Consider the following 55,936-nt stretch of genomic DNA (forward strand, 5'->3'; position numbering starts at 1 on the left):
CGGTGATGCTCGTGGGGTTCGCCGCCGCCTGGATCGTCACCGCGTTCATCCCGGTGGCGCTCGTGGCGTTCCTCCTCGCGCAGGCCGGCACGCTGGTCGTCGGGGCTGCCCTCAGCCTGCAGCCGGTTCTTCGCCGCGGCCGGAGTCTTGCGCGTGAGCTGTGGTCGAGCGCGGAGGTCCGCTGAGGATCCCCGCCGCACGTCGCTGGGCGGTGTGCGTTCGACGCGGTGCGGATACGATCGTGCGCGCATCCCGACCCAGCGAGGGCAAGGGGCGTTCGAGGGGGAGAACAGCGTGGTGCGTCAGCAGGGAAACGTGGGTCCCGGATCGTCTGCCAGGCGCACGCTTGCGGTCGGGCTGGCGATCGCCGTGTCGGCCGCAGCTCTGGTCGGCATCCGTGCAACGGCAGGATCAGCGGACACCGCAGCCTCGGCGGTGACGGTGACGAAGGTCACGGCGACGACCACCGCCACCTCGACCGGCACCGCTGTGCGCACCACGCTGAAGGTGAAGAACACCGCCGCGGTGCGGAAACCAGCTTCCTCCGCGTGGCTGTACCTGTCCGCCGGCACCAAGAAGTACACGCTCGGCCGGGTCGCGGTGAAGGCACTCGCCGCTGGTTCGAGCACCTCGGTCACCGCAGTGCGCGGCACGCCTTCCCGTGCTGCAGCCGGCAAGTACTCGGTCTTCGCCTGCACGGGCGCCTACTCCGTCGACAAGTGCCGCACGTCGACGGGGACCGTCACCACCAAGCCGACCAAGCGCGCGCGTCCGGAGACGGGCGTGATGCTCGACGTCGCTCGCGCCTACTACCCCGTGGCGTTGGTCAAGCGGTACATCGACCTGCTCGCCGACGACGGCGGCCGCTTCCTGCACCTGCACCTCACCGACGACCAGAACGTCGGGATCGAGAGCACGGTCCTCGGCCAGACCCTTGCGAATGCCGATCTCGACCACGGCGTCTACACGAGCCGGGTCACCCATCGCCCGTTCCTGAGCGCCGCGCAGGCGCGCACGATCGCCGACTACGCGGCGAAGCGGGGCATCGCGGTCGTGCCGGAGATCGACACTCCCGGCCACATGGCCGCCGCGTTCGCCCTGCTCGAGGAGCAGCACGGCACGAAGTGGGTCGACCGCATCCGTTCGGGTGAGAACGAACTCGACACGTCGGTGCCCGAGAGTCTCGCGCTGGCGAAGAAGCTCTCCGCCGAGGTGCAGCGGACCTTCCCCTCCAGCCGCACCGTGCACATCGGCGGCGACGAATGGGGCGACGACGTCACCGCCGCCCAACGCGTCGCCTGGATGAACGCGATGGCGGCCGCACTCGGCGACCGCGAGGTCTGGGCCTGGAACGACGGGATCGATCGGGTCACGGTCGGGCGACTCGACCCCCGCATCCGCGTCACCTACTGGAGCTTCGACGGCGACACCGAGGACGCAGCGGAGCGCCGCGAACGCCGAGCGCGGCGGGCCAGTGCGGCCGACCTGCAGAAAGCCGGCATCGACCTGCTCAACTACAACTCGTACTACCTCTACGAGGTGCCGACCGACCTCGACCCAGCCGACAGCGAGTACACCGTCGCCGACCTCCGCGAGAACTGGTCACTCCGGGCGTGGGACGGCGACTCCGGTTCACTGCTCGCTGCTCCGATGTCGGGCGCGGCCGTCGCGATATGGGGAGAAGACCTGGAGGCTCCGCCCTCTGACGCGCTCCTGCGGTGGAGCGCGCCGCACGTGACGGCGATGCTCGAGACCGCAGCCTCCTGACGGACGCGGGGCGGGCCTCCAAGCCGATCGCTGGAACCGCCGGAACCGCCGCCCGCCTACCCGAGCGGCTCGACGCCGTAGCCGGCGACCACCGCACGCAACTCGTCCAGGTAGGTCTGCGCCTGCACCGTGAGCGGCACCGAAGCGTGCGCGATCCAGCCGATCTCGATGCGCTCATCGACGTCGAGCGGGATGGCGACGATCTCGGGGTCGAGGTCGTCACTGATGAGCCCGGTCGAGATCGTGTAGCCACCCAGGCCGATCATGAGGTTGAAGATCGTCGCCCGGTCCGACACACGGATCTCCCGCTTGCTCGACATCGTCGACAGGATCTCCTCGGCCAGGTAGAAGGAGTTGTTCGCGCCCTGGTCGAAGGTCAGGCGGGGCAGGTCGGCGAGGTCCGCGAGCGACGCGCGTTCCCGTGCCGCGAGCGGGTTCCGCTTGGCGACGAAGATGTGCGGCTGCGCGACGAAGAGCGGCGTGAACACGACGCCGGCGTCCCGCAGCAGCTTGCCGAGCACCTGCGTGTTGAAGTCGTTGCGGTAGAGGATGCCCACCTCGCTGCGCAGGGTGCGGACGTCCTCGATGATGTCCCAGGTGCGCGTCTCGCGGAGCGAGAACTCGTATTCGTCCGCAGCCGCCGCCTCGACCATCCGGACGAAGGCCTCGACCGCGAACGAGTAGTGCTGGGCGGACACCCCGAGCAGACGACGCGACCGTTGGCCACCGACGTACCGCTGCTCGAGGAGCGAGACCTGCTCGACGACCTGTCGGGCGTAGCCGAGGAACTCGACGCCGTCGACGGTGAGCACGACCCCTCTGGCCGAGCGGGTGAAGAGCGGGCGGCCGATCCGCGTCTCGAGGTCCTTCATCGCCGCGGACATCGTCGGCTGCGACACGTAGAGCAGATCGGCCGCTGCGCTGATCGAACCCTCCGTCGCGACCTCGATGAAGTACCGGAGCTGCTGCAGGGTGATGTCGTTCGAGACACGGGCCATAGGCCGAGGCTATACCGGTGCATAGCGTCTCGGTATTACCTGATGGCTCACCGTTCCCGCCATGATCGAGGCACCCCTTCCCCAGCGCCCGCGGGCGCTCGACGAACAGATTGCCGACCATGGCGAACGACTTCACCTTCAGCATCACCCGGACCCGGTTCGACGAGGACTACTCCCCCGCGGACAGCTCCCGGCTGACCACGAACTTCGCGAACCTGGCGCGCGGCGAGCGTCGGCAGGAGAACCTGCGTGCAGCGCTGGCGATGATCGACGGGCGCGCGAACGACCTCGCGGGGGCTTCTGCTGACGGTGCCGGTGACCGCTACCGCCTGCAGCTCGACATCGTCTCGGTGGCGCTGGAGTTCTCCGACGGCGGGGCGGACGCGGAGTTCCCGCTGCTCGAGATGCTCGACGTCACGATCGTCGACCAGCACACCGGCGAGCGCCACCGCGGGATCCTCGGCAACAACTTCTCGTCGTACCTGCGCGACTACGACTTCTCCGTCCTGCTGCCCTCATCGCCGGGCTTGCCGTCTGACTTCGGGGCGCTGCACGGGGCGCTCTTCCAGCGCTTCCTGGAGTCCGACGCCTTCCACGCCGACTTCGACACGGAGCCGGTCGTCTGCATCAGCGTCTCGACGAGCCAGACCTACCGGCAGAACGGGTACGTCCACCCGGTGCTCGGCGCCGAGTACGAGCACGAGCACTCCTCGCTCACCGACGACTACTTCGGCCGGATGGGCATGCGGGTCCGGTACTTCCAGCCTGCCGGAGCGGCAGCCCCGCTCGCGTTCTACACGCGCGGCGACCTGACCGGCGGCTACACGGACCTCCAGCTGATCGGGACGATCGCCACCATGGAGACGTTCCAGAAGATCTACCGTCCGGAGATCTACGCCGCGAACACCCCGGCCGGCAGCACCTACCGCCCCACCCTCGACCACACCGACTTCACGCCCACCCCGGTGACCTACGACCGCGAGGAGCGGAGCCGCCTCGGGATCACGCAGGGGCGCTGGACCGAAGAGCACCTCGTGACACCGCACGGCGCGCTCCTCTCCCGTTTCGCTGCCGAACCCGTCCCCGCCCGCTGACCGTCTGGACCGCCACTCCCATGAGCTCTCTCCTCCCCACCTCGATCGTCGGCAGCCTGCCGAAGCCGTCCTGGCTCGCCGAGCCCGAGCGGCTCTGGTCCCCCTGGCAGCTCGACGGCGCCGCCCTGACCGAAGGCAAGCAGGACGCCCTCCGCTCCGCCGTCCACGAGCAGGAGCACCGCGGCATCGACATCGTCAGCGACGGCGAGCAGACCCGCCAGCACTTCGTCACGACGTTCATCGAGCACCTCGACGGCATCGACCAGGAGCGCAAGGAGACCGTCCGCATCCGCGACCGCTACGACGCTGCTGTCCCCACGGTGGTCGGCGCCGTGAGCCGTCCCGCCCCGGTGTTCGTCGACGACGCCAGGTTCCTCCGCGCGCAGACCGATCGCCCCATCAAGTGGGCGCTCCCCGGCCCGATGACGATGATCGACACCCTCTCCGACCAGCACTACAAGAGCCGCGAGAAGCTGGCGTGGGAGTTCGCCACGATCCTCAACCAGGAAGCTCGCGAGCTCGAAGCCGCCGGCGTCGACGTCATCCAGTTCGACGAGCCCGCCTTCACCGTCTTCCACGATGAGGTGCAGGACTGGGGTGTGGCCGCGCTCGAACGCGCGACCGAGGGCCTGCGCGCCGAGACCGCCGTGCACATCTGTTACGGGTACGGCATCGAGGCGAACAACAAGTGGAAGGAGACGCTCGGGGCGGAGTGGCGGCAGTACGAGCAGTCGTTCCCGCTCCTGCAGCAGTCGTCGATCGACATCGTCTCGCTGGAGTGCATCCACTCGCACGTGCCGCTCGAGCTCGTCGAGCTCATCCGCGGCAAGAAGGTCATGCTCGGGGCGATCGACGTCGCCACCGAGACCGTCGAGACCCCGGGAGAGGTCGCGGAGGTGCTGCGGCGGGCGCTCGAGTTCGTCGACGCGGACAAACTCATCCCGAGCTCAAACTGCGGGATGGCGCCGCTGGCGCGGGGTGCGGCGCTGGACAAGCTCAGCGCGCTGTCCGCTGGTGCGGACATCGTGCGGGCCGAGCTCGCTCGCGTCGCGGTGCCGGCTGCGCGCTAGCGTCCCGGCTCCGGACCGGCCTGAAGGCACGGCTCGGCTTCGGCAGGCGCGTCACGTCCGTCAGTCCTGGCTGTCCAGGCTCATCCGGTCGAAGTTCCCCACGAAGCACTGCGAGCTGCCGTCGATGGTGTACCCGCGGGGATCGGCGCGGAAGTCCGAAGACTGCACTGGGCCACCGCGACCTCGGACGCCGAGGATCGGGTCCTCGCCGCCGGTCTGGTAGCGCTCGGTTGTGACCCCGAGGTCCTTCCAGTGCTGTTCCACCGCCTCGACGTCGGCCTTCGGGTCAGCGCTCGCGGACCGGACCATGGCGTAGGAGTACTCGACGCCGCGGACCCCCGGGGCGAGGCCACACTTCCCGAGCCCAGGGCCCTCATTGACCTCCCAGCCCTCCCCCACCACGTCGGTCGAGTCCTCGATGAACGTGACGATGGACTCCTTCGCCTGCTCAGGAGTCTTTCTGATGCCGGCGCTGCAGCCCGTGAGGACGACCACCATGAGCAGTGCGACTGCGGTCGCTCGGAGGCCGGCGACAGCCCTCCACCGAGTGGGTGCAACGCGGGAGTTCCTCGCAGACCGGTCGGCGTCTGCGATGCGCACCCATGTCCGGAGATCAGCGCTGCCGGACAGGATCGCTCCAATTCGGGAACGGCTCCGAGACGCCCGGCTCGGATTTATCGGGGAAGTCGGCGGGGTCGCGCAGTGCGATCGCTTTGATGAGCTCCGGAGCATCGTGTGCCCAGAACGCCTTGCTGTACACCCCGAGCGAGTACTGCCCGTTCGGCCGCACGTTCCAGGTCACCCACCATCCGTCACCGGTGTCGGCCCGGACCTCGTGATCCGTACCGATCTTCGCGCTGCTCCAGCGCCACCCTTCTTCATCGAAGTAGCGCTGCATCGGATCGAGGTCCTCCACCGCGCCGGTCGCGCCCTTCGGTTCGATGATCCGTACCGCTCGGAACGCGTAGGAGTTCTCCTTGGTTGCACCCTCCGGCGCCTTTCCAAACGCGTCGTCGCCTGCGGGCAGAGGACGGACGTCTCCGCCGTTCCAGTACCACGTGCCGTCCGAGATCTGTCGTTGTGCGGCTGCGAGCACGGCCTGCCCGTGCTCGTACCGCTCGCCAGCCAGCTCGAACTCGTCCTGCAACGAGAGATCGGCTACCTGCGCCTGGGTCTTACCTGCTGCGTCTTGCGCGTCCTGTCCGGTCACGTCGCCTCCTCTGCCTGCGCCGCTTGAGGCGCATCCGGTCGTCGCGAGCACCACGGCCGCGAGCATGGTCACGATCGCGCCGCGCAGTCGGGGACGAATCTTGACTCTCATGGCCCCATCTTCCCGTCTGCGACGATCTGCGCCAGCGTGCGGAGCGTGGTCGAGTCGTTCGAGAGGTACCCGACGTCGTCCGAATCGGAGTCGTGCCACATGTCGTGGCCCGTCACCCCTCTCGTACCCTCGGCTGCCTCCGAGGAGAACTCCTGCACGCCGTCGAACCCGAGCGGATCTGCCCGGGTCGCCACGCCCAGCCACTGACCGCCCGGCCCGAGCGGATCGTCCTTCGCGGCCGTCGCGTACACGTTCGCGGCATGGACGTCGTCGATCTCGGTCCCGCGCGGGAAGCCGACGGACCCGTACGACACGAACGACTCAACCTGGTGTTCCGTCAACTGAAGCCCCTGCACCGCGGTGGTGGAGCCGTACGAGTGCGCTGCAACCGTGAAGGTGTCGGGGCCACCGTCCGACCTGCTGTCGAAGACACCGTCCACGAAGGAAGCCAGTTGACCTGCGCCGGATTCTGATCGGTCGGGCCAGCCCACCTCCGCCGGGTTCGGCGCGTGGTAGCCGACCCAGGAAACGACGGCGTAGGTCTGCGATCGGTCATCGCTGTGCGCCTGGCGCAACAATCCCTCGGCGGCCACGACGCGCTCGCCCATGCCAGCCACGTCCGAGTTCATCCCCGGCACGTTCACCGTCACGTTCTTCGCCGTGTCGAGGTCGCCAAGCGACACGGCGGCGACCAGCGCACCGTCGTGCACCCCGAATCCAACGAGTTGCGCGGTCTTGGACGCCGCAGGTCCGGGGAGTGTCTCAGCACTGAGGTCGGCCGCGTCAACGGCCTTTTGCAGCGCGTTGACCTGTTCCTCGAAGTCCGACCGGCCGATGCGCTGCTCGCCGAAGCCCATGAGCGTGTACACGCGCTCCGGATCCCGCACCGCCGCCGCAAGCACGGCTCGTGACGCGATGTCGCGCTGCGCAGCAGGGATGCCGTCGAGGTTTGCGAGCAGGTACTGCGTCGCCAACGGCAAGGACTCGATGTACTCGTCCGTCTGCGGGACCTTCGCCCAGGCCGCGGCGACCTCGGCAGGGGTCAGACCCGGCCGGAGCAGCTCGGACAGCGCTGGCGACGCGGTCACCGTCGCCACGGCGTCGAGCATCAGGTCCGGGAGAGCGCCGCCTCCAGCGCGGTCGAAGGCGTTCGCGATGCCTTCGATCCAGCTCGCCTCCAGGGCGTTCTCGGCCATCAGCCGGTCGAACCCCGCCACGACTGTCGAACCCTGGACCGGCACCCATGAACAAGCCGAACAGAAGCGGGTCCAGGCGTTCTTCACCCGGATCAGGTGCTGCCCAGCGCTGCCGTCGGCCGCTCTGCTGGCCCCGACGAACGTCAGGAGCGCATCAGGATCCGCGGAGGACGTGCTTCCCGAGCTCCCGCCAGCCGTGCGCGGGCGCGCCCTCGGCAGGAACGTTGCCGTGACCGGGGTCGGGTGCACAGCCGTGTCATCCGGACGTCGGTCGATCACGCCGTCGATGTAGGCCGACGCCACGGCGAGCGGATCCCCGGACGCGCGACGCTGCTCACGCTCCTCCTCACGCGCACTCCATTCGCGCGATTCCCGGAGTCGGCGCCGCTCGGATTCAGCCTCGCGTTTCGCCCGATCGATCGACGTCTTGAGGTCAGCGAAGACACCGGCGAGACGCTGCGTGTCCTCCGACCGGATCGTGCTGTCGGTCGTGAAGAGCGTCGCGTAGCTGCCGCGGAACTCCCGAACCGCTGACTCGACTCGCATCCGATCCGCCATAGCCTGCGATCGCAGGTCCCCGGAGGCCCCCTCCGCAGCAGCGATGAGGGCATCGGCTGCCCCGTCATCGAACACAATCGTCACGCACACCCCCGTGTGGATCGCAATCTGTCCTTCGACCCTACTGGACGGCCGATGACCCTGCGCAACCAGGCGGTCGACGGGCATCGCGATCATCGTCGGACCTCGCGGCAATCCGGAGGTGTGATGGGCCAGTTCAGCGACGGTCGTCTGAGGATCGGACCCGTCCGGGAGGGAGGGTACGACCGGCCGATTCAGTTCCAGCGAGAGCGCAGCCGTCGTCCGGTGCCCCCCTCGTGATGCTTCCCCTCTCGGGCAGCCATCTCTCGACGTTCAGTCGAGTCGGCTCGCGGCCGGGTCCCAGCCATCAGCGTCGGGATGCTCGCTCGCCACCGTGCATCCGGAATGTTGCCGTTCATGCTCCAGGGCGTTAGCGTCGTCACCATGCCCGGAGCAATGGTGGCCGCACTCGCCCTCGAGATCGGCGGAGCGGTCCTCGTGATGTGGTTGACGTGGCGAGCTGCGACCGGACAGCACGGCCGGAACGACCTCGCTGGCGTCCGGACGCGCGTCACGATGTCCAGCGACGACGCCTGGCGGACCGGGCACCGAGCGGCGCTGCCTCCGACGCTGATCTCGGGCGTGATCACCGTTCTCTGGTGCGCGGTGTGCATCATCGTGCCCGCGCTCCGTACCCCCGCCCCGGTGATCGTCGCGGCGATCATCCTCGCGGGCGGCGCAGTCCTCTCCATTCCTGCTGCCCACCTCGCGGTACGCCGAGCGGCGCTCGAGGATCAGACCGGTCACCAGGACGCGCAGACTGACTCACCGGCGTCAGGCCGAGGGCGTTGACTGCACCCATGATCACGAAGGACCAGATCCACGAAGTGGAGCACGCGACCGTCCGAGACCGCGACGGCGCATCGGTCGGCAAGGTCGCGCAGGTGTTCCCCTCCGACGAGGACGGCAGTGCTGCGTTCGTCAGTGTGGCTACGGGACTCCTCGGGGGACACACCGCGCTCGTCCCGGTCGAGGATGCCACCTTCGACGGCACGGACCTGCACGTCGGGTACACGAAGAGCGCGATCAAGGGTGCACCCTTCCCCGGAGCCGGGAACACCTTGTCCGTCACCGAGGCGAACGCCGTCCGCAAGCACTTCGGGCTGTCGCCCGCAGGCAAGGCGACCGGCGACATGGGCGACCCGCACGAGAATCTCGACCAGGCCGGTACCGGCCCGACGGGCGCAGACGACACCGAAGGCGCGGGAACGACGCCACCTGCGTGAGCGATTGCGGGGCCCGCGCCGTCGCGCCCGCTGGATGCGTGCCTCCAGACCCGGACTGGAGGCGCGGCGGCACCCCGCCCCGCCGGTCACGTCGCCGCGGCGTCACCCTGACGTGCGCCGACGTTCAGTCCCAGGGACCGTCCGCGGTCCCGAGGTGCTCCCTGCCGAGTGGCGTGATCGGCAGGGCCGCGAGGCTCGCGATCCCCACCTGCAGGAGCGCCGCTCGCGAGGTCCCGACGCGCCCGATCGCCCCCATCCCCTCGATCACCGCGCAGAAGTAGGTGCCGAGCGCCTCGGCGTCGGCATCGGCCTCGACCTCGCCTGCCGTCTGCGCGTCGACGATGCAGGCCGTGTAGCCCGCGCGGATGGTGTCGAAGGCTTCAGAGACGGTCGCGGCGACCTCCGCGTCACGGGCCGACAGCTCCACCGCCGCGCGGAGCAGCAGCGAGGGCGCCCCCTGTGCTGCACCGTGCTCGACCGCAACGGACACCAGCTGCGTCCGGATCCGCGCGATGGGGTGCTCGGAACTCCGCATGACGGACTGGACGACCTCGACTGCCTCCGCGGTGTCGCTGAGGAAGGCGCGCATGAAGAGTTCCTTCTTGCCGCCGAACGTGTTGTAGAGGCTCTGTCGCCCGAGGCCGGTCGCCGCGAGCAGGTCGTCGAGAGATGTGCCGTCGAAGCCGGACTCCGCGAAGGTGCGCCGGGCGCGCTCGACCACGTCGGCTTCGTCGAACTTGCGTGGCCGGGGCATCCGAACTCCTCGAGACTCGTTGTTGACTGATCAGTCAAGCACGACGTACTGTTCTGGACCAAGCAGTCAACAACAACTCCAGGAGGACATCATGGTCGGAGCACTGCAGGACAAGACCGCACTCGTCACGGGCGGAACCTCGGGCATCGGACTCGCGGTCGTGCGCCGCTTCGTCGCCGAGGGGGCACACGTCTTCGTCACCGGGCGGCGGCAGGAGGCGCTCGACGCCGTGCGCGACGAGCTCGGCGACGCAGTGACGCCGATCCGTGCGGACGCCGCCCAGTCGGACGACATCGCGACGGTCTTCGCCGCGGTCGCCGAGCGCGGTCACGGCCTGGACGCCGTGCACGCCAACGCCGGTGGCGGTGAGTTCAAGCCCCTCGACGCCGTCACCCCCGAGGACTTCGAGGCGACGTTCGGCACCAACGTCCGCGGGACCACCCTGACCGTCCAGGGAGCCTTGCCGTTCCTGCGCGAGGGGTCCGCCGTCGTCGTCACCGGATCGACGGCGGCATCCGGCACCGAGCCGTCGTTCGGCCTGTACGGGGCGTCGAAGGCCGCGATCGCTGCCCTCACCCGCACGTGGGCAGCCGAGCTCGCGCCGCGCGGTGTCCGGATCAACACGGTCGTCCCCGGGCCCACCGAGACCCCGGGTCTCGCCGGCCTCGCTCCGGGCAACCCGAACGCGATGCTCGAGCAGATGGCGAGCGGGATGCCGTTCGGCCGCCTCCTGCATCCAGAGGAGGTCGCCGCCACGGTGCTGTTCCTCGTGTCCGACCAGAGTTCGGGGATGACCGGGAGCGAGCTCCTCGTCGACGGGGGCAGCAGCATCGCCTGATCGCGTCAGCCGCCCGGCGGGTCTGCATGAAGCTACCTGCACGCCGCCGGCACCTCGTGGGGTCTCGGATTCTTCCCCCCTCCCAGCAGCGCAACCTCTCCTTGCGTCCGCCGCCCGTCCCGCCGATCGGCTGCCGGCGCTGTCTCGACAGCCGATCCCTTGCTGAGGGGGGTGCTCGTCAATCGGCGAGGACGAGACGGGCACCGGTGTTGGTGGTCAGCTGCGCATGGAGACACGGCGCTGCATCACCTGGCGAGTAGTGACGAACACCGCACCGGCAAGCACGATGTGCACCAGGACGAGGGCGATGGCGTCGGGCTCGACCCACGTGATCGTCCAGCCCGACTCCAACCAGCCCGTGCCGCCGAGCACTGTGCGGGTCACGCTGAGTTGTGTCCAGTGGAAGGCGACCGCGACCAGGAGTGCGCCCTCCATGGGTAGGCGCCGGGCGGCGACGAGGGCGAGTCCGAACAGTGCCAGTTGCAGTACGTAGACCACGGGCTCGTTCCCGGCGGGGAACACCGACAGCTCGTTGCCCGTGTCGCCCAGCGCGGTCGTTATGAGCCACCGCACGGGCCCGACCACGAGTCCGACGAATGGGAAGAGCGCTGTCGTGGCGAGGGTAGCGACGACGAGGCCCCACCCATCGCGAAGGTTCGTCCACATGTACCCGCGCAGCGCGAGTTCCTCCGGCAGCGCTTCGAAGAGGGCAAGGACGATTCCGTTCACGAGGACGAATCGTGCGAACGCGACGGGGTCGAGGTCATCGACTCGGATCCATCCAGCGAGCCATGCGGGCACCCAGACGACGAGGCCAGTCCCGACCCCGACTGCGATGCCCGTGGTCAGGGGACGCACGATGCGAGCGCTGAGTCCGAGGCTCCCCAGGCTGCGATGATCTACCCGACGGCGCAGCAGGACGATAGCGGGCACCACGAGTGCCGACATGAGGGCCGCCTGCACGAAGACCGCCGTGGACCGAGCAAGCCCGAACGCCTGGTCGAACGCCGACGCGATCCCGACCGAGAGGCCAAGGCTCGCCCCGATGAGCAGCCAGCCCGCCAGTCCCAGGAGCAGGGCACGGAGTCGCGGCTGAGGCATCTGTGCAGGCTCGCGAGCTGCAGTGCCGGACAAAGCGAAGTCCGAAGGCATGCAGCTCATCTCGTCGGCGTCCGGCGAGCGGCCTGTACCGCCGCCACCGGCCATACTTCACGGGCGTGCGCGTGCGCGTCAAATACCGAAGCATGCGAACACCCTCTGGCGCACCCTCCGAATGATGCGGGCGTCACCGGTGATCAGAGGAGGCGTCCGGAAAAGGATCGGTCAGTGAGACGCTCCAGACGTCGCTGGCGATTGCCGCGGTCGTCATCTTTTCGGTCTGCTGAGCCACCGCGAAGCTGTCAATTTTCAAGCGTTTCGGCACGTCCGCGAGGTCGGGGCCGTGGATCCGTTGGCCGCCGCTCCAGGCCAGACCGGCGTGATGATCGCCGTAGTCCTGGGTGGCCACCTCATGCCTACTTCGCGACCCCCTACTCGTCGACGATGACGCCGCTGGTCTTGCTGGAGTAATCGACCGTGACAGGCATGAAGCCGTCGTAGAAGACCACCCCGGACGGGCGGGCGGCCACCGATTTGTCAGCCGGGTCGGTCACCGGCGCCCGGAAACCGAGAGGGCTGCCGGCCACCACTCGCTTCGGAGGATGGTTGATCACGAGCGTAGGAAATGGTGCGAGGTTTTCGTGCCCGTCGGGACCAAAGTGCTTGAGCGCCGCGACGTGGAAGAGCGCCGCGTAGACGTTCGCCATCATCCAGGTCTCTGCGAGCACAGTCGGGACGTCGACGCGAATGGAGATGGCCTCGATGCCCCTTGGAGGCTTCCCGTGCGGCCTCGACAAGAACGTGAAGAGCGGTCGGTCGAAAAGGGGTAGGGACTTCCCCTCCCCAAACGCACTCAGAGGGACCTCGCCGTTCTCGTTCGGGGCTTCGCTCACGAGCTCGACACGAACATCGTTGCGGCTGCTCACGGCGAGGCCGTGCTTGAACTTGTTGTGGCCGACGTTGACCGAGAGCTCGTCGTCGGTCAGGAGGTACTCCGCGTGCTCGACCCACTCGAGAGCGGTGTACGCCCCCGATCGAGATCGGGCATTGCCATGTGCCTCCGGTGGAAGGACCAAGCGCACCCACAGCTCGTCGTCCGACTTGAACGACGCCAGGCTCTTCTTGATGACGTCGGCTGTGCTGGTCGGACTGTCAGAGACCGCCAACCAAGTGCACGGCGCATCGCCCTGTCGAGGCGTAGCCGTCGAGACGGCGTAGACGAAGCGCGAGAGCGCCTCCGCGCACTGATGGCGGAGTGCCAACGCGTCGACCGCGACCTGCATGTCGCGGTCCTCCGGCTTCCCGACCGAGAGTTCGTCGGTCCGGATGCCAAGGGCCTTGAAGAAGGCAGGCTGCTCGGCCCGAGACAGAGTGGGCGCGGCATCGGCGTCGCGGAGCAGCCCAGCAATCCGAGACGAATAGTGCGACCCGGGGTCGGACCGGAAGAACTCGTCATCGAGCGTCTTCGCCTGCGCTGGCGTGAGTGAGGGGCCTTCGGGATGGACCTCGAGATACATGGCCGCAGTCTGCCGCATCAGGGAGTTCAGCCGTGTCGCTGAAGCCCGGTTGTGGGGACGACCGGCCCAAATCTACTCGGCGGGCGACGATTTGATTAGGTGCCTGACTGCTTGTCAGCGCTGGCGGGACCGAACTCGTCTCCGAACCGCTTCCACCCCTCGCCAGGTTGCTCACCCGGCGGTACGACCGGCGGCCGGTCGCCTTCTCTGTATTTCCCGACCCACGCTTCAGCTTTGCGCTCGACGACCTGCCTTGAGACCACTACGTCCTCTGCGAAAGCATCGTGCAAGAACGGCATGAGCTTGCGGCCGTGTAACCACGCGACCATTTCGAGCGTTCGAATCGTGAGGACCATGAGTTGCGCGACCAGCGGCACAGCGCCGTGAAATCGCTCTTCGACGCCGAACACCTCGGCGCCGTCTCGCCGCTTCCTGTCCGCGTGAACCACGTCGCCATAGATCCACGCGAACGCCAGCCGGCGGTCATTCATCGACTCTTCCGGGTCCTCGCCGCGCTTGACGCGCACTTCGTACGTCAATCGGGAACTATTCTCCGACGCCACCCCGATCCACTCCTTTTCGAAGCGCCTTTAGCCCCTCAATCGCTTCCTGATCCGCCCCGTCCGCCTTCGCAAAGTACAACAGCGCGTTCATCGCCTTGCCGTAATGCGTGTCATCGCCTTGCAGTAGCAGCGGACGTATGCGCGCGGCCGCGCTCTCGACCTGCTCCTCGGGCGGGTACTCCGTCCGGAGCGTCACATACCGGGAGTCCGTTCGACCGATGATGGTGAACTGTGGGTGCTGCATCTGCCGGAGTGCTGGCAGATCCAGCGCGAGCGAGTGTGCCCGCACCCTGCGGGCGCGCAGCACGAATGCCGTCAGCACCTGCTCCTGCCGTTCTCGCACGCCCTCGCCGCTGCTCATCCCTGGCCAGCGCTTCGCGGGACATCTTGTGCCTCGATCGTCATGTGCCCATCGTCCCCTCGGCCACCGACGTCGCGCGCAGGCGGCCGTTTCACCATCTCCGGAGCCGATGGTTGATCGGTCACCGGTCACGACGGCGACGCCCGCCAACACCTCGCCCGGTAGGTCTCATACCCGCAAGGCGACTTAGCCGTTCAGATCAGGCTCGACCGCACCCGCGTCCTTCGCCCACTGGTACACACCGGCAGGGAGGCGATCCCACCAGCCATCGTGTTGCCAGGACTGCCGGTAGGCGCGCGCCCACACGTACAGGAGTGCGGTTGCGATCTCTTGGTCCGACTTCGCAGGGAGCAGGAGGCGGCGCGCGGCGCGATCCTTCGCGATCAGTGTGAACGCACCATTTGCATGCACCTGATCGATCTCGGAGCTGCTCGGGTAGAAATCCATGGCGTCTGGCCGGTCGGTGGCGGTTTGTGCGACAACGCACCAGAGGATATCGAACTCGCACAAGCTGTCATAGAGTCGGGCGCGGGTACGCGGATCGACAATTCCGACGTCGGGGCGCAGTTCCGGAGATTCCATCATGAGCTGCAACGCACGCGAGATCACCGGCGCGCCCTCGACGTCATTTTCCTTCGACCGCAGCACGCCTGCGCGAGCAGACATCGTCAGCGCGTGACGGATCCAGGAGGCGTACGAGTAGGTTTCGTTCACCTCGTAAGGGCGAAGCACGAGTGACCGCAATTGCTCCCACCGGGACTGCCGCACTGCCAGTGACCCAAGGACGTACAGCCGGGACAGCACCTCGAACATCGCAGAGGCCCGCCCGCGTTCCGAGGGAGTCTCGTTTGTGACAGCATCCGGAAGTGTCGGGATCGCGCTGTAGTAGCGGGCAAGAGCGTCGATGACCCGGTCGAACTGCTCAGATGTTCCGTAGAGCAGAGCTGTCTCCGCAAGCGTGAACAATCGGTCAAGCAGGCCGTTGGCCGACGCGAGGTTGCCGGACGCTGCTACCGCACGCAACGCGTCGTCTGCTCGAAGAAGGAAACGAGTCAGGCGCGGCAGGCTGCCCGACTCGATCAACGCGTCCGCAGCGATTGCGAACGTCTTCGGGTCCATCCCGAGGTCAATCGCGAGCGATGGCTCTGCGCCCAGGCCTGAGGCAGCGCTGCGCTGATCGTCGAGCATCTCGACGATGCGACGGACAAGCGCGTCGACATCGCGGCGGGCGTCATCTTTGACTCTCTCGGTGTATCGCTCGAGTAGCCGAGGCCAGAAGTGTTCGGCGAGCCTTGTCGTCGTTGTGCCGTCTCGAACGACGACTTGCCCCGGACGAAACACGACTTCCGGCTTCCGGCCGCCGCTACGGTCGTACTGGCCCTGCTTTGTGACGACCAAGGGAAGCAAACCCGGCGGCGGCCCGGCGAAGATTAGAGCCACTTCGCGCGTACCGACTTCGGTCTGCAGCTCGTGCACGGCTGCGACGATCGACAGTCGGCCGTCTACATACGCCGAGACCTTCTGCTGCAGTACAGCCGAATCGAACTGCTTCGGATCAATCGGCTGTTGGTCCATAGCCGGCTTGCCGCTGTTGTCGACTCCGACGACGATGTAGCCGCCGGCAGGCAGCGACATCATCGCGAGCAGATCCTTAACATGCTCGACTTGATGCTTGGGATCGGCGAGGTCGAGTGTCGCCTTGAAATCTAGAGCCTCCTGCTCAGCTTCGAACGTAAGGAGTTCAGAGAGCTTTTCGCGGTCTACGCGACCGTCAACGACAACCATGTGGCCGATCCTCACACGCACAGCGGTCCCACTGAACTGTCCGATAGCCGGTCGGTGAGCGGACGCCGGCAAGCCTGGCAGCGACGACGACCGCGAGTGGCTAGTGGACCGTCTCAATGACCGATCGGCAAGCGAGACAGCCGGCCCGTGAAGCTGGATGTGCTTCGATACCCCGATGAAGCTCCACGTTGAGGTGCATGGCCAGGGGGACCGCACGGCGGTGCTGCTGCACGGGATGATGGGTTCTCGCGAGAGCTGGTGGCGAGTGGTGCCGCTGCTGGTCGCGAGCGGCTATCGCGTCCTAGCGGTTGATCTTCCGGGCCACGGACTGTCACCACGCGACGACACCATGACGGTGGATCGGGCCGCTCGATCGATCGCGGAGTGCGTTGCCGACGAATGCGGATCGACGCCTGACCTCGTGATGGGCCATTCGTACGGTGCGCTGCTCCTCGCAGCGGCTGTGGACGCCGGGCTGCTCGCCCCGGCTCTCTCGGTCTACATCGATGCGCCCTTCACGTCGCGCGGCGGCTGGGACCGCACCGAGCTCACCGCCGAATACGAGCAGGACAAACGAGCGCGCACGTACGACGGGCTCCTAGCATCGCGGCCGTACTACAGCGACCAGGACTGCGTGGTCGAGGCTCGTGCAGCGGACTACTTCGATCCGGCCACGGCGGCCTCGCCCGCGACGGGCCCTGGGATGTGCTTCGAGCCGGAACCCGGATCGATCATCGTGCGAGCGAGGCCGAGCCTGTACGTCGATGACGTGACAGCGGCGCACCACGAGAGCCGCGGTGTGATCGTCCGGAACATCCCCGGAGCAGCACAGTCCGTCTGGTACAGCCACTTCGATCAGTTCGTTGCCGCGCTACCCGAGGTGTTCCGGTAGCCCATTGCCTATCGGCCGCTCGAAAGCCCTCGGGGGCGCCGAGCTTGGACGGGATCCCGTTCGAACCGTCAGTTTCTGGCCGGGTCTCGGCGGCGGAGGCGCGGCAGGACCAGATCCTGATCCCAGATTGCTTCGCAGGCGTCCGGCTTCAGGACGAGGACGACAGCCTCGCGAGTACGGAGGCCAGTAGCTCGTGTGGGTCCGCCGTGACCAAGTCGGCACCGCTGCGACTGGCGTCCCCTGCCGCGACCTGGGTCAGCGTTGTGTATACGATCACGGTCGCGCCGGGGTGCAACGTCCCGACATGGCGGATAAATTCGGACACCGGCGTGCCGTCCTGACGGCTCCAGTTAGTGATCACGACGTCGTATCGCAGGCTTTTGAGATACTCCATTGCGCCGCTCGCATGCGTCGTCTTTGTGATGGCCAGTCCCAGGCGTTCGAGGGCAATGCTCTCGTGGACGCTATTGTCCGGGTGGTCGTCCACCCACAGGATACGACCGAGACGGACAGAGGCGGGCAGCTTCACAGCGGCGGTGTCGAGTGTCTGCCCGCGCTCGGCCGCGGCAGCGCGCACATCCTCGCTGACCGCTTCGCGCGTCTCCGCCCCGACGGTCACTTGGACGTCGAGGAGCTTCGCGACCGAGATCTTGAGGTCACCCGCACGTCCGCGCGCCACCGCTCCCCACGTGATCGCCCCGACGACGACAATGATCAGCACTCCGAGGATCAGCGACACCACTTCACTGCTCATGCCTGACGGCCTCCCTGTCTCAGCTCGATCGCTTCGATCGCCACGTTGATCGAAAAACGTGCCCATCCTGACAGCTCTGAAGCCGCCTCGCGGAGCCTGCGGGCAAATCCTTCAACGCGGTCGACTCCTAGTGCAACCAGCGCGATGATATCGAGGTCGGGGATGTCGACGGGCGCGCTCGCATTCCTCCACAGATAGCGGTTGGAAGAGGCCAGGCTCGCCGCGTCTTCGAAACGGCGGGACATCCCGACGAGCACACGCAGCAGGACGGACGCGCGGTCGTGGTCCATGAGGGCGAGGCCGGCTCGGACGTACGTCTGCACCGGAGCGCCGAGCGCTCCCACCGGGGCGGTCCCCAATCCCATAGCAGGGAGGTCCGCGATCGCTGCGAGCTCGTCGCGGAATTCGTCCGCGAGCTCTGGTGTCGCGGCCGCGGCGACGAAGAGGTAGGCCTGCTGCTGTCGAGAGGCGAGGCCGCGCCGCTCGAACCGGTCGGACTCAACGGGCGAGCCCGCCACCGCGTTGCGCAGCTGGCGAATCACGTCCCCCTCACGTAGTAGCGGACCGTCGGCATTGACCGTCCGGCAGGCCGCTCCGAGGAAGTGGCCGTAGGGAAGGCCGAGCTGGGAGAACCAGCGGGCGGCTGTCGCCAGACGGTCGAATGCGTCGTCGGTGCCCAGAGCCAACGACCACTGAGCGGCCTCCCGATAGGCCGTCGCCGCCTCTAGGCGGTTCCCTTCGCTGGTGCCCGTCTGCGGCTCGCTGATCGTCGCCTCGCGGGCGTAGTCCTCTCCGGCCAACTGCGCGTATGCGGTAGCAAATGCCACCCGGGCGGAGGCGCGCTCGGGGTCGACCCCGAGATATCCGAGTTCTGCCGCGGTCATGTCAGATCATCTCACGCACGTTGGATAAGCTCTCGGGCGCGATGAACGACCGGTTCGGACGGATCCAGTCCCGCTGGAGGACGTTGCTCGACCGGTCCCAGCTCCACTTCTCGCACGACTGGATCTGGGTCGCGGGTACGTTGATCTTGGCCACGATCTCGCCTTCGGTCTGGAAGGCGGAGTACCGGCGATAGGAGTTGAGGTCACGCACCTCTTCGGCCACGCCCTCCACCTCGACGGCCGGTCGCGGTGCCAGCACCAGCCAGCACACGAACAGGTACGCGGATGGTTTGGCGCCGAACTCGGTCCCGAACCAAAGTGCCGTCTTGCGGGCGCGATGCGCGAAGTTGGTGGCCGCGGCCGATTGCCGCTCCATGGTGCCAGCGGAGAGCGAGATGAATGGCGTGATCTCCCGAAACGGCCGGCCCGTCGCAGGATCCGGGTCGTCGAAGTGGTTGACGTGTCGGTCGAGCGCGCTGAGTGTCAGCTGCCCGGAAACCTCGGAGGGGCGGATCATGCCGCTGTCCCGCCACCAATTGGAGACAAGGCCCTCGCCGCTGTCGATGAGCCCCACTGCAATGTCATCGTCGGGGAGGCTGAGACCCTTCACGCACCACTGGACAATCAATCCTGCCACCCCTCTGACGGACGTGTGACGCGGATGCGCGTCTCCGCTCTCCCCCAGGCTAGCGCGAGGGGCGGAGTAACGGGAGTTTTCCCTCCCATGAATCAGAAACCTTCGAGCACTAAGGCCTGGCGTAATCCCGCTCTTCGTGATTAGGGGTCGGCAGTATTTTCCCGCGGGCGACAGGTGTCGGCTATCGTCCTGACCATCACGGTGCTCGCGGTTGGTCGCGCTGCAACGGTCGGCGTTGTTTGGTTCGCTACATCATGCTCTGTGGTGAGGGGCAACGAGTTGCGCTGGGCGCAGTGGATGCTCGTCGTCGTTCAGGCCGGTCTGTGGCTGCTAGCCGCCGCACCGTGCGCGTGGCGATGGAGGCACGGCTGAAGTGCGCTCTGGGTTGCAGTGGGCGTGTTCGCCACTGTGTTCTTCGTCGTAGCGACGTTCTTGCTCGTCGCGTCCCTGCCCTGCCCTTCGTTTTGCTGAGGACGGCGCCTTTTCCGACGGTGCCGGAGTCTCCCTTTCCCTAGGTCCGACGCCATCTTTCACCGTGCGACAGCAGATCGGCTATCGGAAACCGCAGAGCCCTCGATTTCAGGTACTCAGGCCGGACAAACCGAGAGAGACGCACTTACCTCGGCCCACCCAGGCCAGCGTTAGTGAGGCGCTGACAGCGCGAAGCTAATGAGCGCGGACTGGATACCGCTTCACGATCGGCTGACGGACGCGAGCAGCAGCGAGCGTAGCCCCAAACTGGGGCTGAGCAGCGGTGGCAATTCTTCGGTAATCGGCAGCGCTTGCACCGGCTGCGTTGGGTGAGCGCGGTAGCGGCGGTGATGTTCCTCGTGGTTGGAGTGAGCGAGGTGATCCTGGCTGACGGCTCTGTCCTGCACGTCGTGGTTGGGACGCTCTTCTTGCTCATGTCGTTCACAAGGATTGGTAGGGCATCGGTCAATGAGAAAGTCGCTGGCCGTCTGTCACGCTCGAGAACGCACCGCGTCAGGCATTCTCGTTCCATGGAATTCTCGTGGTGGACGTGGGTAGGCCTCATGGTCATCTTGCTGGCGGGCTTCGTGCTGATGGGCCGAGGTGGTGTGATTGCGGTCCGACGAGATGGGATGGGCAGGGGGCGACCGGAGCGCGGGTCAAGCGCTCCTTGGTGGTGGGCGGGAGTCGGCCTGTGTGGCGTCACGGGCGTCCTTTTGATCCTGTGGGTCGTCGCCCTCGACAGCTGATCCTGAGAGCCCTCGACCCTTGCCGACGGCACGTATCGCCGCAATGACGGATCGATCACCGATCAGACGATGGTGACATTGTGGGCACGGAAGAAGTAGCCATCCTGCCCCGGCGGGTACGGCTCTACTTCGAACCGAACACGTTGTCCGGCTCTCAGCGAGTGGTAGCCGGTCGTGTTGACGTTGGAGAAGTGAACGAAGACCTCCGAATCGGCCTCGTTCGAACGGAGAGCACCCCAACCGTCATCGTCACTCCACCAGACACACACGCCATCGACCATCTGCACCAGCGCCCGCTACCGCGCTAGGTCGTCCGGTAGGCGATCGACCATCGGACGACCGCGGCAGATAGCGTTCCGACGTGGGATCACTCAAACCCTTGCCGCGAGCACTCGCCTGGTTCGTCGCCGTCGCTGCCGCGCTCATGCTTGCCCTGGGGCTCCTGAACCTGATCATCAACACTGGCCGGATCGGCTCCTGGCTGCCGCTGGTCGTGATGATGCCCTGGTCGCTGTATCTCGGTGTGTGGAGCCTCCGCAATCAGGACAAGCGCTAACCCACTAGCGCAAGCGCTCGTTCGGTAGCCGATCGGCTACCGGGACCCGTCCTGTTGCATCTGAACGACCAACGGGCGAACCAGGATGAGAGTGGGTCCGGGCCAGTCAAGTCCGTCGTGCTCTTCCAACGGCACAAAGCCGACGCTGCGGTAGAACGCCCGTGTTTGCGCGTACGGCTCGTTCTCAAAGGACGGCCCGACCGTGTGCACCGACAGCAGGGTGCAACCATCAACCGCTAACCGTGACGCGATGCGCTCGACGAGCAACCGCCCGACACCGGTCCCGCGAGCCTCTGGATGCACCGCGATGAGGTGCAGCTCGGCGGCCTCGCGGAAGTGACGTCGTGTCAGTGCAGCGCCGATAACCCCGTCAGGGGCAACAGCGAGCAGGCTCCCGTAGTCGTCGTTCTCCGCCGCCGCTACGTAGTTGTCGATGGCGTCGACGTCACCAAACCATTCGGGTAGCGCCTCGAGAATCCGGCGCACGTCCTTAGCGCTGCGGTGCTCCACGAGTTCGATTCCCATGTGTTGAAGGTTGGCATACGAGTCGGCGCGGTGCGTCCGGAGGTGCATCGGCTACCGGGACGCGATCACGACACAGAGCGCAGCGAGAAAGGCGACACAGAGCGAAGCTGCTCACATCCATCAACCCAGGACCGAGCGGGTTCGGTTTGAAGTCGCAAGTGTCCGGCTGACGATCGGCTATCGAGACGCACTTGGAGTCCGGAGCTGCACCTATGCTCGCTCGTTCCTCCTTCGCCATGCTGTCCCGCCGCGGCGCATCGATCCGATTCGCTGAACGTGCGAAGACCGTTCAGAGACCCGCTGCCCCGGGCCGAATAGATCGGCACACTCGCGCGGAGGCCCTAATCCGCGTCCCTTTCCGGAACGGCTGGCTCGCGCGCCTCAGCCGCCTCTGGATCGTGCAGCGCGTTCCAGTAGGGCATGAAGACGAGCTTGAGCGTGAGCCACCAGAGGTAGACGCTGACACCCGAAGAGAACACCGCATCGCCGACCAGTCCGTGTGCGACCTCGTTGCGAAGATTCGGGCCGATGGGTCCGCATAGCAGTGCGCGAAATTCGAACGCAACGTCCTCTCCAAAAATGTCGACGACCCGCTCGTTCTCCATGAGGGCGGAGAGGCCGATCTCGTTTTCGTTGCCGTCCGCGCTGATTGCGCTCGTGCGCTCGCCGGCGTTCGCGAGGTGCAATCGCACGAGTGCTTCGATTGCGGGCACGAGGAGGTGCACTGCGGCTCCGAAGTCCCCGCTGTATCCGTAATGCAACCCCCGCGCAAAGATCCCCTCGTGCGTGCTCGGCACGATAGCGCTGCCCTCAGCAAGGGCCTGGAAGTCGCCGATGTGAAGCCGGTGATCAGTGGAGAGCTGTCGCAGGGCCCTCGGCAGCACGATGCCGCCAAGAAGACTGACTCGCAGCTGATAGTGCTGGATCATCCCTTCCCAGGTGGCCGCCTTCTCGCCATAAATCGTGGCATCGTCGCCCACGGGGGAGCGGTACACGGTGCGCCCATCGGCGCTGAGGGTCCGCCGCGTCGCCAAAAAAGAGAGAGGGAATCGCCGCTCACGCTCTTCAGTCTCAGACCGAGCCGCCGACACACTAGCGAAAGCCTGTATGCCAGCAAAGCGCCGGAGCGACTCAACGGGATCGTCGCTACGAATTGTGGCAAGCAACTCAGCGACATGGTCGCCGAGGTCGCCGCCCTCGGTAGCCAACACTTTCATTTGACCGATGGTCGCAGCGCCGCTCTCCCGGATCCGACGGGCGAGTTCGATTGGCAGGTCGGCCACGCCAAGGCGCTCGCGAGCCGTGCGGGGCAGTGTGCGGAGAATCTTGAGCGCCATCTCCAAGTGGATGGACGCGCGGAACGCCTCAGAAGCATCGGCCTCAGCGATCAGTCGCTGAACGATTGCGTTCGTCGCATCCTCGGCGCCCGCTGGATCGCCCGCACGCCCGTACCATTCGGCCGCGACCTCCAGCGTGTCCTGAGCGGCGATTGACTCGACGCCTTCTGCATGTCCAGCAAGGTGTGCCGCAATCGCCGCCGCATGCTGGCGTCCAAGCCGATGATCGCCGAGCAGCCGCGCCGCGCGCACCGCAAGTCCGCCGTCGGAGGATGTGGTTGCGGCTTCGACGAGTTGGCGCTCGATCTCGTCGAGCTGCGCCGACGCGACGCCGCGGAAGCGGACGCCGACAGCAAGTCCGCGGTCCCACTGCTCGGCGGCGTGGGTCATTGCATCGCTCGTCACCCCGTGGTCGGCCAGCGCTTGGAGCTGCGCGGAATGCCGAGTCGGGCGCAGTGCAGGGTCCCCAGTGATCGCGACGACGTCGAGGACGCGACTCCGAAAGATCAGACTGGGGATTAGTGCGGCGATCTCGGCCAACACCGTGATGTCCGCCTCACTGAAGTCGGCGGGGATGGGACTCCGCCGATCGCCAAACGTAGCGAAAGGACCGTAGGGGTTGGTCCAGTCGTTCCCGTTCGGCATGAACCAGGCGACCGTCGCAAGTAGACCTGAGACGTAGCGGACATCATCACCCACACCGGCGTCATCCGCGATCACCTGAAGGGGACTGCCCATGAGGAGGGTGCCCGTGTCACTCTCGGCGAGCGCTGCTTGTAGGTCAGAGTCGCGGGCAGCGGCCTGCCAGCGAGAGTCGGGAGCCGTGGTCATGAGTTCAGGTTATGGCCGGTGGCCGAAGGCTGCTCATCTCCCCCGACGAAACCCGGGAAGGGACTGCGTTGACTCGTTCGACTAGGCCGCGAGTACGACCTGCGGGTTTGAAGATCGTCTCGTACTCGACTGGGGTCAACTTCCCCAGACCGCGCTGACGTCGTTTTTGGTGATAGCCACCCTCGTTCCAGAGAGCCGCTCCCTGCACTACGTTCGCCCTATGAACGATCCGACGGGCGTCCGCAACACTCGCGAGTCTGATGCGGACGCGCAGCGAGGCTTCGAGTTCCTGCAACTCAGCTTTGCACGATTGACCGCGTTGGAGCAGCTGGTCGAGACTCTCGAGGAACGCAATCGCTCATCGCTCGCTGGCGACCGGGCGGCGACGGCGTACAACCCCATCCCGGATCAAGTGATCGGGCTACTGGTTGCAGCCACGGACCATCTCAGGGCCGTGCAAGTAACGGTCGAGGACTCAGGCGGGAAGATCCTCGCGATGTCACTCTTCACGCTGGTGCGCAGTGCTATCGAGATGACCGGCACCGGCCTCTGGATCCTCCAGCCGAGGAGCCGCGATGATCGCGTGCTGCGCTCGTTCTAACTGACTTGGGACAACCGCCGACAAGTCCGCTCCGTCAAAACCGAGCTGGGCCTCGATCCCGCGAACGATGTCGGGTTCAACCGGATGCAGGCGCGATTGGAAGAACTCATTGACGAACGTCCGCGTATCCGAGGCACGCGGATCTCGAAGGTCACTTCGGTCACGAGTCGGCTGACTGCAATCGCGGGCCTCGTCCCTGATCTAGTGGAGCCCCCTCTGATCCTTTGGCAGATGGCCAGTGGCATCGCGCACGGCAACACTTCCATGATGCGGAACGCTCTCGAGGTGAGGCAGCTAGGACCCTCCGTTGCCGGCTCGGCGTCGTTCGAACTCACAACCTCGGTGGTCACGCTCGCGATGTTCTACGACGCAGCACTCACCCTCGTTGCGCGCCTGGTGCAGATGTATAAGGACAGGAACGTGTAGCCGAGCTTCAGCGAAACAGCTCCTGACGCGATCGTCCCCTGCGCCTACGCTCGGCTCGCCCGAGCATGCGGAACCTTGTTTTGCCGTCTCGTAAGCCGGTCCTTCACCGAGCCGGACCTGACCGAAGGCCTGCCCGGCGGCCGCCTGTCTCACATGACCCGTCCGGATCGATCCTCTCTGGAGGGGTGCCATCCGGACACGTCCATGGGCCCCGAAGCACGAGAACGCCCCGCCAGCCGAAGCCAGCGGGGCGTTCCCTCGTGTCAGACCAGGATCAGAAGTCCCAGTCCTCGTCCTCGGTCTTCTCCGCCTTGCCGATGACGTACGACGACCCCGACCCCGAGAAGAAGTCGTGGTTCTCGTCCGCGTTCGGCGACAGCGCCGACAGGATCGCCGGGTTCACGTCCGTCGTCTCCTTGGGGAACATCGGCTCGTAGCCCAGGTTCATCAGCGCCTTGTTGGCGTTGTAGTGCAGGAACTTCTTGACGTCCTCGGTCAGCCCGACGCCGTCGTAGAGGTCCTGCGTGTACTGCACCTCGTTCTCGTAGAGCTCGAACAGCAGGTTGAACGTGTAGTCCTTGATCTCCTGCTTGCGCTCTTCCGAGGCGCCCTCGAGGCCCTTCTGGAACTTGTACCCGATGTAGTACCCGTGGACGGCTTCGTCGCGGATGATCAGGCGGATCAGGTCGGCGGTGTTGGTGAGCTTCGCGCGCGAGGACCAGTACATCGGCAGGTAGAAGCCGGAGTAGAACAGGAACGACTCGAGCAGCGTCGAGGCGACCTTGCGCTTCAGGGGGTCGTCACCGGTGTAGTAGTCGAGGACGATCTGCGCCTTCTTCTGCAGGTTCACGTTCTCGGTGGACCAGCGGAAAGCGTCGTCGATCTCGGGCGTCGAGGCCAGCGTCGAGAAGATCGACGAGTAGCTCTTCGCGTGCACCGACTCCATGAACGCGATGTTCGTGTAGACGGCCTCTTCGTGCGGGGTGATCGCGTCGGGGATCAGGCTGATCGCGCCGACGGTGCCCTGGATGGTGTCGAGCAGCGTCAGGCCGGTGAAGACCCGCATGGTGAGCTGCTGCTCCGCCGGCGTCAGCGTGTTCCACGACTGCACGTCGTTCGACAGCGGCACCTTCTCGGGCAGCCAGAAGTTGTTGACCAGCCGGTTCCAGACCTCGACGTCCTTGTCGTCCTGGATGCGGTTCCAATTGATGGCACTGACCGCGCTGATCAGCGGGATGGACTTGCCCGTGGCGTGGACCGGGTCGGTGAGGGTCATGGCTTTCTTCCGGGTGGTGGTGGTGGACAGAACGATCGAACGGACTGGAGGCGCGGGGCGGGGCCCGCCCCGCGCCTCCAGGAAGAGAGCAGCAGCTCTACAGCATGCAGCTGACGCAGCCCTCGACCTCGGTGCCCTCGAGGGCGAGCTGGCGCAGACGGATGTAGTAGATCGTCTTGATGCCCTTGCGCCATGCGTAGATCTGCGCCTTGTTGATGTCGCGCGTGGTGGCGGTGTCCTTGAAGAACAGCGTCAGGGACAGGCCCTGGTCCACGTGCTGCGTCGCCGCGGCGTACGTGTCGATGATCTTCTCCGGGCCGATCTCGTACGCGTCCTGGTAGTAGTCCAGGTTGTCGTTCGTCATGAACGGCGCCGGGTAGTAGACGCGGCCGAGCTTGCCTTCCTTGCGGATCTCGATCTTCGACGCGATCGGGTGGATCGACGACGTCGAGTGGTTGATGTACGAGATCGAACCGGTCGGCGGGACAGCCTGCAGGTTCTGGTTGTAGATGCCGTGCTCCTGGATGGACGCCTTCAGCGCCTTCCAGTCGTCCTGCGTCGGGATCGTGATGTTCGCGTTGTCGAACAGCGATGCCACGCGGGGGGTCGCCGGCGTCCAGAGCTGGTCGGTGTACTTGTCGAAGAACTCACCCGACGCGTACTTCGAGTCGCGGAAGCCGTCGAAGGTCTCGCCGGTCTCGATCGCGATCTTGTTCGACGCACGAAGGGCGTGGAACAGCACCGTGTAGAAGTAGATGTTCGTGAAGTCGATGCCCTCTTCGGAGCCGTAGTAGACGCGCTCACGAGCCAGGTAGCCGTGCAGGTTCATCTGGCCGAGGCCGATGGCGTGCGACTTGTCGTTGCCGTCCTCGACGCTCCGCACCGAGGTGATGTGCGACATCTGCGAGACCGAGGTCAGGCCGCGGATGGCGGTCTCGATGGTCTTGCCGAAGTCCGGCGAGTCCATCGTCAGCGCGATGTTCAGCGAGCCGAGGTTGCAGGAGATGTCCTTGCCGATCTCCTTGTAGGACAGGTCCTCGTTGAAGGTCGTCGGGGTGTTGACCTGCAGGATCTCCGAGCAGAGGTTGGACATGTTGATCCGACCCTTGATCGGGTTGGCCTTGTTCACCGTGTCCTCGAACACGATGTACGGGTAGCCCGACTCGAACTGGATCTCGGCGATGGTCGTGAAGAAGTCACGCGCCTTGATCTTCGTCTTCTTGATGCGCGAGTCGTCGACCATCGCGCGGTAGTTCTCGGAGATCGGGACGTCGCCGAAGGGGACGCCGTAGACCTTCTCGACGTCGTACGGCGAGAACAGGTACATGTCCTCGTTGTTCTTCGCGAGCTCGAACGTGATGTCCGGCACGACGACGCCGAGCGACAGCGTCTTGATGCGGATCTTCTCGTCGGCGTTCTCGCGCTTGGTGTCGAGGAACTTCATGATGTCCGGGTGGTGGGCGCTGAGGTAGACCGCGCCGGCGCCCTGACGCGCACCGAGCTGGTTCGCATACGAGAAGGAGTCTTCCAGCAGCTTCATCACGGGGATGATGCCCGAGGACTGGTTCTCGATCTGCTTGATCGGGGCGCCGGCCTCGCGGATGTTGGAGAGGAGCAGGGCCACGCCGCCGCCGCGCTTCGAGAGCTGCAGCGAGGAGTTGATGCCGCGCGAGATCGACTCCATGTTGTCCTCGATGCGGAGCAGGAAGCAGGAGACGAGCTCGCCGCGCTGTGCCTTCGCCGTGTTGAGGAACGTGGGGGTCGCGGGCTGGAAGCGGCCGGCGACGATCTCTTCGACCAGGTCGATGGCGAGCTGCTCGTTGCCCTGGGCCAGGCCGAGGGCGGTCATGACGACGCGGTCCTCGAAGCGCTCGAGGTAGCGCTTGCCGTCGAACGTCTTGAGGGTGTAGCTCGTGTAGTACTTGAACGCGCCGAGGAACGTCTGGAACCGGAACTTCTTCGAGTACGCCAGGTCGTTGAGTCGCTGGATGAAGTCCAGCGAGTACATGTCGATCGTGGCTTTTTCGTAGTACTCGTTCTCGACCAGGTAGTCGAGCCGCTCCTTCAGGTTGTGGAAGAAGACGGTGTTCTGGTTGACGTGCTGCAGGAAGAACTGCTTGGCGGCCTCACGATCCTTGTCGAACTGGATGTTCCCGTCCGCGTCGTAGAGGTTGAGCATCGCGTTGAGGGAGTGGTAGTCCATCCCCGTCTGCGGCGACGTCAGATCGACGTCTGCAACTGCTGCGTCCAAAATGCATCCAATCCTGAGTTGACCGCCGACACGTCGTCAGGGGTCCCGAAGAGTTCGAATCGATAGAGAAGGGGGACGTTGCACTTCCGTGCGACGACGTCCCCTGCCAGGCCGTACGCCTCGCCGAAGTTCGTGTTGCCGCCCACGACCACGCCGCGGATGAGCGAGCGGTTGTGGGCGTCGTTGAGGAACTTGATGACCTGCTTGGGGACTGCACCCTCGCCGTTGCCGCCACCGTAGGTGGGCAGGACCAGGACGTAGGGCTCGTCGACGTGCAGGAAGGGATCGCTCGGGTAGAGCGGGATCCGGTCCGCGTCGCGGCCGAGCTTCTCGACGAAGCGCGCGGTGTACCCGGACACGCTCGAGAAGTAGACCAATCGGCTCATGGTGCGCTCCCCTGGAGAAGGTGCGGACGGACGGACCGGGGCGACCTGGCGGAGGCGGGTCGCGCCTCCAGGCCGGCGGTGGGTGGTGCGGGCCCGACGGGACCCGCACCGACTCACGCCAGTTCGGCGCTGAGCGTCGCGATCTTGTCGGGGCGGAAGCCCGACCAGTGGTCGTCGTCCGTGACGACGACGGGGGCCTGCATGTAGCCGAGGCTCTTGACGTGCTCGAGCGCTGCCTCGTCCGTGGAGACGTCGTGCACTTCGTACTCGATGCCCTTGTTGTCGAGGGCGCGGTACGTCGCGGTGCACTGGACGCAGGACGGCTTGGTGTAGACGGTGACGGCCATGATCTCCCCTGGTTCCTACTGGTTTCTGCTGTGCTGTGGAGGTGGTGCTGATGTCTGTCCGCAGTCGTGTCCGGGAGGGGCCGCTGCGATGCCTCCACACTACATCTAGTGGCTGGCCGCGACACCGACCACAAGAGGAAGTGTTACAGCCGTGTAGTTCTCCACAACGTCCTCCACAGTCTGTGGATTCCCGAGAGGCCCGAGTTTCCGCCAGTCTCCGCCCGACCACCGACACTTCCCCACACCGGTGGACAGCCACGATCCACATGTGTGGAATCAGCGCTTCGGCGTGTCGCGTCAGCCCCCTCCCCAGGACGGGGGACAGCCCGATCCGTCCGGTCCGTACACTCGTCTCGTGAGTACGTACGGGCCCCTCCTGAAGACCCCTGGCGTGGGTCGTGTCATCGCCGCACAGCTCACCGCACGGTTCCCGTTCGGCATGCTGTCGCTGGCGTACCTGCTGCACGTCGAGCACGTGTTCGGCTCCTACGGGGCCGCCGGACTGGTGCTCGCGACGACGAGCATCGGGCAGGCGCTGGCCGGTCCGCTGACGAGCCGGTGGATGGGCAGCTGGGGCATGCGTCCCGTCCTCATCCTGACGAGCATCGTCGCGCTGATCAGCATGGTGGTCATCGCGTTCGTGATCATGCCGCTCTGGGGCTACGTGGTCGTCGGGTTCCTCGGCGGCCTGGCGGTCCCGCCCGTGCAGCCGGCGGTGCGCACCATCTACCCGAAGATGGTGACCTCGGCGCAGCTCACACCCCTCTTCTCCCTCGACGCCAGCGCGCAGGAGCTCATCTGGGTCGCCGGCCCGGTGATCACCACGTTCGTCGCGACGCAGATCGGCACGGTCGAGGCGATCGTCGTCGCGATGGTCTTCCTGGTCGTCGGCGGCACGTGGTTCATCGCCTCCCCCGAGCTCGGACGCGTCCGCATCCCCCGGTCCAAGCGCGCGTTCGGCGTCGTGCTGAAGCGCCCCTCGGTCGTCGTCGCCACCCTGACCGGCCTGCTCCTGATCGGGGCCTGCGCCGCGGTCGAGGCCAGCGTCACCAGCGTCTTCGGCGAGGGCAGCCCGAACGCCGGCATCGTCCTCGCGGTGTTCGCGGTCGGATCGCTCGTCGGCGGCCTGGCGTTCGGCCACCGCCCGATCTCGCGCAACACGCTGTGGACGCGCATGGCCGTGGTCTTCGTCGGCCTCACCCTGGCCCTCGGCGGCACGAACTTCTGGTGGCTCTGCCTGGCCCTCGTCATCGCGGGTGTGGGCATCGCCCCGGCCCTCGCGGTGATGTTCGGATCCGTCTCCGCCACGGTCAAGTTCTCCGACACCGCCGAGGCCTACGGCTGGATGGGCACCGGCCAGCTGATCGGTGCCGCCGGCGGATCGGCGATCGCCGGCTTCCTCATCGACAGCAACGGTCCGGTCGGCGGCTTCACCGTCGGCGCCGTGATGGCCGGACTGGGCGTGCTGCTCCCCCTGGCGATGCGCAGCTGGCTGCCCGACCTGCGCGGCCGTGACGCCAGCCCCCTCCCCGACACCGAGCCGGTGCACCTGCCGACCTGAGCGGGGGCGCGGGCGCTTTCGGCGTGCCTGGTCGAATCGGGCCTACCTGGTCGGGAGTTCTGACCAGGTACGCCCGTTTCCACTCCCCATCGCGGCCGGCATGGGAAGGAACGGGTGTCCGGCAGGCAGGTCGCGTTCTCCACAGATGGCCGGGAGGCCCGGCGAGCGCCCGCCACGCACCGGCAGGATGGGTGCATGGCCAGTTCACTTCCCCTCCGCGACGGCGCCGCGATCCCCGCGATCGGCTTCGGCGTCTACAAGGTCGACGATGCCGGAGCAGAGACGGCGGTCGGTCTCGCGCTCGACGCCGGCTACCGGCACGTCGACACGGCCGAGATGTACGGCAACGAGACCGGCGTCGGCAAGGCGATCCGGGCCTCCGGGCTGGACCGTGACGACGTCTTCGTGACGACCAAGGTGTGGAACGACCACCAGGGGCGCGACGCGACCCTGCGGGCGTTCGACGGCAGCCTCGAGCGGCTGGGGCTCGACGCCGTCGACCTCTACCTGATCCACTGGCCGGCCGCCGCGAACGACTGCTACGTCGAGACCTGGCAGGCGCTGGTGGAACTGCGCGAGTCGGGGCGGGCGCGGAGCATCGGCGTCTCGAACTTCCAGGTGCCGCACCTGCAGCGGCTCATCGACGAGACCGGCGAGGTGCCGGCACTGAACCAGGTCGAACGGCACCCCTGGCTGCCGCAGCGCGAACTCATCGCGTTCCACGAGCAGCACGACATCGTGACCGGGGCGTGGTCGCCGCTCGGTCGTGGGCGCCTGATCGACGAGCCGGTACTGACGGGCATCGCCGACGCGCACGGCGTGAGCGTGGCGCAGGTGCTCGTGCGGTGGAACGTGCAGCACGGCGTCGTGGTGCTGCCGAAGTCGGTGACCCCGTCCCGGATCCGGTCGAACCTCGACGTCGACGGCTTCGAGCTCACCGACGACGAGCTCGGGGCGATCGCGACGCTCGAGTCGGGGCAGCGGACGGGCTCCCACCCGGACTCGGTGTCGTAGCCGGGCGGGGTACGCACTGTTCAGCCACAGCGAGTGACGGGCCGTACTGTCGAGGGGTGATCAATCCTCAACAGACCGCCCGTGAACACCTGCGCCCCGATGAGCACTTGTACTGGGCCGGCACGAGCGACCCGGCCAAGCTCCTCTCGGGCCGCGACGGGTTCCTCATCCCGTTCTCGCTGCTCTGGTGCGGATTCGTGGCGTTCTGGACCGCCTCGGCCGTGACCAGCGGTGCGCCACCCTTCTTCTTGCTCGTCGGGTCGCTGTTCACACTGATGGGCCTGCACCTGCTGGTCGGACGGTTCCTCGTGAAGCGGTACCGCAAGCGGACGTCCGTCTACGCCGTGACCGATCGCCGGGCCCTCGTGATCACCCCTCGCGGCACGCGGGAGGTCCCGATCGGCCGCACCGACCGCACCGTGAGCTGGACCGGCGACCGACGGCACTGCAACGTCGAGTGGGACGCGACGGGAGGCGGACCAGGATCGATGCTCGTCGGCCGGGGAACGAACGCGAAGGTCTACGCGAACACCGGTCTCGACGGTTTCTTCGGACCACAGCCGATGGCGTTCTGGGACGTCACCGATGGCGATGCTCTCGTGCGCGAACTCGACCGGGCGTCGAGCTAGCCTCGGCGGTCCTCCTCGGACTGCCACGGCAGGTGCAGGTCGCCTGGTTCGGGCTCGACATCGCCGGCGTCGTCCGCGCCGCCCGTCCCGGGGGCCGCGATGACCTTGGACGGGTCGATGCCGTCCTCACGCAGGTCGGCGTCGTCGCGCTGCTTCGTCTGGGACGCGTCCATCTCGCGCTCGCTCGACGGGCTGTACGAGGTGTCGGCGGCACGTTGCTCGCGTCCGCTGACCCCGTCGACGTCGTCGCTGTGTGCGGCGTCGCGGAGCGCGTCGGTGCGTGCGCGGTCGTCGGACGGCTCGGGGCCGGGGGCGTTCGGGATGCTGTCGCTCATGGTGTGTCCTCCTGCAGCGGACGCTAGTCCTCGGCCCCGTGTAACGAGTCTGGCTCGGTCCGCTCCCCGCACTCGATGGCGTCCCTGGCCCCCGTTACGCTGCCGACGAGGGGGAACGATGGGAAGAACACGGACCGCGACGACCGCGGTGATCGGCTCGGCGCTGGTGGGGCTGCTGCTCGCCGGGTGCACGGCGTTCGGCGGCGACGACGCGATCCCGACGCCGACGCGACAGGCGGCCGAACGCACGGCGGAACCCGCGCCGGACCCGACGCGCGACGCCGATCCGGTCGAGACCGAGACCGAGCCCGAGCAGGCGTTGCCCACCGGCACCGTGGCGGCCGAGACCGACGTCGTCTCGCCGAGCGGCGAGACCAGCATCCACGTCCGGGTGGTCGCGAACGACCGCGGGACCTTCGACGCCCAGCTCTCCGGGTACCGGACGACCAATCCGCAGCCCATGCGGCTGGAGTTCCGACACCGGCCCGCGAAGCCGCTCGACGGCTGGGACGGCTCGGTGCGCGAAACGGTCGAGTGGGACGCCGCAGTTGCTCCTCCGACCTCGTTCACGATGGGTCAGGCGGGTCCACACCCCGATTACCTGCGCAGTGTCGTCCTCGTCCCTGCGACAGCGGCCGACGAGGACTCGTCCAAGCGCCCGTGGGCGGGATCAGTGCTCGCCGCCGCTGACCTCAGGTGGAACATCCCGAACCCCTACCCCGGCCTCCGGGTCACCGTCGGCGACGACCGACCGGGCGCATACGGCATCGTCACCGAGGTCGACGGCCGACCGGCGAACTACCTGGTCGCGCACGGTGACGAGCTCTCGACGGTCTCGGAGCGGTTCGGCATCACGCCGGCGCAGGTGCAGTGGATGAACCCCTTCATGGAGCAGCGCGACGACGACTGGCTGCTCGAGGGCAGCACGCTCAACATCGACCCCGCTCGCCGTTGAGACGAGGGGCCGGGTCGGTCGGTTACGGTTGACCAGCACTCGGCACCACCAGGAGGTCCCATCGTGACGATCGTCGCCGCCGCAGACGGCTCAGCCCTCGGCAACCCCGGCCCCGCCGGCTGGGCCTGGTACGTCGACGACGACCGGTGGGCGGCCGGCGGCTGGCCCCGTGCAACGAACAACATCGGCGAACTCACCGCCGTGCTGCAGCTGCTCCGTGCCACGAAGGACACCGGCGAGCCGCTGCACATCCTGTGCGACAGCCAGTACGCGATCAAGGCCTGCACCGAGTGGCTCGCCGGCTGGAAGCGCAAGGGATGGCGGAAGGCCGACGGCAAGCCGGTGCTCAACGTCGAGATCATCAAGGAACTCGACGCGGAACTGCAGGGCCGCAAGGTCACGTTCGAGTGGGTCCGCGGCCACGTCGGTCACGAGATGAACGAGGCCGCCGACGTGCGTGCCCGCGGTGCCGCGACCGCGTTCCAGAACGGAACCGACGTGCCGCACGGTCCGGGCTGGCCCGGCGCCGAGGTCCCCGAGCCGTCTGCGCTGCCCGACGCCACCCCGCCCGCGACCCTCTTCTGACGAACGGGGCGAGAAGCCCCGCCGCGGCTCAGTAGGTGCCGTCGCGGCGGTCCTGCTGGGTGATCTGCTCCCCCGAGGCCGGGTCGACACCGGTGCGGGTGGTCGTCGTGGTGCGTCGACCGCCGAACGCGACGGCCAGGCTGATGATGAGCAGCACGACACCGGCGGCCATCAGGATGTAGCCGATCAGGCGGAGGTCGATACCGGCGAGCTGGATGTTCAGCGCGAAGGCGACGATCGCGCCGATGACGATCAGGGCGATGCTGGATCCGATGCGCATGACGCAGTCCTCTCGGGTGGGGGTGGTGCCGGAGACGGTACACGTCCGGCGAACCCAGCGCCGATCAGTCGACGTCCACCTCGGCCCACCCGTCGAACCGCCCGATCTCGGTGACCCGCACGACGGCCTCGCCGACCTCGTCCGAGGCGTCCAGGTCGATCGTCGCCGAGAACCCGAAGTCCTTGTCGCCCTCCGGGTCGGCGAAGATCTGCCGGGCCTTCCACACCCGGGGTGATGCGGTGGCACCGCTCTCGTCGAGCACCAGGTACTGCATCGACCGCGCGTCGGCGTCGGTGCCGATGGAGTCGTGCTCCTCGTAGTACTCCTCGAGCACGGCGTCCCACGCAGAGCGGTCGAACCCGGCGGTCGCGTCGAGCTCCCCGAGCCCGTCGATGTCGTCCGCCGCGGCGAGCAGCACCCGCTGGAACAGGGCGTTGCGCACGAGCACCCGGAACGCCCGCGGGTTGCCGGTGAGCCGTGCGGGCTGTGGCGGCGCGATCTCCTCGTGCTCCTCGGAGGCCAGCAGGACGTCGCCGTTGAGCAGCGCCTCCCACTCGTCGACGAGCGACGAGTCGGTCTGCCGCACGACCTCGCCCAGCCACTCGATCAGGTCGTCGAGCTCCTGGGTCCGCTGCTCCTCGGTGATGGTCTGGCGCATCGTCCGGTACGCGTCGGACAGGTAGCGGAGCACGAGCCCCTCGGACCGGGTGAGCTGGTAGAAGCGCACGAAGTCACCGAAGGTCATCGCGCGTTCGTACATGTCTCGGACGACGGCCTTCGGGGACAGCTGGAAGTCGAGGACCCAGGGCTGTTCGGCGGCGTAGGCCTCGTACGCCGCCTCCAGCAGCTCGGACAGCGGGCGAGGCCAGGTGACCTCCTCGAGCAGCTCCATCCGCTCCTCGTACTCGATCCCCTCCTGCTTCATCCGGGCGACGGCCTCGCCGCGCTCCTTGAACTGCTGCTGCGACAGGATCGCCCGCGGGTCGTCGAGCGTGGCCTCGACGACCGACACCATGTCCAGCGCGTAGGTCGGCGACTCCGGGTCGAGCAACTCGAACGCGGCGAGCGCGAACGGTGACAGCGGCTGGTTGAGCGCGAAGTTGGGCGCGATGTCGACGGTCAGGCGGTAGGCGCCGTCGACCTTCTCGATCACCCGTGCGTTGATGAGGGTCCGGGCGATGACGAGTGCCCGCCGGGCCATCGCGAGCTGCCGCGATCGCGGTTCGTGGTTGTCGTAGACCAGCGATCGGACGTCCGCGAAGGCATCGCCGCCACGAGCGACGACCGACAGCACCATCGCGTGCGTGATCCGCATGCGCGAGACCATCGGCTCCGGCTCGGCCGCGATCAGCCGCTCGAACGACGCCTGCCCCCAGGACACGAACCCCTCGGGCGCCTTCTTCCGCTTGATCTTGTTCTTCTTCTTCGGGTCGTCACCGGCCTTGGCGACGGCGCGGGCGTTCTCGATGTCGTGCTCGGGTGCCTCGGCGACGACGTCACCCTCGGTGTCGTAGCCGGCACGTCCGGCACGACCGGCGATCTGGTGGAACTCCCGCGCGGACAGCTGGCGCATCTTCGTGCCGTCGAACTTCGTCAGTCCGGTGAACAGCACGGATCGGATCGGCACGTTGATCCCGACACCCAGGGTGTCGGTCCCGCAGATGACGGGCAGCAGGCCGCGCTGGGCGAGCTGCTCGACGAGCCGTCGGTACTTCGGCAGCATGCCGGCGTGGTGCACGCCGATGCCCGCCCGGATCAGGCGGGACAGGGTCTGTCCGAACCCGGCGCTGAACCGGAAGCCGGCGATGGCGTCCGCGATCTGGTCCCGGCGTTCGCGCGAAGCGACCTTCGCCGACATCAGCGACTGCGCCCGTTCGAGTGCGGCGGCCTGGGCGAAGTGCACGATGTAGATCGGCGCCTTGCCCTCCTCGAGGAGCCGCTCCACCGTCTCCTGCACGGGCGTCATCACGTACTGGTACTCGAGCGGCACCGGCCGCGAGACACCGGTCACGCGGGCGGTGGGCCGGCCGGTCCGGCGGGACAGGTCGTCCGCGATGGTGGTGACGTCACCGAGGGTCGCCGACATGAGCAGGAACTGCGCCCGCTCGAGCACGAGCAGCGGCACCTGCCACGCCCACCCGCGGTCGGGGTCGCCGTAGAAGTGGAACTCGTCCATCACGACGACGTCGACGTCGGCGTCCGGCCCCTGGCGGAGGGCCAGGTTGGCCAGGATCTCGGCGGTGCAGCAGACGATCGGGGCGTCGGCGTTGACGCTGGAGTCACCGGTGACCATGCCGACGTTCTGCGCGCCGAACAGGTCGACGAGCTGGAAGAACTTCTCGGACACCAGCGCCTTGATCGGTGCCGTGTAGTAGCTCCGCTTGCCCTCGGCGAGCGCGGCGAAGTGCGCGCCGGCCGCCACGAGCGACTTCCCGGTGCCGGTCGGGGTGCTCAGCACGACGTTGGCACCGGACACGAGCTCGATGACCGCCTCGTCCTGCGCCGGGTACAGCGGCCGGCCGCCCTCGGCGGCCCACGCCGCGAAGGCCTGGTAGACCTCGTCGGGGTCGACGACGCCGTCCACCGCCGCCGGGATCGCGGCGACGAGCGGGGGCACGGTGGTGACGTCGGTCATGTGCCCATCCTCCCAGGTGCGCATGTGCCGGACCGGGCCCACGCCGCCGGTTCCGGTCCGACGCGCCAGCGGCGGACCGGCCGTGCCGGTGGGGGGAGGCCCGTGGCGGCGCCGCCACGGGCCTCCCGTCCGCCCCGTCGCCGACCCAGGCGGGTTTCGATACGTGCGCATAGACTCGCGACATGCGCGAACTCGGCTTCCTCTCCTTCGTCCCGAACCACGGCGGCACCGACGGCGCCGCCAGCGCCCTGGAGGACGGCCTGCGCCTGTTCGAGACCGCCGAGTCGCTCGGGTACGGGACGGGCTGGGTGCGCGGACGGCACTTCGAGCCGTACCTGACGAGCCCGATGACCTTCTTCGCCGCCGCCGCCCAGCGCACCAGCACCATCGCGTTCGGCACCGCCGTGCTCGGCATGCGGTACGAAGACCCGGTGCGCCTGGCCGAGGACGCCAGCACGGTCGACCTGCTCAGCGGTGGCCGGGTGCAGCTCGGCATCAGCACGGGCATCGCCGGGTACGGCCCGATCCTCGACCCGGTGTTCGGCACGGTCGACCGCAGTTTCCGCGACGAGGCCGAGGCCCGCGCCGCACGGCTGCTCGAGGTACTGCAGGGCGAGCCCCTCGGCAGTGCCGGCAAGGGCTACGAGAGCATCCCCGCCGGGGCCGACCTGACCCTGCAGCCGCTCAGCCCTGGCCTGCGCGACCGCGTCTGGTGGGGTGGCGGCAGCATGGGCACGGCGGTCCGCACCGCCGAGAAGGGCCTCCTGCTGCACTGCTCGACCCTGAACACCGAGGACACCGGCGCGCCGTTCGCGCAGGCGCAGGCCGACCAGATCGCCGCCTACCGCGAGCGGTTCGCCGAGCTGCACCCGGAGCGCGAGTCCAAGGTCGCCGTGGGCCGGATCGTGGTACCGCTCCTCGACGACCACGACCGCGCCGTGCACGAGGAGTTCCTGACCGGTTACGCCTCGGGCATGGACGACGAGGGCCGGCCGCTCTCGGGCACCCCGCCGTTCCGGTTCAGCAAGGTCCTGTCCGGCGAACCAGCGGCCATCGTCGACGCCCTGCTCGCCGACCCGGCGGTCACCGCCACCGACGAGCTCGTCATCACCCTGCCGGCGAACGGCGACCGTGCGGCGCACGAGCGGATCCTGCGCATCGTGGCCGAGGAGATCGCCCCGGCGCTGCGCGCCTGAGGGCCGGCGCTGCGGGCCTGACAACCGGTGCCCCGAGCCGGACGCCCGCGACACCGCCGCTGCACCACCACGAGAGTCAAGGGCATCCGGCAGGGCTCAGATCGAGTTGGTGAGGCTCGAGAGCCCCGGCCGGATGACCATCTCGTCCCTGATCCACACGAGATGGTGCACTCATCGTTCCACCTACCAAGCGGTTTGTCACACCGATCCGCGCACCCGGGACGTATGAAGTTGACCAAGTGTCACTCGTTTTTCCGAACCGGGACGAAGTGCCCGAGCAGGTTCGCATCGCGGCCGGAACGACGAATGCGTCCCCGCGCGGACGCGGGGACGCATTCTGGGACGCACCGGGGAGGCCAGGGCAACAACGGCCGGATCAGGAGACCGAGTCGCTCACCCAGCGACCCCGTAGTCGGTGCGTGCGCGGACGGTAACCAGCCGACTCGCGCACGTAGATGTTACTGAACGGAGCCGGGAGCTGCGCGGAAACCGGACGACTTCGTCACTCCAGTTCGAGGGACGCGGTTCCGGCGTCGTCGACGGCCGAGGCGCCGACGTGCAGCGTGAAGGTCCCCGACTCGTACTGCCACGAGCCGTCCCAGTGGGCGAAGGCTCGCGCCGGGACCTCGATCGAGACCTCCGTCGAGGCGCCCGCGGCGAGCCGGACCGGGGCGAAGCCGACCAGCCAGCGCACCGGGCGGTCCACCGCCGACTCCGCACGGGATGCGTAGACCTGCACGACGTGCTTGCCGGCACGGTCGCCCGTGTTCGCGACGGTCGCCGTGACGATGACGGCGTCACCCTCGCGCACGGTCGGGGTCGAGGACACGCCATCGATCGACCACGTCGTGTAGCCGAGGCCGTGTCCGAACGGGTACGCCGGCTCCGTGCCGGCTCGCAGCCAGGCCCGGTAGCCGACGTGGACACCCTCGTCGTAGGCGACCTTCCCGTCGACCGGGGTGACGTCGAGCACCGGGACGTCGGCCATCGCGACGGGCCACGTGGTGGGCAGTCGGCCGCCGGGCTCCTGTGCCCCGATCAGCACGTCGGCCAGCGCGTTGCCGTACTCCTGCCCGCCGAACCAGGTCAGCAGCACCGCGGCAACGTCGTTCCGCCACGGCATCTCGACCGGTGACCCGGCGTTCACGACGACGACCGTGTTCGGGTTCGCCGCGGCGACCGCGCGCACCAGGTCGTCCTGGTGGCCGGGGAGTGCCAGCGAGGAACGGTCGTAGCCCTCGGACTCGACCTTGGAGTTCGTGCCGACCACGACGACGGCGACGTCTGCACCACGGGCGGCGTCCACCGCGGCCTCGATGAGCACGGCGGGGTCGTCGTCCGACGGCTCGGTGCCGAACTGGTACGCCAGCACCCCGCCGAGCGTCTCGTCCTGCACGATGTCGTACTCGATGCGGATCGCGACCTGCTGGCCGGTGGTCACCGACACCGGCACCGACCGCGCCGGCGGGTTGAGGAACGCGGCGCCGAGCTGGTCGCCCTCGAACGGCACGTCCTCGTCGAGCAGCAGTTCGCCGTCGATCCACATGCGTGACCGTCCGGCCGCGCCGATACCGAACCGCACGGTCCCGGTCGACTCCGCCGTGTACGTGGTGGTGATGTCGAGCCGGTCGGCTTCACGGGTCGGGGCGTCGCCGCCGAACCAGAACAGCGCGGTCGCGCGGCGGTCCTCGACGAACAGCTCCTCGCCGTCCTTGACGAAGGCGACCCGGGCTCCGGGCTCCCCGGTGCCGGGGTTCGTGATGGTGGACAGCGGGAACTCCGCGATGCCCTCCTGCACGACGGCGCCGATCGCGTGGTCCACGCTCGCGCCCGGGAACGCCGAACGGATGCCGTCCAGCGGTGACACGACCCGCGACGGCACGACCGTGGCCGAGCCCCCGCCCTGCGTGCGGGCCTGGTCGGCGTTGTGCCCGATCACCGCGATGCGCGACACGGCGGGAGCGTCGAGCGGCAGGACACCGGTGTTGCGGACCAGGACGGTGCCCTCGGCCTCGGCCTCGCGCACGAACGCGATGCCGTCCTCGACGTGCACCGGTGACGCGGCGACGGGCTCGAAGCCCTCGAGCGCGCCGACGCGGGCTGCCAGGGTCAGGATCCGGCGGACCTTGCGGTCGATCGCCGCCATCGGCACCTCGCCGGACTGCACTGCGGCGAGCAGCGGGCCTTCGCTCCACCACGGGTTCGGCCCGGGCATCGCGACGTCCTGCGACGCCTTCGCCGAGTCCACCGACCGCACCCCGGTCCAGTCGGACACGACGATGCCGTCGAAGCCCCACTCCGAGTTGAGCGGGGTCTCGAGCAGGTCGTTCTCCGACGCCGTGACGCCGTTGATCGCGTTGTACGAGGACATGATCGCCCAGGCGTGCGCCTCGGTCACGGCCTTCTCGAACGCCAGCAGGTACAGCTCGCGCAGCGCGCGGTCCGACACCTCGGTCGACGCGGTGAAGCGGTCGGTCTCGTAGTCGTTCGCGATGTAGTGCTTCGGGGTCGCGGCGACACCGTTCTCCTGCACGCCGTCGACGTACGACGCGGCCAGGTCGCCGGTGAGCAGCGGGTCCTCGCTGAACGCCTCGAAGTGCCGGCCCCCGAGCGGGGACCGGTGCAGGTTGATGGTCGGGCCGAGCACGACGTCGACGCCCTTGCGGCGGGCCTCCACCGCGGCGGCGGCGCCGTAGCGCTTCGCGATCGCGCGGTCCCACGAGGCGCTCAGCGCCGTCGCCGACGGCAGGTTCAGGGACGGGTCGCGCTCGTCCCACACCTCGCCGCGCACCCCCGAAGGGCCGTCCGACATCAGGATCCGGCGCAGCCCGATCTTCTCGATGGGCCAGGTGGTCCAGAAGTCACGTCCGGTGAGCAGCTGCACCTTCTCGTCGGTGGTCAGCTGGCCGAGGAGCGCATCGATGCGCTCGGTCAGCGGCGTCGACGGACTGGAGGCGGTGCTCGCGTCGTTCACGGTGGTCACGGTGGTCGGTCCTCTCGTTCAGGGCCGCGGGGCGCCGCCTGGACGGCCGGGCCCTCGTCGCCCACACCCACCATCCACCGGGTTCGCCGCCCGCGCTGGCAGCTCCTGCACCGTACCACCCAAAACCAACCGTTGCTTGGTTTTTTGGGTCTCCTGTGGGCGGTACAGTCTGGCCATGGCACGACGGGGTTCGTACGCAAAGGGCATCGCGAAGCGCGAGGAGATCCTCACGGTCGCGCTGGACCTCGTGGCGTCGCAGGGCTTCCGGCGGACGAGCATCAAGGACATCGCCGACGCCGTGGGGCTGACCCAGGCCGGCCTGCTGCACTACTTCGACTCGAAGGACGAGCTCTGGGTCGAGATCCTCCGCCGCCGCGACGAGCTCGACCTCGCGCACGACTGGCAGGCCGCGGACCCGGCAGCCCTGCTCGCCGCGATCGTGCGGCACAACGCCGAGGTCCCCGGGCTCGTGCAGATGTTCGTCAACCTGTCCGCCGCGGCCGCCACCGACGCCGAACACCCGGCGCACGAGTACTTCCGCGAGCGCTACGAGCGCAGCCGCCGCGACCTGTCCGCGGATTTCCGGACCATGCAGCAGGACGGTCGGCTGCGCACCGACATCGACCCCGACGAACTCACGAGCGTGCTGCTCGCGGTGTCCGACGGCATGCAGATCCAGTGGCTCTTCGACCCCACCCGCGACATGGCCGAGCACGTCGAACTCGTCGCCCGCCTCGCGATCGCCCAGGTCACCCCCACCGCCTGACCACCGCCCCCGACGCTCCGGGGTACGGACAGGGCCTGGTCGCGTCAGGTGCGGCGGGGCAGGATGGTCGGTGCCCGCCAGGGTGTGTTCCGACGACGATGTGGAGTGACGCGATGACGCGTGTAGTGGTGACCGGTGGCAGCGGCAAGCTCGGACGAGCGGTGGTGCGCGACCTCGATGCGCACGGGTACGACGTGGTCCTGCTCGACCGCGTCCCCTCCCCCGACAAGCCCGAGCGTGTCCCGTTCGTGCGGATCGACCTGACCGACCACGGCCAGGTCCTGAACGCCCTGCTCGGCATCGACGACCGGTACGACCACGTCGACGCCGTCGTGCACCTCGCGGCGGTGCCGGCCCCGGGGCAGGTGCCCGATGTGGCCCTCATCACGAACAACGTGACCTCGTCGATCAACGTCTTCCACGCCGCTCGTGCCGCGAAGATCAAGAACGTCGTGTGGGCGTCGAGCGAGACCCTGCTCGGCATCCCGATGGGCGAGCACCACCCGCCCTACCTGCCGGTCGACGAGGAGTTCGCCGTCCGCCCGCAGTCGTCGTACTCCCTCGGCAAGGCGGTCGAGGAGGAGATGGCCCGCCACTTCACCCGCTGGGACCCGGAGCTGAAGATGATCGGCCTGCGCTTCTCGAACGTGATGGACGAGACCGACTACCCGGCGTTCCCGTGGGACGCCACCCCCGAGGCGAAGACGTTCAACCTGTGGTCGTACATCGACTCCCGCGACGGGGCCCAGGCCGTCCGCCGGGCACTCGAGGCCGACCTCACCGGGTTCGAGGCGTTCGTCATCGCCAGCCCCGACACGGTGATGGACACCCCGACCATCGAGCTCGTCGAGCGCTTCGTGCCGGACATCGAGCGCCGTGCGGACATCGACGGTGTCAGCTCGCTGCTGTCGTCGGAGAAGGCCCGCGAACTCCTCGGCTACACGCCCGAACACAGCTGGCGCGACCACCGCGCCTGATCGTCAGGCGGCGGGGACGAGCAGCCCGTCGAGCACCAGGTCGCGCGCCGCCGGCAGCAGGTCGGCGGCGAGCGCCTGCTCGTCCACGCCGGTGATCTGCGCGAGCGCGCCGATGATCGCTGCGACGGACAGGTCGCCGTCACACGCGCCCACGAACGCCGCGAGTGCGGTGTCCGCGTCCACCCGGCGCCCGAGCCCACCGCCCTGCACCAGGGTCATCACGGTGGGGTCGTCGTTCCCCGGCCAGTAGTACCGCTCCTCGGTGACGTCACCGGCCACCGACAGGTGGGCGGCGGCGAGCGCGGCGTCGTCGTGCGCGGCGAGCCAAGCGGCCGCGTCGAGGACGCGGGCGACCGTCGCGCCGAGCCCCGCGGGGTTGGAGCCGAGCGTCTCGGGGACGCGCTCGAACCGGCGGAGGCCGGACGTGCCTCCAGGCAGGGGTCGACGCACCACGACGTAGCCGAAGCCGACGCCGGTGACGCGACGGTCCGCGAAGTCGTCGAGCCAGGCGCCCATCAGGGTGTCGAACTCGGCCGTGCCGGGCTTCGTCCCGCCGTCGCGGATCCAGGTCTCCGCGTAGGACGTCGGGTCCTGCCGCTCGCGCTCGATCACCCAGACGTCGAGGTCGGTGTCGGCGAACCAGGCGCGTACGCGGTCCAGGCCGTCGACACCCCAGTGGTACTCCCAGTTGCCGAGGAGCTGCGCGGTCCCACCGGGCTCCAGGTGGTCGGACAGGCCGCGGAGCACCGTCTGGACCAGGGCGTCGCCGACCATGCCGCCGTCGCGGTACTCGTAGGACGGGACGCCCTCGCGACGGGGTGTGATGACGAAGGGCGGGTTCGAGACGATCCGGTCGAAGCGCTCCCCCGCCACCGGCTCGAACAGTGAGCCGAACCGGAAGTCGATGCCGCCGATGCCGTTCAGCTGGGCGTTGAACCGGGCGATGTCGAGGGCACGGCGCGAGATGTCGGTGGCGACCACGTGGTCGGCGAACCGCCGTGCGTGCATCGCCTGGATGCCGCAGCCGGTACCGAGGTCGAGCACCCGCTCGACCGGCACGGGCACCTGCAGGCCGCTCAGCGTCGTGGTGGCGCCGCCGATGCCGAGGACGTGTTCCTCGCTGATCGCGTGCCCGAGGGCGAGCTCGCCGAGGTCGGAGACGATCCACCAGCTGCCGGCGCCGAGGTCGTCGACGAAGGCGTAGGGGCGCAGGTCGACGGTGGGGTGGACGAGCGCGTCGGCGCCGTCGCCGTTGCCGTCGCCTTCGCCTCCACTGCGCAGCAGGCCCGCGGCGATGACGGCGTCGAGCCCGGCGGTCGGGAACGCCACAGCGGCCTCGGCGCGCGCCACCGGCAGGCCGAGCACGAACAGCGTCGCCAGGGTGCCGAGCGGCGTGGTCTCGCGGGCGGCGAGCGCACGGAGCGCGGCGACCCGCGAACCGCGGTGCAGCGATGCGGCGGCCTCGGCGCCCCACAGGGAGTCGAGCCGGTCGACGGTGAAGCCGGCCGCTGTCAGGTCCGCGGCGAGCGCCGTGGTGACGGCGGGGTCCGCGACGATCGACGGCAGCGTGTGCACAGTGTCCACGCCGGCGGTTGCACCGTCGCTCACGAGGCGATCCCCTCGCGCAGCAGGGCCGCGGGGACCTGCCAGTCGAGCACCAGGTCGAGGAGCCCGGGGAACCGCTGCTGCACGTCCTCGACGCGGACGCGACTGACGCGGGTCAGGCCCTCCAGGTGCTGCTCGAGCAGACCGGCCTCGCGCAGGACCCGGAAGTGGTGGGTCAGCGTGGACTTCGGCCGGTCGATGCCGACCCAGCCGCAGCTGCGCTCGCCCCCGGCCGCGTCGACCAGGTAGCGGTGCAGGATCGCGAGTCGGATCGGGTCGCTCAGGGCGTCCATCACGACGGGGAGGTCCATCTCGGCCACGGACGGCTGCGGCAGCCGTTCAGGAGCATCGACGTGCGCGGGCATGGACGGGACGCTACCACCGTTCGGCTCGCTGTACGACTTGCGTCGTACTGTTCAAGTGCGGTACGAATGCAGTCGTACTGCACGGAGACGGAAAGGGGTGCGCATGCACCAGTCAGCTCGTTCGGTCGCCGGGTTCTGGATCCTGGCGGCGATGCTCCTGGTCTCGGTCGCGTCATCGGCCGTCCCGTCGCCCATCTACCCGGTCTACGCGGCCGAGTGGCACCTCACCCCGCTCATGCTCACCGGGGTCTTCGCCATCTACGTCGCCGGCCTGCTCGCGAGCCTGCTCGTCGCGGGTCGCCTGTCCGACCACGTCGGCCGCAAGCCCGTGCTGGTCGTCGGCGGCCTGGGCGTCGCACTGTCGCTCGGCCTGTTCGCGATGGCGGACGGGGTCGTCGCGCTCATCGTCGACCGGATCGTGCAGGGCGTCTCGGTCGGGCTGCTCATCGGGGCCCTCGGCGCGGCCCTCATCGACAACTCCCTCGAACGCCACCCCACCATGGCCGGCGTGCTGAACGGCGTCATCCCGCCGATCGCCCTGGCCACCGGCGCGATGTCGAGCGGCGCGCTGGTGCAGTGGGGTCCGGCGCCGGAGCAGCTCGTCTACCTGTTGTTCGGAGCACTCCTCGTGCTGCTGGTGCTCGCGCTGTTCGTCGTCCCTGAGCAGGTGCAGCGCCGCCCCGGCGCGGTCCGCTCCCTGCGGCCGACGATCAGCGTGCCGCGGTCCTCACGCCGGCTGTTCCGCGGCGTCGCCGGTTCGCTCGTCGCCAGCTGGGCCCTCGGCGGCATGTTCCTGTCGCTCGTCCCCTCGGCGCTCGGCGCGGTGTTCGGCATCACGAACCACTTCGCCGCCGGTGCGCTCATCGCCGTGGTCACCGGCGTCGGCGCCCTGACCGGCCTGGCGATCCAGCGGATGGACACCCGTCGCGCGGTCCTGCTCGGACTCGTCGCGCTCGTGCTCGGCCCGATCGTCACCGTGTCGTTCGTGTTCGCACACTCCCTGCCGGGCATGGTCGTCGGCAGCGCGATCGCCGGTGTCGGCTTCGGTGCCGGGTTCCAGGCGCCGCTGCGGATGCTGCTCGCCACCGCCGCCCCGACCCACCGCGCCGGGCTGCTCTCCACGATCTACGTCGTCAGCTACCTGGCGTTCGGGGTGCCATCGGTCATCGGAGGCCTGCTCGAGCCCTCGGTCGGCCTCGTCCCGGTCATCGCCGGGTACGGCGGCTTCATCGTGCTCGCCGCGGTCGTCGCCCTCGTACTGCAGCTGTCGTCGAAGGACGCCGCCGAGGTCGAGGAACGCGCCGCCGAGGTCATCGAGCGCACCGCAACCGGCTCGATCCGGGTCGCCTCCGCCGACTAGTGCCGCCGCGCTAGTGGCCCGGTCGCGCCGAGTTCGTACCGCGAGCCCGCGCACGCACCCCGACCGTCCGCGCCGCACCGGTGTGCGCAGCGTCGACGTCGGCCTTGCCCCGGTCCGCCGCATCGCGCAGACGCTTCGGCCCGTGCCGCTTGGCCCAGTCCCAGAAGCGGTGCAGCTGCGCCTTGAGCCACGTGATGATCTTGTGGAAGAAGTGGAACTCGCTCGCCAGCACCGTGAGGCCGATGAACACCACGAGCCACCCCGGGCCCGGCAGCGGCACCAGGATCAGCCCGATGATGACGACCAGCCCACCCACCAGACCGACCAGCACCTTGTAGAACAGGTGGACGTGCGGCCGCGCGTGGATCCAGGCGCGCAGACGGTGGAACCACTGGAAGCGCTGGCGGGGCGCGCCATCGGCCCGGGCTTCGCCGGGTCGGTCGTTCGGGTCGCCGTCCATGCCGAAAACGTAGGGTGCGCGGCTGGGAATCAGCGGCGCACGGGGTGGACGCACGGTGCGCGTGCCGGGAGGCGCGTGGCGGGGCCACACCGTGCCTCCAGACCGTCAGGCGGCACCGGTCGCGTGCCCCTCAGGCGTGCGCGACGCACGTCGCCGCCCACGGGACGGCGGTCAGGCGGGCCTCCGGGATCGGCTCACCGCCGACCGTGCAGCGGCCGTAGGTGCCGTCGTCGAGTCGCGCGAGCGCGGCGTCCACCTGACGGACCCGCAGCCGGGCGCCGTCGCGGACCGCACCGAGCGAGCCGCGCTCCCAGGCCAGGGTCGCGCCCTCGGGGTCGTGCTCGTCGTCGGAGTTGGCGTCCTGCCGGGCGTCGCTGACGTCACGCATGCTCCGCTCGACCTCGAGCAGCAGCCGTTCGTTGCGGGCGCGTTCGGCCTCGAGTGCTGGGCGGGGGTCCTCCATCCCGGCCACGGTAGTCGCGACGGAATGGCCCCGCCTCCGGATGCGTTCGCATGGACATGACGAAGATCGGGTTCCTGTCGTTCGGACACTGGCGTGACGTGCCGGGGTCGAAGGTGCGCAGCGGGCGGGAGGCCCTGGTGCAGGCGATCGACCTCGCGGTCGCAGCCGAGGAAGCCGGCGTTGACGGCGCCTACTTCCGCGTGCACCACTTCGCGCCGCAGCAGGCTGCACCGTTCCCGCTGCTCTCCGCCATCGCCGCGAAGACCAGCCGGATCGAGATCGGGACCGGCGTCATCGACATGCGCTACGAGAACCCGCTCTACATGGCGGAAGAAGCCGCGGCGACCGACCTCATCTCCGGCGGGCGACTGCAGCTCGGTGTCTCGCGGGGATCACCCGAGACCGCCCTCGCCGGCTACCAGCAGTTCGGCTACGTGCCCGATGCCGCTGACGAGAACGGCGGCGACATGGCCCGTGCGCACACGAACGTGTTCCGCCGTGCGATCGTCGGCGAGCCGATGGCCAACGCCAACCCGCAGATGACCGGTTCGGTCGGGTCCCTGCCGATCTCCCCGCTGTCGGACTCGCTCGGCGACCGTATCTGGTGGGGCGCCGGCACCCGCGCCACCGCCGAGTGGACCGCCGAGCAGGGCATGAACCTGATGTCCTCGACCCTGCTGACCGAGGACACCGGCGTGCCCTTCGACCAGCTGCAGGCCGAGCAGATCGAGCGCTTCCGCCGGGTGTGGTCCGAGTCCGGCTGGGACCGCGAACCGCGCGTCTCGGTCTCGCGCAGCATCATCCCGATCATCGACGACGAGTCCCGCCACTACTTCGGCGTCCGCGCACAGGTCGAGGGGCAGGACCAGGTCGGGCACCTCGACGGCGGGCTGGCCCGGTTCGGCCGGTCCTACATCGGTGAACCCGAGCAGCTCGTCGCGGAGCTCGCGGCCGACCAGGCCGTCCGTGCTGCCGACACCGTGCTCGTCACCGTGCCGAACCAGCTCGGTGTGGACTTCAACGCTCGGCTGCTCGCCGCCGTGAAGGACGTGTTCACCGAGGTCGACGCGGAGCCGGTCCCCGCCTGACCCCATCGTGGTCCCCCCTTGTGCTGACACCCGGCTGGGGACTGGGGCGAGACCGACCGCGCTCCTAGGCTCGGGAGCGTCGATCCACCCCGCACCTCGAGGAGCAACCGTGACGCTGCCGGCCGCAGGCTGGTTCCCGGACCCGCAGGACGCCCGTCGTCTGCGCTGGTGGGACGGTCGCACCTGGGGCGCAGCCACGCGGGTCCCCGCGGCCGCTGCGGAACCGGTCACGCCGATCGTCGTCGTTCCGGCGGGGCCGTCGTTCTCGGTGCAGACCGCTGCGATCCGGACGGACGCGTGGGCGTCGGGCACCGCCGGCGACCGTCGGCTCTGCGTGTTCACGGTGCTCGCCGTGCTGCTCGCGGTGGTCTCGGTCATCGCGAACCCCTGGGGCCTGGCGGGGCTGCTCGCCGTGGCGTGCGGCGTCGTCGGCATCGTCCGTCCCGGAGCCGTCGGCGCCTGGGCTGTCCTGGCGCGGAGCGCTTCGGCGAGCGCCCTCGTCGTCGCGGTGACGACGACGGTCATCGCCGCGTCGGCCCAGTTGCACCTGTTCTGAGCTCGCAGGGCCCGCCTACCGCGGCGGTCCACGGCGCTTCGTGAGCAGAAATGGTCGAGTGGGACGGCGCGACCCGACCATTTCTGCTCACGAAGCGCGCCCGTCCCGCACGGCCCATGCACCCGCACGGCCCGCGCTGTCCGCCTACCGCCGCGCCCGCGGGTGCGCCGTCTGGTACACGTCCCGCAGCATGTCCGCCGTGACCATCGTGTAGATCTGCGTCGTGGCGACACTCGCGTGCCCGAGCAACTCCTGCACCACGCGCACATCGGCACCGCCCTCGAGCAGGTGCGTCGCGAACGAGTGCCGGAACGTGTGCGGTGACACGTGCGCCTCCAGGTCGGCGGCAGCAGCGGCGGCCTGGATCACGAGCCAGGCACTCTGCCGCGACAGCCGCGCTCCACGGGCGCCGAGGAACAGCGCCGGGGTCGACGGCCCTCGTGCCGCGAACACCGGCCGTGCGCGCACCAGGTACGCGTCGATCGCGGCCCGGGCGAAGCTGCCGAGCGGCACGATCCGCTGCTTGTTGCCCTTGCCCGTGACCTTCACGACCGAGAGCTCGCCGTCGGCGTCCGACAGCGTCGTCACGTCGTCGACCGACAGTCCCACCGCCTCGGAGATGCGCGCACCGGTGGCGTAGAGCAGCTCGAGCAGGGCCTTGTCCCGCAGCTGGACGGGGTCGTCGGCGTCGACGGACACCGCCCCGAGCAGCCGTTCCATGTCCTCGACGGGGATCGCCTTCGGCAGCCGCATCGGGGCCTTCGGCGGCCGGACGGCGGTGCCGGGGTCGAGCGGCAGCCAGCCCTCCCGAGCGGCGAAGGCGGTGAACGAGCGCACCGAGCTGAGCATCCGCGCGATCGACCGCGGTGCCAGCGGACCTTCCGGTCGGGTGGCCAGGTGTGTCACGAACCCCGAGACGTCCGCCCGTGCCAACCGTGCCACGTCCTGCAGCACCGAGGACCCCCCGGCCCGGTCTGCACCGTCCGACTCGACGACCGGAGCGTCCGCCAACCACGACGTGAACACCGCGAGGTCCCGCCGGTACGCGGACAACGTGTGCTGCGAGAGTCCCCGCTCGATCGCGACGTGCCGCAGGTACGTCTCCGCGGCACGGTCGAGGGGCATCACCTCAGCAGGCTAACCGGCGCGGGCCCACTCACCCGTCAGTGCAACGCCTCGTCCGGCGTGCCCACGCGGAACCCGGTGAACGTCACGGTCAGCCCGGCCCGCGTCGGCCCGGCGCACAGCAGCCCCGCGGACACGACGGCGTCCGGGTCGAGGTACGCGACCCGCACCAAGCGGGACTCGTCACCCTCGACCCACGCCCGGATCGTCACGGCGTCACCATCGCGGCTCGCGCGGACGGTCACCACCCGGCCCGCCCACTCCGGTACGGGCGACACCGACCAGTCCGAGAACCCACGCGTCACCACGGCGCCGAGCTGCGGGGTTCCGTCCGAGAACTCCACGCCGGCCTTGATCCAGGTCTGTTCGTCGACGCGCAGGAACACCCCGGCCTGGTCGAACTGCTCGGTGTAGTCGAGCACGAACGACGCCTCGACCGAGAACGGCCCGTCCGTCGGCTGCAGCAGCGCGTGCTCGGAGTCGTGCACGAAGCCGTACGAGGTGGTCCGCCAGGCGTCGCTGCCCTCGACCGCGGTGACGCGGAACACGTCGCCGTCGAACTCGGCGGCCTCCGGGTCGTGCGTCCACGTCCCCGTGGCGACCAGCTCGCGCAGACCGTCGCCCAAGGACCCGCTCACTTGCCGCGCTGTTCGATGGCCTCGACGGCGAGCGTCGCGACGACGAGGGCCGAGTTGTTGAGCCGACCGCCCAGGATTCCCTCGAGCAGCTCCGCCCGCGGGACCCAGCGCGTCACGATGTCGGCCTCTTCGGCCTCGCGCTCGAACGCGGACTCGGTCGACCGAACGCCGCGCGCCCGGTAGATTTGGATGAACTCGTCGCTGCCGCCCGAGGACGTGTTGTACCGGACCAGGGGCTCCCACGTGTCGGCCTCGAGGTCGGCCTCCTCGCCCAGCTCGCGCTTCGCGGCCGTCAGGTGGTCCTCGCCCTCCATGTCGAGCAGGCCCGCGGGCAGCTCCCAGTCGCGCAGCCGCACCGGGTGACGGTACTGCTGGATGACCAGGACGCGGCCCTCGTCGTCCTCCGCGTACACGGCGACGGCACCGGTGTGGTCGATGTACTCGCGGACCATCGAGTCGCCGTTGTACGCGACGGTGTCGCGGCGCACGTCCCAGACGGCGCCCTCGTACACGACGGTGGATTCGGTGACCTCGAAGGAGGCGGACTCGTCAGCGATCGGTGCGTCTGTCACGGCTCCATCCAAGCACGCGCGCCCCTGACGCCCCCATCGGCACCAGGTTCCGTGCACGCGACCCCTGGACGGACCGGAGGCGCGGTGCCAGCTGGCACCGCGCCTCCGGTCAGAGACCACTCGCGTTACGCGACCTGCTCCTCGGTCTGCGGGTCGAACAGGCTGGACGCCTCGTGGCGCTCGATCGCGGCCGCGACGAGTCCCGCGAACAGCGGGTGCGCATCGGTCGGGCGCGAGCGGAGCTCCGGGTGCGCCTGGGTGGCGATGTAGAACGGGTGCACGTCGCGCGGGAGCTCGACGTACTCCACCAGCGTGCCGTCGGGCGACGTGCCCGAGAAGACGAGGCCGGCGTCCGCGATCTGCTCGCGGTACTTATTGTTCACCTCGTAGCGGTGACGGTGCCGCTCGGAGGCCTCGGGAGCCCCGTACAGCTCCGCCGCCAGCGACCCTTGCGTGAACGACGCCGGGTACAGGCCCAGGCGCATCGTGCCACCCAGGTCGCCACCGGCGATGATGTCGACCTGCTCCGCCATCGTCGCGATGACCGGGGTCGAGGTCTCCGGGTCGAACTCGGTGCTCGACGCGTCGGTCAGACCGACCTCGTGGCGGGCGTACTCGATGACCATGCACTGCAGGCCGAGGCACAGGCCGAGCGTCGGGATGCCCTGCTCACGCGCGAACTGCAGCGCGCCGAGCTTGCCCTCGATGCCGCGCACGCCGAACCCGCCGGGGATGCAGATGCCGTCGACGTCGCCGAGCTGCTTCGCCGCGCCCTCGGGCGTGGTGCAGTCGTCCGACACGACCCACTTCAGCGTCACCTTGGCGTCGTGGGCGAAGCCACCCGCACGGAGTGCCTCGGTGACGGACAGGTAGGCGTCCGGCAGGTCGATGTACTTGCCGACCAGGGCGATCGTGACGTCCTTCTTCGGCTCGTGCACGGCCTTCAGCACCGGGGTCCACGCGGTCCAGTCGACCGGACCGGCGTCGAGCTTGAGCGCCTCGACGATGACCTGGTCGAGGCCCTGGTTGTTCAGCAGCGTCGGCAGGTCGTAGATCGAGGGGACGTCCACCGCGTTCACCACGGCGTCCTCGTCGACGTCGCACATCAGCGCGATCTTGCGCTTGTTCGACTCCGACACCGGACGGTCGCTGCGCAGCACGAGCGCGTCGGGCTGGATGCCGATCGAGCGGAGCGCGGCGACGGAGTGCTGCGTCGGCTTGGTCTTCTGCTCACCCGAGGCGTTCATGAACGGCACCAGCGAGACGTGCACGAAGAACACGTTGTTGCGGCCGAGCTCGTGCCGCACCTGACGGGCGGACTCGATGAACGGCTGCGACTCGATGTCGCCGACGGTGCCACCGACCTCGGTGATGATGACGTCGGGCTGCGGGTCGTTCTGCGCCTGCTCGCGCATCCGGCGCTTGATCTCGTCGGTGATGTGCGGGATGACCTGCACCGTGTCGCCGAGGTACTCGCCGCGACGCTCCTTGGCGATCACCGTCGAGTACACCTGACCGGTCGTGACGTTCGCGGCCTGCGACAGGTTGATGTCGAGGAAGCGCTCGTAGTGCCCGATGTCGAGGTCCGTCTCCGCACCGTCGTCGGTCACGAAGACCTCGCCGTGCTGGAACGGGTTCATGGTGCCCGGGTCCACGTTGAGGTACGGGTCGAGCTTCTGCATGACGACCTTGAGGCCGCGAGCCGTGAGCAGGTTGCCGAGGCTGGCCGCCGTCAGGCCCTTGCCGAGAGACGAGACGACCCCGCCGGTCACGAAGATCTGCTTCGTCACCTTCGGGGTCGAGTTCGAAGAATTGGTACCGCCGCTGAGAGTGTCCGCCACGGGATTCCATCGTACGTCAGAACTGCCGGGAGGCGCGACCTCGGTTCGCCGTGGGCGTTGCGCGGGCGGGTGGCCGGGTCCTCGGACCGTGGCCGGGTCGGCGGACAGTGCCCGCCTGCCCGATCGTCAGGCTCGCTGGCCGGCCACGTCGAGCAGCTCGCGGGCGTGCTCGATGCCGCTGGCGCTGTCGCCGAGTCCGGAGAGCAGCCGTGCCATCTCCTGCAGACGGTCCTCGCCCTCGAGCCGGCGCACGCTCGACGAGGTCACGGCACCGCTGGCGTCCTTCACGACGTTGAGGTGGTTGTTCGCGAAGGCCGCGACCTGGGCCAGGTGCGTGACGACGATGACCTGCGTGCGCTCTGCGAGCTTCGCCAGCCGTCGGCCGATCTCGATGGCCGCCGCCCCACCGACACCGGCGTCGACCTCGTCGAAGACGAACGTCGGCACCGTGGTGCTGCCGGCCATGACGACCTCGATCGCGAGCATCACGCGCGACAGCTCACCGCCGGACGCCCCCTTGCCGATCGGCCGGGGGTCGGTGCCTGAGTGCGGCTGGAGCAGGATCGTCACCTGGTCGCGGCCGTGGCGGCGGTACTCGCTGGCGTCGGTGACCTCGACCACCAGGGTCGCACCACCCATCGCGAGGGTCTTCAGCTCAGCGGTCACGCGCTTCGCCAGGTCGACGGCCACCTTGGTGCGCGCCGTCGTGAGCGCGGCCGCGGCCGTCTCGAGCGCCTGCTCGTCCTGCTCGACCGACTGCTGCAACGCCGCGATCCGGTCGTCGTCGCCGTCGAGCTCGAGCAGCCGGTCGCTCGCGCGCTGCCCGTAGGCGATGACGTCGTCCACCGTCTCGCCGTACTTGCGGGTGAGGCCTGCCAACAGGGCACGACGTTCGTTGATGAGCTCGAGGTCGTGCCCCGCCTCGGGTTCCAGGGAACCGAGGTAGCTCGAGATGCTCGCCGAGGCCTCGGCCGCCTGGATCCCGAGCTCCGTGAGCTGCTCGAGCACCGGCTGCAGGGCGCTGTCGGACGACACCACACGCTCCACGGCACGGCGTGCGGACTCGACCAGGCCGACGACGTCGGAGACGCCGTCGAGGGACTCGCTGGACAACGCCTCGTGCGCCAGGGCCGCGGACAACCGGAGCTCCTCGAGGTTCCCCAGGCGTTCGGCGCGTTCGGCCAGCTCGACGTCCTCACCGGGCTGCGGGTCGGCGGCCTCGATCTCGTCGGAGGCCGCGCGGATCCGCTCGGCCTCGGCGACCCGGTCGTCCCGGTCCCGGACCAGCACCTCGAGTTCACCGGCGTGCTGCTGCCAGGCGTCGTACGCGGCGACGTACCGGGCGAGGGCCTTCTCGAGCGAGGCTCCCCCGAACCCGTCGAGGGCAGCCCGCTGCGCGGTGGCCGAGGTCAGGCGGATCTGGTCCGACTGCCCGTGCACGGTCACGAGCTGGTCGGCGAGCTCGCCGAGCACCGCCACGGGCGCACTGCGACCACCCACCGTGGCACGGCTGCGCCCCTCGGCGGAGACCGTGCGGGTGAGGATGAGTTCGCCGTCCTCCACGGTGCCGCCGGCGTCCTCGACGCGTTCGGCGACGGCGTCCTGCTCCGGGACGTGCCAGCGGCCTTCGACGACGGCGCTCGACGCACCGCGGCGCACCGAACCGGCATCGGCCCGCGCACCGAGCAGCAGTCCGAGCGCGGTGACGATCATGGTCTTGCCCGCACCGGTCTCCCCGGTGACGACGGTGAAGCCCGGCCCGAGTTCGAGCGTGGTCTCGCCGATGACGCCGAGGTCGCGGATCGCGATCTCCTCGATCATCGGTCGTCCTCCGTCGTTCCCTGCGCCACAGCTGACCCGGCGGATGCGATGCTGCGCCCTTCCACGGCGATCATCGGTCGTCCTCCGGGCTCATCGGTCGTCCTCGTCGCTCTGGGGGCCGCGCCACCCGGCGACGGGCAGCTGGAACTTCGCGACCAGGCGGTCGGTGAACGGGGCGTCCTTCAGTCGGGCGACACGCACCGGGTCCGGCGAACGCCGGACCTCGACACGGGCGCCCGGGGGCAGGTCGTGGGTCCGTCGACCGTCGCACCACAGGACACCGACGCCGCTCGTGCGCCGCAGGACCTCGATCGCGAGCGTGCAGTCCGGCCCGACGACGATCGGACGGGCGAACAGAGCATGGGCGCTCAGCGGCACCATGAGCAGCGCGTCGACGTCCGGCCACACGATGGGGCCACCGCCGGAGAACGAGTACGCCGTGGAGCCGGTCGGGGTCGACACGACCACGCCGTCGCAGCCGAAGGACGACAGCGGGCGGCCGTCAACCTCGGTCACGACCTCGAGCATCCGTTCCCGCGAAGCCTTCTCGATCGTGGCCTCGTTCAGCGCCCAGCTCGAGTAGACGATCTGGTTGCCCACGACCACGTCGACCTGCAGGGTGACGCGTTCCTCGACGTTGTACTCGCCGGACAGCGCACGCTCGACCGTCTCGGACAGACCGTCGCGCTCGCTCTCGGCCAGGAACCCGACGTGCCCGAGGTTCACCCCGATCAGTGGAGCGCCGGTGTTCCGCACGAGTTCGGCCGCGCGGAGGATCGTGCCGTCGCCACCGAGCACGATGACGATCTCGAGCTGGTTCGGCTGGACGTCGACGCCGAGGATGTCGACCTTGCCGACCGACGCTTCGGCGCGACGGATGTCGGCGTACTCGTCGAAGGGCATGACGGGCGTGAGACCGGCCGCGTGCAGGAGGTCGCAGACCTCGACCGCAGCGTCGATCGAGTCACGGCGACCC

57 protein-coding genes (2 of these 57 running past the window's edge) are annotated in these 55,936 nt (G+C 68.6%); 22 read left to right on the forward strand and 35 right to left on the reverse strand.

Annotated elements, in window-relative coordinates:
- A protein-coding gene (locus OE229_RS17200; protein WP_262127085.1) for a hypothetical protein crosses the window boundary here: on the forward strand, positions 1-185 show its final stretch. 340 nt of this gene lie to the left of the window's left edge; only the last 185 of its 525 coding nucleotides appear in the window; its start codon lies beyond the left edge, outside the window; its stop codon occupies positions 183-185.
- Positions 186-369: 184 nt separating this feature from the next.
- Entirely contained in the window at positions 370-1,767 is a 1,398-nt protein-coding gene (locus tag OE229_RS17205) for a family 20 glycosylhydrolase (RefSeq protein ID WP_259580273.1), read from the forward strand.
- Positions 1,768-1,823: 56 nt separating this feature from the next.
- On the opposite strand, the gene OE229_RS17210 is transcribed toward OE229_RS17205, so the two are convergent.
- Positions 1,824-2,765, reverse strand: coding sequence for a LysR family transcriptional regulator (locus OE229_RS17210; protein WP_259580274.1), 942 nt, complete (start codon positions 2,763-2,765; stop codon positions 1,824-1,826).
- A 119-nt stretch (positions 2,766-2,884) separates the two neighbouring features.
- Here OE229_RS17210 and OE229_RS17215 point away from each other — a divergent pair, with 119 nt between their 5' ends.
- Together OE229_RS17215 and OE229_RS17220 are read left to right on the forward strand one after the other, a co-directional pair.
- The gene (locus tag OE229_RS17215) at positions 2,885-3,859 is read left to right on the forward strand and encodes a putative oxygenase MesX (protein ID WP_209135582.1); all 975 of its coding nucleotides are present in this window, start codon (positions 2,885-2,887) and stop codon (positions 3,857-3,859) included.
- Positions 3,860-3,879: 20 nt separating this feature from the next.
- Positions 3,880-4,929, forward strand: coding sequence for a methionine synthase (locus tag OE229_RS17220; protein ID WP_262139076.1), 1,050 nt, complete (start codon positions 3,880-3,882; stop codon positions 4,927-4,929).
- 60 nt (positions 4,930-4,989) lie between these two features.
- Here OE229_RS17220 and OE229_RS17225 read toward each other — a convergent pair whose 3' ends face one another.
- From OE229_RS17225 to OE229_RS17235, 3 genes are read right to left on the reverse strand one after another with little or no spacing between them, the layout of a single operon-like run.
- A complete protein-coding gene (locus tag OE229_RS17225; RefSeq protein ID WP_262139078.1) occupies positions 4,990-5,529 on the reverse strand; it encodes a hypothetical protein in 540 nt (179 codons plus the stop codon).
- 13 nt (positions 5,530-5,542) lie between these two features.
- Entirely contained in the window at positions 5,543-6,211 is a 669-nt protein-coding gene (locus tag OE229_RS17230) for a hypothetical protein (RefSeq protein WP_262127089.1), read from the reverse strand.
- Positions 6,212-6,246: 35 nt separating this feature from the next.
- Positions 6,247-8,172 (reverse strand): alpha/beta hydrolase family protein, encoded by a 1,926-nt coding sequence (locus OE229_RS17235; RefSeq protein ID WP_262139079.1) that lies wholly within the window; start codon positions 8,170-8,172, stop codon positions 6,247-6,249.
- A gap of 297 nt (positions 8,173-8,469) precedes the next feature.
- Between OE229_RS17235 and OE229_RS17240 the strand changes: the two genes are divergently transcribed.
- Together OE229_RS17240 and OE229_RS17245 are read left to right on the forward strand one after the other, a co-directional pair.
- Positions 8,470-8,877, forward strand: coding sequence for an SdpI family protein (locus OE229_RS17240; protein ID WP_262139081.1), 408 nt, complete (start codon positions 8,470-8,472; stop codon positions 8,875-8,877).
- Positions 8,878-8,885: 8 nt separating this feature from the next.
- Entirely contained in the window at positions 8,886-9,311 is a 426-nt protein-coding gene (locus OE229_RS17245) for a hypothetical protein (RefSeq protein ID WP_262139083.1), read from the forward strand.
- A gap of 124 nt (positions 9,312-9,435) precedes the next feature.
- Here OE229_RS17245 and OE229_RS17250 read toward each other — a convergent pair whose 3' ends face one another.
- Positions 9,436-10,065 (reverse strand): TetR/AcrR family transcriptional regulator, encoded by a 630-nt coding sequence (locus tag OE229_RS17250; protein ID WP_262139085.1) that lies wholly within the window; start codon positions 10,063-10,065, stop codon positions 9,436-9,438.
- Positions 10,066-10,156: 91 nt separating this feature from the next.
- Between OE229_RS17250 and OE229_RS17255 the strand changes: the two genes are divergently transcribed.
- Positions 10,157-10,903, forward strand: coding sequence for an SDR family NAD(P)-dependent oxidoreductase (locus OE229_RS17255; protein ID WP_262139086.1), 747 nt, complete (start codon positions 10,157-10,159; stop codon positions 10,901-10,903).
- 216 nt (positions 10,904-11,119) lie between these two features.
- Here the strand turns inward: OE229_RS17255 and OE229_RS17260 are convergent, their stop codons facing one another.
- The 6 genes from OE229_RS17260 to OE229_RS17285 all read right to left on the reverse strand — a co-directional run bounded on the left by OE229_RS17260 (position 11,120) and on the right by OE229_RS17285 (position 16,227).
- Positions 11,120-12,004, reverse strand: coding sequence for a CPBP family glutamic-type intramembrane protease (locus OE229_RS17260; protein ID WP_262139088.1), 885 nt, complete (start codon positions 12,002-12,004; stop codon positions 11,120-11,122).
- Between the two features lie 184 nt (positions 12,005-12,188).
- Entirely contained in the window at positions 12,189-12,410 is a 222-nt protein-coding gene (locus tag OE229_RS17265) for a hypothetical protein (protein ID WP_262139089.1), read from the reverse strand.
- Positions 12,411-12,432: 22 nt separating this feature from the next.
- Positions 12,433-13,518, reverse strand: a complete 1,086-nt coding sequence (locus OE229_RS17270) for a hypothetical protein (RefSeq protein WP_262139091.1) — start codon at positions 13,516-13,518, stop codon at positions 12,433-12,435.
- A gap of 95 nt (positions 13,519-13,613) precedes the next feature.
- Positions 13,614-14,057: a hypothetical protein gene (locus OE229_RS17275; RefSeq protein ID WP_262139092.1), complete on the reverse strand. Its 444-nt coding sequence runs from the start codon at positions 14,055-14,057 to the stop codon at positions 13,614-13,616.
- A gap of 7 nt (positions 14,058-14,064) precedes the next feature.
- A complete protein-coding gene (locus OE229_RS17280; RefSeq protein WP_262139094.1) occupies positions 14,065-14,442 on the reverse strand; it encodes a hypothetical protein in 378 nt (125 codons plus the stop codon).
- A 186-nt stretch (positions 14,443-14,628) separates the two neighbouring features.
- The gene (locus OE229_RS17285; protein WP_262139096.1) at positions 14,629-16,227 is read right to left on the reverse strand and encodes an AlbA family DNA-binding domain-containing protein; all 1,599 of its coding nucleotides are present in this window, start codon (positions 16,225-16,227) and stop codon (positions 14,629-14,631) included.
- 175 nt (positions 16,228-16,402) lie between these two features.
- Here OE229_RS17285 and OE229_RS17290 point away from each other — a divergent pair, with 175 nt between their 5' ends.
- Positions 16,403-17,119, forward strand: coding sequence for an alpha/beta hydrolase (locus OE229_RS17290; RefSeq protein ID WP_262139097.1), 717 nt, complete (start codon positions 16,403-16,405; stop codon positions 17,117-17,119).
- Positions 17,120-17,267: 148 nt separating this feature from the next.
- On the opposite strand, the gene OE229_RS17295 is transcribed toward OE229_RS17290, so the two are convergent.
- From OE229_RS17295 to OE229_RS17310, 4 genes are all read right to left on the reverse strand, one after another.
- Entirely contained in the window at positions 17,268-17,873 is a 606-nt protein-coding gene (locus tag OE229_RS17295) for a DNA-binding transcriptional response regulator (RefSeq protein WP_181437979.1), read from the reverse strand.
- A complete protein-coding gene (locus OE229_RS17300; RefSeq protein ID WP_262139100.1) occupies positions 17,870-18,757 on the reverse strand; it encodes a hypothetical protein in 888 nt (295 codons plus the stop codon). The genes OE229_RS17295 and OE229_RS17300 overlap by 4 nt, the downstream gene beginning before the upstream one ends.
- A gap of 1 nt (position 18,758) precedes the next feature.
- Positions 18,759-19,331, reverse strand: a complete 573-nt coding sequence (locus OE229_RS17305; protein WP_262139102.1) for a hypothetical protein — start codon at positions 19,329-19,331, stop codon at positions 18,759-18,761.
- Positions 19,332-20,676: 1,345 nt separating this feature from the next.
- Positions 20,677-20,895: a cold-shock protein gene (locus OE229_RS17310; RefSeq protein ID WP_258370778.1), complete on the reverse strand. Its 219-nt coding sequence runs from the start codon at positions 20,893-20,895 to the stop codon at positions 20,677-20,679.
- 80 nt (positions 20,896-20,975) lie between these two features.
- On the opposite strand from OE229_RS17310, the gene OE229_RS17315 reads away from it, so the two are divergent.
- Positions 20,976-21,170, forward strand: coding sequence for a hypothetical protein (locus tag OE229_RS17315; protein ID WP_111100431.1), 195 nt, complete (start codon positions 20,976-20,978; stop codon positions 21,168-21,170).
- Positions 21,171-21,206: 36 nt separating this feature from the next.
- On the opposite strand, the gene OE229_RS17320 is transcribed toward OE229_RS17315, so the two are convergent.
- Both OE229_RS17320 and OE229_RS17325 read right to left on the reverse strand, forming a co-directional pair.
- Positions 21,207-21,695 (reverse strand): GNAT family N-acetyltransferase, encoded by a 489-nt coding sequence (locus OE229_RS17320; protein WP_111057486.1) that lies wholly within the window; start codon positions 21,693-21,695, stop codon positions 21,207-21,209.
- A 341-nt stretch (positions 21,696-22,036) separates the two neighbouring features.
- Positions 22,037-23,863: a DUF4209 domain-containing protein gene (locus OE229_RS17325; protein WP_262139105.1), complete on the reverse strand. Its 1,827-nt coding sequence runs from the start codon at positions 23,861-23,863 to the stop codon at positions 22,037-22,039.
- Between the two features lie 220 nt (positions 23,864-24,083).
- On the opposite strand from OE229_RS17325, the gene OE229_RS17330 reads away from it, so the two are divergent.
- Together OE229_RS17330 and OE229_RS17335 are read left to right on the forward strand one after the other, a co-directional pair.
- Positions 24,084-24,464 (forward strand): hypothetical protein, encoded by a 381-nt coding sequence (locus OE229_RS17330; RefSeq protein WP_262139106.1) that lies wholly within the window; start codon positions 24,084-24,086, stop codon positions 24,462-24,464.
- 231 nt (positions 24,465-24,695) lie between these two features.
- The gene (locus tag OE229_RS17335) at positions 24,696-24,890 is read left to right on the forward strand and encodes a hypothetical protein (RefSeq protein ID WP_262139107.1); all 195 of its coding nucleotides are present in this window, start codon (positions 24,696-24,698) and stop codon (positions 24,888-24,890) included.
- A 274-nt stretch (positions 24,891-25,164) separates the two neighbouring features.
- Here OE229_RS17335 and nrdF read toward each other — a convergent pair whose 3' ends face one another.
- The 4 genes from nrdF to nrdH form a co-directional block, all read right to left on the reverse strand.
- Positions 25,165-26,166, reverse strand: a complete 1,002-nt coding sequence (gene nrdF / locus OE229_RS17340) for a class 1b ribonucleoside-diphosphate reductase subunit beta (protein WP_071295675.1) — start codon at positions 26,164-26,166, stop codon at positions 25,165-25,167.
- Between the two features lie 97 nt (positions 26,167-26,263).
- Entirely contained in the window at positions 26,264-28,369 is a 2,106-nt protein-coding gene (gene nrdE / locus OE229_RS17345) for a class 1b ribonucleoside-diphosphate reductase subunit alpha (protein WP_209135566.1), read from the reverse strand.
- A 17-nt stretch (positions 28,370-28,386) separates the two neighbouring features.
- Positions 28,387-28,803 (reverse strand): class Ib ribonucleoside-diphosphate reductase assembly flavoprotein NrdI, encoded by a 417-nt coding sequence (nrdI, locus tag OE229_RS17350; protein WP_182064923.1) that lies wholly within the window; start codon positions 28,801-28,803, stop codon positions 28,387-28,389.
- 113 nt (positions 28,804-28,916) lie between these two features.
- Positions 28,917-29,150 (reverse strand): glutaredoxin-like protein NrdH, encoded by a 234-nt coding sequence (gene nrdH / locus OE229_RS17355; RefSeq protein ID WP_017886897.1) that lies wholly within the window; start codon positions 29,148-29,150, stop codon positions 28,917-28,919.
- A gap of 355 nt (positions 29,151-29,505) precedes the next feature.
- Here nrdH and OE229_RS17360 point away from each other — a divergent pair, with 355 nt between their 5' ends.
- The 3 genes from OE229_RS17360 to OE229_RS17370 all read left to right on the forward strand — a co-directional run bounded on the left by OE229_RS17360 (position 29,506) and on the right by OE229_RS17370 (position 32,354).
- A complete protein-coding gene (locus tag OE229_RS17360; protein WP_182064922.1) occupies positions 29,506-30,711 on the forward strand; it encodes an MFS transporter in 1,206 nt (401 codons plus the stop codon).
- A gap of 195 nt (positions 30,712-30,906) precedes the next feature.
- A complete protein-coding gene (locus tag OE229_RS17365) occupies positions 30,907-31,725 on the forward strand; it encodes an aldo/keto reductase (protein ID WP_262139108.1) in 819 nt (272 codons plus the stop codon).
- 56 nt (positions 31,726-31,781) lie between these two features.
- A complete protein-coding gene (locus OE229_RS17370) occupies positions 31,782-32,354 on the forward strand; it encodes a hypothetical protein (RefSeq protein ID WP_262139109.1) in 573 nt (190 codons plus the stop codon).
- Here OE229_RS17370 and OE229_RS17375 read toward each other — a convergent pair.
- Complete coding sequence (locus OE229_RS17375) at positions 32,351-32,689, reverse strand: hypothetical protein (protein WP_262139111.1); 339 nt, start codon at positions 32,687-32,689, stop codon at positions 32,351-32,353. The two genes, OE229_RS17370 and OE229_RS17375, sit on opposite strands and share 4 nt — an antisense overlap.
- Positions 32,690-32,807: 118 nt before the next feature.
- Between OE229_RS17375 and OE229_RS17380 the strand changes: the two genes are divergently transcribed.
- Positions 32,808-33,644 carry a hypothetical protein gene (locus tag OE229_RS17380; RefSeq protein ID WP_262139112.1) on the forward strand — a complete coding sequence of 279 codons (837 nt, stop codon included), beginning with the start codon at positions 32,808-32,810 and terminating at the stop codon, positions 33,642-33,644.
- Between the two features lie 63 nt (positions 33,645-33,707).
- Entirely contained in the window at positions 33,708-34,229 is a 522-nt protein-coding gene (locus tag OE229_RS17385; RefSeq protein WP_027465941.1) for a ribonuclease H family protein, read from the forward strand.
- Between the two features lie 28 nt (positions 34,230-34,257).
- On the opposite strand, the gene OE229_RS17390 is transcribed toward OE229_RS17385, so the two are convergent.
- A complete protein-coding gene (locus OE229_RS17390; protein WP_182064916.1) occupies positions 34,258-34,509 on the reverse strand; it encodes a DUF6458 family protein in 252 nt (83 codons plus the stop codon).
- Between the two features lie 64 nt (positions 34,510-34,573).
- Complete coding sequence (locus tag OE229_RS17395; RefSeq protein WP_262139113.1) at positions 34,574-37,144, reverse strand: DEAD/DEAH box helicase; 2,571 nt, start codon at positions 37,142-37,144, stop codon at positions 34,574-34,576.
- Between the two features lie 182 nt (positions 37,145-37,326).
- Here OE229_RS17395 and OE229_RS17400 point away from each other — a divergent pair, with 182 nt between their 5' ends.
- The gene (locus tag OE229_RS17400) at positions 37,327-38,340 is read left to right on the forward strand and encodes an LLM class flavin-dependent oxidoreductase (protein ID WP_262139114.1); all 1,014 of its coding nucleotides are present in this window, start codon (positions 37,327-37,329) and stop codon (positions 38,338-38,340) included.
- Positions 38,341-38,842: 502 nt separating this feature from the next.
- On the opposite strand, the gene OE229_RS17405 is transcribed toward OE229_RS17400, so the two are convergent.
- A complete protein-coding gene (locus OE229_RS17405) occupies positions 38,843-41,323 on the reverse strand; it encodes a glycoside hydrolase family 3 protein (RefSeq protein WP_262139116.1) in 2,481 nt (826 codons plus the stop codon).
- A 175-nt stretch (positions 41,324-41,498) separates the two neighbouring features.
- Between OE229_RS17405 and OE229_RS17410 the strand changes: the two genes are divergently transcribed.
- Positions 41,499-42,089 carry a TetR/AcrR family transcriptional regulator gene (locus OE229_RS17410; protein WP_209135543.1) on the forward strand — a complete coding sequence of 197 codons (591 nt, stop codon included), beginning with the start codon at positions 41,499-41,501 and terminating at the stop codon, positions 42,087-42,089.
- A gap of 113 nt (positions 42,090-42,202) precedes the next feature.
- Positions 42,203-43,066, forward strand: a complete 864-nt coding sequence (locus OE229_RS17415) for an NAD-dependent epimerase/dehydratase family protein (RefSeq protein WP_071245140.1) — start codon at positions 42,203-42,205, stop codon at positions 43,064-43,066.
- Between the two features lie 3 nt (positions 43,067-43,069).
- On the opposite strand, the gene OE229_RS17420 is transcribed toward OE229_RS17415, so the two are convergent.
- Both OE229_RS17420 and OE229_RS17425 read right to left on the reverse strand, forming a co-directional pair.
- Positions 43,070-44,674, reverse strand: coding sequence for a DUF7059 domain-containing protein (locus tag OE229_RS17420; RefSeq protein ID WP_262139118.1), 1,605 nt, complete (start codon positions 44,672-44,674; stop codon positions 43,070-43,072).
- Positions 44,671-45,036: an ArsR/SmtB family transcription factor gene (locus tag OE229_RS17425; protein WP_071245119.1), complete on the reverse strand. Its 366-nt coding sequence runs from the start codon at positions 45,034-45,036 to the stop codon at positions 44,671-44,673. Before OE229_RS17425 ends, OE229_RS17420 begins: the two co-directional genes overlap by 4 nt.
- A gap of 103 nt (positions 45,037-45,139) precedes the next feature.
- On the opposite strand from OE229_RS17425, the gene OE229_RS17430 reads away from it, so the two are divergent.
- On the forward strand, positions 45,140-46,396 hold the full coding sequence (locus tag OE229_RS17430) for an MFS transporter (protein WP_262139120.1): 1,257 nt from the start codon (positions 45,140-45,142) through the stop codon (positions 46,394-46,396).
- Between the two features lie 10 nt (positions 46,397-46,406).
- Here OE229_RS17430 and OE229_RS17435 read toward each other — a convergent pair whose 3' ends face one another.
- Both OE229_RS17435 and OE229_RS17440 read right to left on the reverse strand, forming a co-directional pair.
- Positions 46,407-46,856 carry a TIGR02611 family protein gene (locus OE229_RS17435; RefSeq protein ID WP_182064911.1) on the reverse strand — a complete coding sequence of 150 codons (450 nt, stop codon included), beginning with the start codon at positions 46,854-46,856 and terminating at the stop codon, positions 46,407-46,409.
- A 130-nt stretch (positions 46,857-46,986) separates the two neighbouring features.
- On the reverse strand, positions 46,987-47,319 hold the full coding sequence (locus OE229_RS17440) for a TraR/DksA family transcriptional regulator (protein ID WP_262139122.1): 333 nt from the start codon (positions 47,317-47,319) through the stop codon (positions 46,987-46,989).
- Positions 47,320-47,369: 50 nt separating this feature from the next.
- Here OE229_RS17440 and OE229_RS17445 point away from each other — a divergent pair, with 50 nt between their 5' ends.
- The gene (locus OE229_RS17445) at positions 47,370-48,407 is read left to right on the forward strand and encodes an LLM class flavin-dependent oxidoreductase (RefSeq protein WP_262139123.1); all 1,038 of its coding nucleotides are present in this window, start codon (positions 47,370-47,372) and stop codon (positions 48,405-48,407) included.
- Positions 48,408-48,516: 109 nt separating this feature from the next.
- On the forward strand, positions 48,517-48,963 hold the full coding sequence (locus OE229_RS17450; protein ID WP_262139125.1) for a DUF2510 domain-containing protein: 447 nt from the start codon (positions 48,517-48,519) through the stop codon (positions 48,961-48,963).
- A 144-nt stretch (positions 48,964-49,107) separates the two neighbouring features.
- Here OE229_RS17450 and OE229_RS17455 read toward each other — a convergent pair whose 3' ends face one another.
- The 6 genes from OE229_RS17455 to OE229_RS17480 all read right to left on the reverse strand — a co-directional run.
- Positions 49,108-50,088 carry a site-specific tyrosine recombinase XerD gene (locus tag OE229_RS17455; RefSeq protein WP_262139126.1) on the reverse strand — a complete coding sequence of 327 codons (981 nt, stop codon included), beginning with the start codon at positions 50,086-50,088 and terminating at the stop codon, positions 49,108-49,110.
- A 38-nt stretch (positions 50,089-50,126) separates the two neighbouring features.
- Complete coding sequence (locus tag OE229_RS17460) at positions 50,127-50,726, reverse strand: DUF1349 domain-containing protein (RefSeq protein ID WP_209135533.1); 600 nt, start codon at positions 50,724-50,726, stop codon at positions 50,127-50,129.
- A complete protein-coding gene (locus tag OE229_RS17465) occupies positions 50,723-51,298 on the reverse strand; it encodes an NUDIX domain-containing protein (RefSeq protein ID WP_071245128.1) in 576 nt (191 codons plus the stop codon). The genes OE229_RS17460 and OE229_RS17465 overlap by 4 nt, the downstream gene beginning before the upstream one ends.
- Before the next feature lie 125 nt (positions 51,299-51,423).
- Positions 51,424-53,139, reverse strand: a complete 1,716-nt coding sequence (locus tag OE229_RS17470; RefSeq protein ID WP_209135529.1) for a CTP synthase — start codon at positions 53,137-53,139, stop codon at positions 51,424-51,426.
- Between the two features lie 126 nt (positions 53,140-53,265).
- Positions 53,266-54,960, reverse strand: coding sequence for a DNA repair protein RecN (recN, locus tag OE229_RS17475; protein ID WP_262139130.1), 1,695 nt, complete (start codon positions 54,958-54,960; stop codon positions 53,266-53,268).
- 90 nt (positions 54,961-55,050) lie between these two features.
- Positions 55,051-55,936: the 3' portion of an NAD kinase gene (locus OE229_RS17480; protein ID WP_071245131.1), read on the reverse strand. It continues 38 nt past the right edge of the window; the window shows 886 of its 924 coding nt (coding positions 39-924); its start codon lies off the right edge, out of view — the gene reads right to left on this strand; the stop codon is at positions 55,051-55,053.

It is taken from the genome of Curtobacterium poinsettiae, assembly GCF_025677645.1.
Lineage (GTDB): Bacteria > Actinomycetota > Actinomycetes > Actinomycetales > Microbacteriaceae > Curtobacterium > Curtobacterium poinsettiae_A.

Bases quoted from the DNA above. Each gene is read 5' to 3' on its own strand.
- OE229_RS17435 (WP_182064911.1), bottom strand. From the start codon at position 46,856: ATGGACGGCGACCCGAACGACCGACCCGGCGAAGCCCGGGCCGATGGC.
- OE229_RS17430 (WP_262139120.1), top strand. From the start codon at position 45,140: ATGCACCAGTCAGCTCGTTCGGTCGCCGGGTTCTGGATCCTGGCGGCG.
- OE229_RS17255 (WP_262139086.1), top strand. From the start codon at position 10,157: ATGGTCGGAGCACTGCAGGACAAGACCGCACTCGTCACGGGCGGAACC.
- recN (WP_262139130.1), bottom strand. From the start codon at position 54,960: ATGATCGAGGAGATCGCGATCCGCGACCTCGGCGTCATCGGCGAGACC.
- OE229_RS17395 (WP_262139113.1), bottom strand. From the start codon at position 37,144: ATGACCGACGTCACCACCGTGCCCCCGCTCGTCGCCGCGATCCCGGCG.
- OE229_RS17290 (WP_262139097.1), top strand. From the start codon at position 16,403: ATGAAGCTCCACGTTGAGGTGCATGGCCAGGGGGACCGCACGGCGGTG.
- OE229_RS17260 (WP_262139088.1), bottom strand. From the start codon at position 12,004: ATGCCTCAGCCGCGACTCCGTGCCCTGCTCCTGGGACTGGCGGGCTGG.
- OE229_RS17440 (WP_262139122.1), bottom strand. From the start codon at position 47,319: ATGGAGGACCCCCGCCCAGCACTCGAGGCCGAACGCGCCCGCAACGAA.
- nrdE (WP_209135566.1), bottom strand. From the start codon at position 28,369: ATGGACTACCACTCCCTCAACGCGATGCTCAACCTCTACGACGCGGAC.
- OE229_RS17210 (WP_259580274.1), bottom strand. From the start codon at position 2,765: ATGGCCCGTGTCTCGAACGACATCACCCTGCAGCAGCTCCGGTACTTC.
- OE229_RS17400 (WP_262139114.1), top strand. From the start codon at position 37,327: ATGCGCGAACTCGGCTTCCTCTCCTTCGTCCCGAACCACGGCGGCACC.
- OE229_RS17390 (WP_182064916.1), bottom strand. From the start codon at position 34,509: ATGCGCATCGGATCCAGCATCGCCCTGATCGTCATCGGCGCGATCGTC.
- OE229_RS17325 (WP_262139105.1), bottom strand. From the start codon at position 23,863: ATGACCACGGCTCCCGACTCTCGCTGGCAGGCCGCTGCCCGCGACTCT.
- OE229_RS17425 (WP_071245119.1), bottom strand. From the start codon at position 45,036: ATGCCCGCGCACGTCGATGCTCCTGAACGGCTGCCGCAGCCGTCCGTG.
- nrdI (WP_182064923.1), bottom strand. From the start codon at position 28,803: ATGAGCCGATTGGTCTACTTCTCGAGCGTGTCCGGGTACACCGCGCGC.
- OE229_RS17375 (WP_262139111.1), bottom strand. From the start codon at position 32,689: ATGAGCGACAGCATCCCGAACGCCCCCGGCCCCGAGCCGTCCGACGAC.
- OE229_RS17335 (WP_262139107.1), top strand. From the start codon at position 24,696: ATGGCCAGTGGCATCGCGCACGGCAACACTTCCATGATGCGGAACGCT.
- OE229_RS17445 (WP_262139123.1), top strand. From the start codon at position 47,370: ATGGACATGACGAAGATCGGGTTCCTGTCGTTCGGACACTGGCGTGAC.
- OE229_RS17415 (WP_071245140.1), top strand. From the start codon at position 42,203: ATGACGCGTGTAGTGGTGACCGGTGGCAGCGGCAAGCTCGGACGAGCG.
- OE229_RS17330 (WP_262139106.1), top strand. From the start codon at position 24,084: ATGAACGATCCGACGGGCGTCCGCAACACTCGCGAGTCTGATGCGGAC.
- nrdF (WP_071295675.1), bottom strand. From the start codon at position 26,166: ATGACCCTCACCGACCCGGTCCACGCCACGGGCAAGTCCATCCCGCTG.
- OE229_RS17320 (WP_111057486.1), bottom strand. From the start codon at position 21,695: ATGGGAATCGAACTCGTGGAGCACCGCAGCGCTAAGGACGTGCGCCGG.
- OE229_RS17365 (WP_262139108.1), top strand. From the start codon at position 30,907: ATGGCCAGTTCACTTCCCCTCCGCGACGGCGCCGCGATCCCCGCGATC.
- nrdH (WP_017886897.1), bottom strand. From the start codon at position 29,150: ATGGCCGTCACCGTCTACACCAAGCCGTCCTGCGTCCAGTGCACCGCG.
- OE229_RS17285 (WP_262139096.1), bottom strand. From the start codon at position 16,227: ATGGTTGTCGTTGACGGTCGCGTAGACCGCGAAAAGCTCTCTGAACTC.
- OE229_RS17215 (WP_209135582.1), top strand. From the start codon at position 2,885: ATGGCGAACGACTTCACCTTCAGCATCACCCGGACCCGGTTCGACGAG.
- OE229_RS17220 (WP_262139076.1), top strand. From the start codon at position 3,880: ATGAGCTCTCTCCTCCCCACCTCGATCGTCGGCAGCCTGCCGAAGCCG.
- OE229_RS17235 (WP_262139079.1), bottom strand. From the start codon at position 8,172: ATGCCCGTCGACCGCCTGGTTGCGCAGGGTCATCGGCCGTCCAGTAGG.
- OE229_RS17250 (WP_262139085.1), bottom strand. From the start codon at position 10,065: ATGCCCCGGCCACGCAAGTTCGACGAAGCCGACGTGGTCGAGCGCGCC.
- OE229_RS17240 (WP_262139081.1), top strand. From the start codon at position 8,470: ATGCCCGGAGCAATGGTGGCCGCACTCGCCCTCGAGATCGGCGGAGCG.
- OE229_RS17310 (WP_258370778.1), bottom strand. From the start codon at position 20,895: ATGGTCGATGGCGTGTGTGTCTGGTGGAGTGACGATGACGGTTGGGGT.
- OE229_RS17280 (WP_262139094.1), bottom strand. From the start codon at position 14,442: ATGAGCAGCGGCGAGGGCGTGCGAGAACGGCAGGAGCAGGTGCTGACG.
- OE229_RS17300 (WP_262139100.1), bottom strand. From the start codon at position 18,757: ATGACCGCGGCAGAACTCGGATATCTCGGGGTCGACCCCGAGCGCGCC.
- OE229_RS17410 (WP_209135543.1), top strand. From the start codon at position 41,499: ATGGCACGACGGGGTTCGTACGCAAAGGGCATCGCGAAGCGCGAGGAG.
- OE229_RS17295 (WP_181437979.1), bottom strand. From the start codon at position 17,873: ATGAGCAGTGAAGTGGTGTCGCTGATCCTCGGAGTGCTGATCATTGTC.
- OE229_RS17270 (WP_262139091.1), bottom strand. From the start codon at position 13,518: ATGTATCTCGAGGTCCATCCCGAAGGCCCCTCACTCACGCCAGCGCAG.
- OE229_RS17380 (WP_262139112.1), top strand. From the start codon at position 32,808: ATGGGAAGAACACGGACCGCGACGACCGCGGTGATCGGCTCGGCGCTG.
- OE229_RS17455 (WP_262139126.1), bottom strand. From the start codon at position 50,088: ATGCCCCTCGACCGTGCCGCGGAGACGTACCTGCGGCACGTCGCGATC.
- OE229_RS17245 (WP_262139083.1), top strand. From the start codon at position 8,886: ATGATCACGAAGGACCAGATCCACGAAGTGGAGCACGCGACCGTCCGA.